The organism is Chitinophaga niastensis (genome assembly GCF_003014755.1).
Classification (GTDB): domain Bacteria; phylum Bacteroidota; class Bacteroidia; order Chitinophagales; family Chitinophagaceae; genus Chitinophaga; species Chitinophaga niastensis.
Genome location: NZ_PYAW01000009.1, coordinates 1 through 57,671, shown reverse-complemented (window position 1 = coordinate 57,671; position 57,671 = coordinate 1). Strand labels below are relative to the sequence as shown.

The window sequence follows — 57,671 nt, the reverse complement described above, 5'->3', positions numbered from 1 at the left end:
ATTAACCAGGACCCCAATAACCCGAAATCTACAGACCCCGGTTTCCTGCTGGTTTCCGCAGAGAAAAAAGCAATGGATAATATCTGGAACGAATGGAATAACGGGCGTACCGGTATGCATTACGCCCAATACTGGTCTGCCACCACTTATTCCAATGAAAGCCGCTACCAGATCCGCGAAAATCAAAACAATACCTTCTGGAATATTATGTACGCCGGTACTTTAAAAGATCTTAACGAGATCATTAAAATTAACGGAGAAAAAACATTTGACTATTCCACTAACCAGGTAGCCATTGCAGAAATACTGAAAATATGGACCTTTCATATGCTGACGGATGTATATGAAGACATTCCCTATAAATCCGCTTTAGGAGGCCTGGACAAGCCGAACAGCGAATACGACAAAGCAGCGGCCATCTATCCCGATCTGTTGAAAACCCTGGGAGATCAGGTAGCAAAACTGGATCCCGGCAAGGCATCCTTTCCATCCAAAACAGATATTATCTATAGCGGCAATGTAACTAAATGGAAACGTTTTGCCAACTCACTCCGGCTAAGGATCGCCATGAGGATGAGTGATGTTCCTGCCTTGAAAACACTGGTCGGCCAAACAATCAATGATGCCGTGACGGCAGGCGTGTTTACTTCCAATGCAGACAATGCCATATTCAGATATGTGGACGCACCACCCAATAATAATACGCTGAATGAATCCTATAAATCACGCACCGATTTTTGCATGTGTAAAACACTGGTGGATTATATGCAAACAGTACAGGATCCCAGGCTGCCCATTTACGCGGCACCTGCAAAAGACAATGGTAAATACATAGGTAAACCTTATGGATTAAATCAGCAGAACGGAGAAACAATTCCCAACAGTGCGATTTCATTGCCAGGCAGCGCCATACTGGATGCTAAGGCGCCTGGTGTTTATATGGATTACGCCGAAGTGGAATTTATTCTGGCAGAAGCAGTGGAAAGAGGCATTATCAGTGGCTCGGCAGAAGATCATTACAAAAAGGGGATCAGAGCTTCTATGGAAGACCGTGGCGTACCAGCAAATACTATTGATCCATACATGGCAGCGGTTCCTTATAATGGCGGCAACTGGAAAAATGTAATTGGCACCCAAAAATGGATTGCCATGTATATGCAGGGACTGGAAGGCTGGTTTGAAAGATTAAGACTGGATTTCAGGAAACCCAATGGTGAAGAACTGTTCGTAGCGCCTGTTGATGGCTCTCTCGACAGAGATGTTACCCTTGTTCCCACCCGCATGACTTACCCCGTGGATGAACAACAACTGAACAAAAGTAATTACGATAAAGCGGTGCAATCTATTGGCGGAAAAGATACCAAAGCCGCAAAACATTTCTGGGATCTGTATTAAATGAAGCTATGAAGCATAACCTGATTAAGCCGCCTCAAAGCAATGAGGCGGCTTAATCAGGTTTTTTCGAAATCAGCGCTGGTGGCTCTCCTTATACTATTCGTACTAATCTATTGCTTGTAATATTTACTGATCGTCATATACGGCATATCATTTCCCCCAAAAGCGTCAGCTATAAAATCATGCAATGCCCTGTCGTAACTATATAACTGAATCCTGTTGTATATTCCGTTATGTATGCCATCCCCTTTTGTTGACTGGCCTACATTAAAAAATATCTGCACACCCTCTGCGAAATATTCTAAATAGTTGGTGGCCGAATACGTGTTTGCCCATAATCCATTTGCCATAGCTGTGTTATAAGTAGCTTTTAACCGGCGGTCAAAACTGGTATCTATATAATTCATCGCCATTTGATGAAAAGTGTGCGAAAATTCATGCACCGTAATATCCTCTCCTTTATAGCTATCGCCGGGATAACCTAAAAGATTTTCTTCTGCACAGGAAGATAATGGCCGCTCAAGGGTAGCCCCCAATCCCCTGGCACGTGCATCCCAATAATCCTTTGGGGTCAAATCACTGTGTTCAGGCATCGTTGTTGTTTTTTCCTTCACTCCCATCACGCCTATACGAATTTTATTCTTTTTTAGTTCCTTAAATGCCTCAGGTCTTCTGCTGCACATTATTTTAATAATATTATATGCCTGCTGCAATGCTGCATCAGGCACTGCTGCGGAAGACAGGATGGGCAAATCGTTCAGGTCCAGAAATTTCTGATAGAACGGAGACAATTTATAATAGGCAACCACCGACACAGGGACAGCCATCACCTTAGGCGTTAAATTTTCAACGGAATCTTTAATTACATTTCCCGAAGATGTATCATGTGTTTTTGTGCAGGAAAGAGCGCCGGCAATAAGCATAAATGAAGCAATTTTCAACAAATTAATCATAACAGTATATTTGTTTTAAGAGGGATTCATACTCATAACTTTGTTACATTCGGTAACTTCACAATAACCTCGTAAGTACCATTTATCATGATCTGGAAACCGAACCGTGGATTCGCTGACCAGGCTTTGGGGGCAGCGCCATCCATTTTGATAAACCAGGCAGGAATACGGTAATAAATAAGATAATTGGCGTATCCGGGAATCAGTTTGGATGGATATGGCGCAATCGCATAGTCTGTGATTAAAGCCGTATCAGTAACAATCACCGGGTTGAACTTTGCATAGGAAGTAAATGATGGCCGGTTACCACGCACAATCACTTCGCCGTTCCTGGGATTAAACAGTTTTCCATTCTTATCCATTATTTTCAACGTCACTTTGGTACCGGTTGGTGAGATCTGTTTTAATTCCATCGTACCATTTACCTGACCGGGAAAAGTATTGGTTACGGAATCGAAACCGGGTATCACCGGCACTTCTGTCATGCGGATATACTCAGGGTCTGTTATATGCAAACGCGCCAGGTTCTTATAGATCTTGCTCCCATTGACATTGGTGGCCTTTACATCAAATTCATAGACCCCATTGGGAAGATTGATGGAAGGTGTTTTAAACAGGAATCCACCGTTTACCGGGTTGAACTCAAAGGAAGATTCATTCAGACTATCCTGTTTAGCCCTCAGCAAGGCAACGGTGGTATCAGTATCAGGGTTGAATGACATCATATCTTTAAATACCCATACCGGGTATTTTGTGGTAAAGGCAGCAGGCAGCTTGCTTCCATCTACCGGGCGTATATCCAGCATTTCAAATCTTACCGGCGGTGTGGAGCCGTCAAATAAAATACCGGGATAACGGGCAGTAATGCCTTTGGATATAAATATTTCCGGGCTCTTGTAACGTATGCCATCACTTAAAAAACCGTTTTCGACCTTGGTACAACCGGCCACCAGTAAGATAACAGCCAGTGCAGTGAATAAGATATATTTCATAGATCGTTTTTTTAATTTCCTCTGTAAATGTAAAATCCCATATTGGTGCTGGCATCCAGCACATGTACCATACCGGTGGCTGTGCGTACTTCAGATGTTTGTACATAGGAGTAATAGTCCGGCTCCTTGTTCTCTGTTCCTGCGGGTACATCTTCGTCGGGTATTCCAAATATGCGCCGTAGCAAGATCCTGTTGGTAGTAGACCGGATACCACTTACATCGATATAATATTTCTCCAGGCTGATATAATAACTCCCTTCTCCATTGCTGTTGGAAAATAACTTCTTCGTATAACCAAGCGCATTCTTATCTATGACGCCTTTAAAAATATGCCGGCGCAGATAAAATTTAATACTGTCAACAGATAAGCTATCGAAAGTGAATTGCAGATTTTCGTTATTGGTGCGGCGTTGCAGCGCAATGGTTTGCTGTGCCAGGAAATTTGTAACGCCAACATTGGTGGGAGAAAAAAAAGTGATATCTCCATTGATTTCCGTTTTCATACCCGCCTTATCTATCAGCATTACTACAGTATCCAATGCGCGGCTTTCTTTCAAAAAATCGTAGGAAGACATCTTCCTGATCCTCTCCAGATCAGTGCCTCCGGAATTTACGAGGTAATTATCTTTTTTACATCCTGCTATCATCAGTAATAACAGGAGTAACAGTTGAATCATCTTCATAATTAATATTTTTCTGTTAACATTAAATTTTACCTGCCCAGTATTTATTCTGTACCAGTAACCTGTTATTATTAAAGAGCGCGGGATCCAGTGGCATCAGGTAACCCTCCTGATTATAACGTCCCGGTGTAAGCCAGGGCACAAAAGACCGTTTCATCCGTACATTATCGAAGTAAAGTTGTCCTTCCATAAATAATTCGCAGGCCCGTTCGGTCATAATCTCGTCCAGTAGCCGGTTATAGGACAAAGGTGCTTCACTTACAAAAGCAACAGAATCCATTTGCGGCCGGTTGCGGGAATGGCGGAAATCACGCAACTGGGAATAGGCAGCCCCCAACTGTCCGTTGTACACGGCAATTTCCATTCTGGAGAGCAGCAGGTCAGCATAGCGGATCAGGGAAACATTATTATCGAGATAAGGTTCCGTCAATTGATTAGGATTATTGTAGATGATGTTATTGTATTTTATGAAGATGGGGCTGGTCCCGTCCGCATCATACATAAAAAGATTTCTTCGTATATCCGTGTCCGGTATAGTATCTCCTTTATTCGGGCCAGTCTGTATGATACGTGGAAATAAAGTATTTACATAACTGGTTCCGAGTCCGAGTGAGCTGGCATACGTTTTAGCCAATACAGGCACCCGCAGAAACTTCATTGGCATGAGGTTATTGGAGCCTTCGTTATAAGCATATCGTGTGTACAGTTCAAAAATACTTTCGCGGCTGTTGCCCACAAATACTTTCGAATAACGAATACTGTCTACCATTCCGTTTGTCATTGGTAATCCATATAGCCCACTGCCAATGATCTGCTCAATCAATGCGGAGGCTTTACTTACATCGCCCATATCAGGTGTAGCATCAAAAGAAGGCCGTTTGATCACACAGGCACGCCACATATATACCTGTGCCTGCAAAGCCATCACGGCCGCTTTGTTGGGCACTGTTCCCCTATCGGTTTCCACCTGATATTCCATATCCAGGCAGTTGGCAGCAGCGTCGAGATCGTTTAAGATCTGTTGCACCACAAGATTTTTATCTGTGCGGGCCAAAGGTTTATTGGCAATAGGCTCAGGATCTTCCTTTAATACAAGCGGGACATCTCCAAAAGTGCGCAGCAGTTGAAAATACACATAGGAGCGGATAAACAGGGCTTGTCCCGCTATCTGTTTACGTCCTTTTTCAGCGTCATCCTGGAAAGTATTATCCGGTACCAGGGGCAGCTTTTCCAGGATGAGGTTTGTTTGCAGGATCGTACTGTAAAAGCGGGACCAGTTACGAAATACATCGAGGTAATTCATCTCAAATTTACCTATTTGTATATTCCAGTCAGAATTGTAAAAATATGGCGCCGAGCCTGTAATAACAATATACTGGCTCCCTAAGGTCATGTCGCCCAGGTTGTGCAGGTAATCCTGTTCCAGCATATTGGATCGCAAGGCCGCATAAGCACCTGCCAGCGCCTTTTTCATGTCATTCTCCGACTTCCAGAATTTCTCTGCGTAAGTGGTATCCTTCGGCACCTGGTTCAGCATTTTTTTACAACCTGATAAAAATGCCGCAGCTATCATGATGATTATTAAGATCCGTTTCATAAAAAGTGTTTAGCTGGTTTTATAATCCTACATCTACGCCTAATGTATATTTATGCGGGCTCGGATAGCCGGCACCGTTATACTCACCATATGGATTTACATTTTCCGCATCGGGTAATCTTTTAGATGCCTGGAAGATGTATACATTATCCATAAGACCGTAAAAGCGCAGCCGGCTCAGGTGCAATGGTTTCAGTGCTTTGGCGCTTAATGTGTACCCCATTGATACATTTTTGATCCTGAAGTAGTCTCCCTTTTCCAGGAAGAAGGTTTGGTCCGGGCGATAATAATAGCGGTAGGTGCCGATATCCATTCTCGCATATTGTGCTTTATCACCCGGCTTACGCCAGATGTTCATAGCGGAAAGATCTGATACCGCATATTTGGCAAACTGGCTACCATCATCATAGCCATAACGGCCATAGGTATCCGATTCATAGAGGTTCAGTACATCTCTTTTAAAGGTGAATGTGCAAAGAAACCCAAGGGTAAAATTCTTCCAGTAAAAATTTTGTGTAATACCTCCTGTGAGAAAAGGATTTGGATTACCATAAGGAATTTTATCGCCGGTAATACCACCATTAAATGCATCTATGATACCATCGCCGTCTATATCTGCAAATGCAAACTCTCCCGCCCGGAAAGGGTTGTTGGAAGAAGGGTCATTCACGGCTCCTACCTGTAATTTCTTACCGGTATACTTATCAGTAGGAACATCATTATCTGTTGCATATACTCCCAATGTTTTTAACAGGTAGAAAGTATTGACCGCCTGCCCGCGTGTGAGGAGATGCGTAGTATTAAACAGATTACCGAATGTAATATCGCGGTTACCATTGGGCATGCTTACCACCAGGTTTTTATTCATGCTTACGTTCCACAATATCTCCCAGCGCAGGGCGCTTTTTTCCGGCAATACATTCCGTAACTGAAAGTTCAGGTCTATACCAGAATTGCGGATCTGTGCACCATTTGTTTTAGCCGTGGCAATACCAGTGGTGCTTTGCAGGCCCATATCTATCAAGCCTGCCTTACTATTTTTCACATACACATCTGCGCTGAAATAATATTTCCCGTTCATCAGCTCTGCTTCAATACCACCATTCCAGCTACCTGTCTTTTCCCAGCTGATATCCTTTTGTGCTACACCACCAGTGCCAAACTGCGGGGTAATGGTTACGGTGCCATTATAGGTATTGGGATTTAAACTGCTGCCGGAATAACCAGCGCCGCCAATATTATACAGGCTATACTGCAGGTAGTAGTCGCCCGGCAGATTTCCCAGCACGCCATAACTGCCACGGAATTTCAGCATCGTTAACCAACTCGCAGAACGGCTCATGAAGGGCTCATTGCTGATAATCCAGCCTGCAGAAATCGCGGGAAAATATCCCCATTTGTTTTTGGGTCCGAAGCTGGAAGCTGCGTCCCCGCGCAGTGACGCAGAAAACAGGTAGGTGCTTTTATAATCATAATTTACCCTGGAAAATAAAGACAGGATGCCAAAGGCAGAATAGGCAGAACTACCGGAAAGATAAGGTCCTTGTGGAAATCCGTTCACCACCTGTATTTGGTCACTGGCTCCGCGATCACCTCTTGCAAAAGTATTCTGGAAGGTGCTGTATTGTACTTCCTGGCCTATAATAGCATTGATCGTATGTTCTTTTCCTTTGCCCAGTACTACGTTCCAGTTCAGGTCATTGGAAGTGGTATAACTTTGTTGCAGACTGCTGTTGGAGGAGGAAGAATTACCCAGGTCCTGGTTCAGTACACTGGGAACAGCAACATCTCTTCTGCCCATTACCACTGCCACAGAGTTACGTGAGCGGAAAGATAATTGTTTGGATAAACTCAGGTGGAAAGAGATATCTCCATTTACCTGGTTATCTGTGTTAATATCCATATTGCCGGAATATCTGCCCAATACACTTTGCAGGCTGCTTTCATCCGGCGCAAACAGTGAGGAAGGCAAGCTTTGGCCCACTGCGCCGAAAAGATCGGCGCTGCCTGATCCACGCCCTCTTTCTATGCGTGCCAGTCTTATATTAGGTACTACTTCAAATGCCCCGTTTTTGGTACGGATAGAAGAAGAGTAATTCATTGTGTAACGCTTAAATCCGGTAGCCTTTACGATACCATCTTCCATATAAAATCCGGCAGATAAACGGTAGGTGTTATACTCCGTTCCCCCGTATACGTTAAGATCTACATTGCGTACCATACCATTGCGATAGAACATCCTTTGCCAGTCGGTTACCTTATTCAGGTCAGGGTTCAAACTGTCTGTCATGATAAGGCTCCTATGGGTAAGCCGGTACACATTACCATCAAATGCATCATCGTACAAGCGGTTCTTTTCGCGGCGTTCCTGTGCTCCCACCAGTACTGTACGGAGTTTAGGGATTTCTGTGAGGCCACCATAAGCAGAAATATTAAAACGCGGTGCGCCTGTGTGTGCGCGTTTTGTTTTGATGATGATCACACCATTGGCACCACGGGAACCATAAACAGCGGCGGCAGCAGCATCTTTCAATACATCCACTGATTCAATTTCATTCGGATTTAAACCGGCAATATTATTGGTGCCGGTTCCCATATCCGGCCCTGCCATGTCATCATTAAACTGTGGTACATCATCGATCACATACAGTGGTTTGTTTAATATCTTGTATTGATTATTTTGATAGGAAGTACTGATAGCCGTATTTCCCCGCACAGAAATAGTAGGTGCAGCACCGGGTTCGCCGGTGAAATTTTGCACGTTTACACCAGACATGCGGCCTTGCAGGAGCTGCTCAAAACTACCGGCAGGAATATTTTCAATATCCTTACCGCGTATGCTGGAAACTGCCGCGGTAGCCTTCCTCCTGCTTACCGTCTGGTAGCCGATCACTACTACATCTTCCAGCGCGCCACTTTTCTGCGTAAGTACAATGTCCAGATGCGTACGTCCTTTTAGTTTTTGTTCTTGTTTGAGATACCCAATAAAACTGATTTCCAGTGTAGCGTCGGGTAGTACAGCGATAGAGAACTCTCCTTTTTCATTTGTGACGACCCCCTGGCTATTCCCTTTAATTTTTACGGAGGCTCCGGGCAATCGCCCGTTTCTTTCATCTGTAATAGTGCCGCTAACCTTTACGGTTTGGGCAATAGATGGTAAGACCGCCAATAAGGCGATAAAAGCCATGACAATTTTTAGCATGGATTAAGATTTAATGCTGTGTTGAAAAATCCTGGTTGATATACTTTGAAAATGCTGACTGATATACTAATGGTACAGGCCTATTTAAGTGCAACAACTACCAATCAGATACAGTAATCTTTATGCTGTGGGCAGCAGATGGTGAGATCGCCCATAAGGCAATAAAACCATGACAGTTTTCTACATGGACTAAGGTTTAATATAGTGTTGAAAAATCCTGGTTGATATACTTTAAAAATGCTGATTCATATACTAATCATTACAGGTTTGCTCACGGGCCTCAACTACCAATTGGATATGGTAATGGCGAATAGATATCACTGTTCATCCGGCAGCTACTTAATAACTCCAATAAAACAAATTTATCACGAAAGCATAAATATTACTACCAGAAAATTAACTGATAGCATACCGATTTTAACAGAACAATTCAACACAAAAAAAATCCGGATTATTAGTGAAGGTGAAAAACAACAGAGTTAAAATTTGTAAACAAACAGGTAATTTTCGTCAACTACTAATCTAATAAAAGTGGTCTATTTGTAACAGCGAAACAAAAACATCCGCTTAAAAAATATAGATGGCCGGAATAATTCACCGCTCCGGACACTGGTTATGAGAACCTACGGGAAACACCATTACATCGCGTTGCATACTGGTTCCTAAATTATTAACTGTCAATGTACACAGGCATTCCCTGCATAATATATTGTGGCCTTCCCCAACGTGCAGTCGTAGCCTTGATGATTATTTGCATAGACATCACACTCCCGTTTATGCATTGCAAAAGTATCCGCGTTTTATTTTAAATCAATTATAAACAAACTATTCATGAAAAAAGAAGTGTCAAAAAAATTACACCTGGGGAAAATTAAAATTGCTACGCTTCACTATGGTAACGAAGCAATAGCAAAAGGCGGAAAAGTTCCACTGACGCTGCAACCCAGCATATGTCAATGCGATAGCTACCTTCCCTGTATTACACAGAACGCCGGTATTTGTTAATTTTAATACGCTGAAATTTTACTTTTTGTTGTTGATCGATAAGCGCAAATATACTGCCGCTAAAGGCGGTAGTATATTGCACATCAGCGCTATCAACATAATAATGCTAAAAACTGAAATGCCTCATGAATCATTAAAAACATAGCACATACACCGCAAAAAAAAATTAAAATCCGCCTGTGGCAATATTTATCTACTGAAATAATTCTCTCATACCAAAACGCAATTACAACAAAATCGCCTAATAGTTTTCTTCTTCATTATATCTAACCAAAACTAAAAAGTAACACGTATGAAAAAGATCGTACAGTTATTCACCATGCTTATGGTGAGTACCTCCCTGGCATATGCCCAACAGCACCAGGTCTCGGGAAAAGTTACAGGAGAAGACGGATCCCCGGTTCCTTTTGCCACTATCAAAATAAAAAACAATACAACGGGAGCACTGGCTGATAACGATGGCCGGTTTTCCATCACTGTACCGGGTAATGATGCGGTATTACAGGTGCATAGCATTGGCTACCAACCACGTGAAATTACAGCAGGCAATGTGCTCAGCATAACTATTACACTCATCTCCGACTCAAAAAATCTTGGAGAACTCGTAGTTACTGCCATGAATGTGAAAAGGAAAAAAAATGAGCTGGCTTATTCATCGCAGGTTGTTAGCGGCGATGAACTGAACAGAGCAAGAACCAGCAATATTGTGAATTCCCTTTCCGGTAAAGTTGCAGGCCTGCAGGTTAGCCAGAATAACACCATGGGCGGCTCTTCCAACATCGTGCTGCGAGGCAGCAAATCCATTTCGTTCAACAACCAGGCGTTGTTTGTTATTGATGGTGTACCGGTAGACAATTCAAATAAGAATTCAGGAACGCAGATGTTGGGACGCGGAGGATACGACTATGGTAACGCCGCAGCAGATATTAACCAGGATGATGTGGAGTCTGTAAACGTGCTTAAAGGCGCCGCTGCAACAGCGCTTTACGGTTCACGTGCAGCCAATGGCGTTATTATGATAACTACTAAAAAAGGGCGTAAAGGTTTGGGTATTACAGTAAATACAGGCGTAACATTTGGTGCTATTGATAAGAGCACCTTACCCGTTTATCAGAAACAATTCGGAGAAGGATATTATGATCCTCAGGGTGGTACTTATGGTTCTCCCGATGGATATTTTTTTTATGAAGATGTAAATGGTGATGGTGTAAAAGACCTCATATCACCCTTTACAGAAGATGCTTCTTTCGGCGCTCCCTACAATCCTAATTTAATGGTATATGACTGGCGGTCTTTCTACAAGGGCTCTCCTACTTATGGTAAACCACAGCCCTTTGTAGCCCCGAAGCATGACCCCAATAGTTTTTATGAAAACCCGTTAACCACTAACAACAGCATTTTAATAGACGGTGGCGGCGATAATGGTTATTTTAAACTGGGGTATACCAAAACATCAGAAAAGGGAATACTGCCCAACAGCAAGCTGGGTAAGGATATGGTAAACTTTGGTGCTTCGTATAAAATTTCTGATCGGCTGACAGCTTCAGGCAGCATCAATTATACTTTTACCAATGGTAAAGGAAGATACGGTACAGGATATGATCCCAATAATATCATGCGCAGCTTCCGCCAGTTCTATGCGTTGAATGTAGATATGATGGATCTGAAAGCGGCTTATTTCAGTACTGGTAAAAATGCTACCTGGAATATGAAAAGCATCACCGATCCAAGTCCCCTATACGAGAACAATCCCTATTGGACCCGCTATAAAAATTTTGAAACAGATGAACGCTACCGCTACTTCGGAAATGCAGCTTTAAACTATAAGCTGGCCAGCTGGCTGGATGTACTGGGGCGTGTTTCACTAGACTCTTACAGTGAAATGCAGGATGAAAGAATAGCCGTTGGCAGCAAGGGCGTTTCTTCCTTTAACCGGTTCAACCGCATGTTCAGTGAATACAACTACGACCTCCTGCTGAACGTAAATAAGAACATTACAAAAGACCTCAATTTTAAAGGATTGCTGGGTAGCAACATCCGCAGAACCAAAGTGAGCTCTATTTTTGCCGCCACTAACGGAGGCTTATCGGCACCAGACTTATATACCCTTGACAACTCTAAAAATCCGATACTGGCCCCTACCGAATTTTTAAGTGAGGCGCAGGTAGATGGTATTTTTGCAGGTGCTAACCTGGGATATAAAGAAATGTTGTTCCTGGATGCAACCGTGCGCCGGGATCGTTCTTCTACTTTACCGGAGCATAATAATACCTATTATTATCCTTCTATATCCGGAGGCTTTGTGTTCTCACAACTACTTAAAAATATATCGTGGCTAAGTCTTGGTAAAATAAGACTGAATTATGCTGAAGTAGGCAGCGATGCCCCACCTTTAAATGTGCTTACTACCTACGATAAACCTACTCCTTTTGGCAATGCACTCCTTTTCTCTGTTGCCGGCAGACTTAATAATCCTGACCTGCAACCGGAACGGACCAAGAGTGCAGAAGGCGGGCTTGAGCTGTCTTTCTTTCGCAATCGCCTGGGCTTCGATATTACCTGGTATAAAACCAATACCGTAAACCAGATCCTTGCAACGCCCGTATCAACTGCTTCAGGTTATACCAGTAAAGTGGTGAACGCTGGAAATGTAGAAAATAAAGGGATAGAAATTACAGTGAATGCAACGCCCGTTAAAACACCTGATTTTTCATGGACAGTAAACCTTAACTGGGCGCGTAACCGAAATAAAGTGCTTTCCTTACCAGCTGGTATAGATAATGTATTATTGGGAGGAGGCACTTTTCAGAGCGGCATTTCCCTCAACGCTTCTTTAAACCAGCCATATGGTGTTATCAGGGGAACTGACTTTGTAATTGATCCTGCAACCGGACAACGCATTGTGGGAGATAACGGTTATTATAAAATAGGTGGTAACGGGGTTATTGGCAATCCTAATCCTGACTGGATTGGTGGTGTTACCAATACATTTAAATATAAAAATCTCAGTCTGAGTTTCCTCGTGGATATGCGTCAGGGCGGGCAATTATTTTCGCTGGATATGTTTTATGGTACCGGCGCAGGCTTATATCCAAATACAACCGGGCTGAATGAACTGGGTAAATCGGTACGCGATACGGGACCTGATGGCGGAGTTATTTACCAGGGTGTTACCATAGATGCAAATGGTAAAAGTCAGCCTAATACCAAAAGAGTGCCTTATACAGGGCAGAGAGGTTTGGGTTCCAATTCAAGTCCGCATTCCGAATTTATATATGATGCCAGCTATGTAAAACTGAGAGAAGTAGCCATTAATTATACTTTGCCACAAGCACTGATTTCAAAAACAGGTTTGTTTAAAGGAATTGATATTGCTGTTATTGCCCGCAATCTGTGGATCATCCATAAAAATCTCCCTTATGCTGATCCTGAAGATAATTTAGGCGCAGGCAACCTGCAGGGTTTTATGGGCGGCAGCTATCCTACAGCCCGGACATTTGGTTTTAACCTGAAGTTTAGATTCTAAAAATTTAACACCATGAAGAAAATAACAATATTTTTTGGGTTATGTACGATAGCGCTGTTATCCTGTACTAAAACAGACCTCAATACGCCTACCAAAGGTGCAGCTATAGCACCGGGTTCCTCACTGGTTACGGCCGCGCAAAAGAGCCTTGTAGATGCTATGACCAACAGCAATGTATTCAACAATGTATTCCGCTTAATGGCCCAATACTGGGCACAAACTACCTATCCTACCGAAAGCCAGTACCGGTTGCAGGAAAGAAAAGTACCCGATACATTCTGGGATCCGATGTACCACAGCGTGCTGAAAAACCTGGAAGAAGCTAAAACACTTATTCCCAGGGAACCAAATCCGGACCAGGTACAGGTTAAAAACCAGCTGCTGATCATTGATATGTTACAGGTATATACTTATTCTATACTGGTAAGTACCTTCGGTGATATCCCCTATTCACAGGCACTGAACAATACCAACATGTTACCTGCATACGACAAACAGGATGTTATTTTTGCCGATCTGCTAAAAAAGCTGGATACAGATATAAGCGGTCTGAATCCTGCCGGATCAAGCTTTGATAATAACGATATTATTTACAAGGGATCAGTAGCTGCATGGATTAAATTTGGTAATAGTCTTAAATTAAGACTCGGGTTGCAACTGGCAGATGCCGACCCAGTAAAAGCTAAAACAACAGTAGAATCGGCTGTTGCCGACAACGGCGGCTTAATATTAACAGCCACTGATAACGCCCGGTTAAAATACCTGGTTAGCCCACCTAACAATAATCCTGTATGGGCAGATGTTGTTCAGGGAGGACGCACGGATTGGGTGCCTGCCAATACGATCGTTGACATTATGAATAATTTACAGGATCCGAGAAGAAAAGCTTTTTTCACCATGAAAGATGCCGGCTACCTTGGGGGAATATATGGTTCCGCTAATACTTATGGCACCTACTCACATATTAATCCGGCTATTACAGCTGCTGACTTTGAAGCGCTTTTATTTGATAACAGCGAAACAGAGTTTTTACTGGCTGAAGCAAAAGAAAGAGGATTTAATGTGCCCGGCACCGCAATAGCACATTATAATAATGCTGTTAAAGCCTCACTGTTTTATTGGGGATGCACTGACGCAGAATATAACACATATATCAGCAGGAATGATGTTGCCTATGATAAGGCTCCGGGCGATTATAAACGGAAAATAGGAACACAACAGTACCTGGCATTTTATAACCGCGGAGTAGAAGGCTGGCTGGCATGGCGGAGATATGATTATCCTATCTTCAATGTTCCTGTAGACCTTACCTATAACGATATTCCCAAACGTTATATCTACCCGGTTGCGGAAAAGAATTTGAATACCAATAACTACCAGGCCGCATCTGCCAGTATTGGTGGGGATAAACTAACTACCAGGCTTTTCTGGGATAAATTCTGATATTCATTTTCCTATTTGTTTTTATCATTTCCAAAGCATTATAAAATTTTAAGCAGCTGGAAATAAATCTTCCAGCTGCTTAAAATTTATCAAATGTTATCGTTGCCTGTAATTTATATTGAACAACCTGAAACGCTTAGTTGCTCTTTACTTATCTAAATATTTTTTACCTCAATAATAAAAAATCACCTATTTTAGCAACTCAATACTCACCTTACATTTCTCCCCAGAACTTAAGCCTGATAATATTATTTTAACCAGTAAATCCAATTCCTGACATTGTGCTAACTAAGGGCTGACCTTGTGGTAAGAATATTGGGTAATATTGTATCATTGAAACAGGGGTTTATTTTTACTTTTAGCAAATCTGATTACAACTTGTATCTGAGAGTTGTAATGATGAGATATAATAAATGTAAAGGGTCGCAGACAATGTCTGCGACCCTTTACATTTATTATATCTCAATTTTTTATTGTTTGTTCTTCCTTACGTTCACATAAGGTTAACCTACGTATACGATTTATATCAGCCGGAAACCCTCAGGCATCAATGTACCAGAAATTTAGACACTAAATGGTCATCCCTTAAGCAGAGGTTCGAATCCAGTTGCCCCGACTACAGTACAAGTGGGAATAGATGTGACTGAATAGGTTCATTTATTCCCACTTTTGTTTAAAATGCATTGGCTGTTTTAGGCTTTATCCGACTTCACGCCTTTATAAATACTCAGCATGTGACAGCAGAATATAGTACAAAAGTTTAATAGTAGCATAACTGTTGAGCATTTAACGTCAAGCCGCCATATTGCAAATACCCTGTTAGCGGTTCGTTGTTTCAGTTCTTATGCTTCATCTTCGTTACCAAGGTATTTCTCCTGTTTCAGGATTATTTTCCTCACTAAAAAATTTTCCTGTTGGGCCATCATTGGCAATTAGAACATATTTTACTATCCGTTTTCCGGCATCTTTAACAGTTCCGGGCCCACGATGTCCATTGAAATCTGTTTTTGTATATCCCGGGCAAACGGCATTTATTTTGAAGTTGGTATTTTTTAATTCGTATGCCAAAACAACAGTGTACATATTCAAGGCTGATTTTGAAGAAAGATATACAACGCCTTTGTAGTCGTAGTATTTATATGTTGGGTCGCTGTGCAGGGTAATTGACCCCTGACTTGAACTTACATTTACAATACGAGGTTCTGACGACTTTTTCAATAAATCAATAAATGCCTGTGTAACCCGCACCACGCCGTAAACATTTGCATCATAAGTTGCTTTAAACTGATCAATAGTTGAGTCAAGTGCCGTTTGTGGGTAACCACCATAAATACCCGCATTATTAATAAGGATGTCCAACACTTTTGTTTTTTTTCCTATTTCTTTACGGGCTTTAATTACTGATTCGTCATCTGTAATGTCAAGCTGAATAACTTCTACATTGTTTAATCCCTTCGCTTTTAATTTAGCAACGGCTTCAACACCATTTTCTAAATTACGACTACCGAGGTAAACATAAATTCCTTTTTGAGCAAGTTGCTGTGCAACTTCAAAGCCAATGCTTTTGTTAGCTCCTGTTACTAATGCAAATTTCATTTCTTGTATGAATTTTATGAGGCAAAAGTAGCGGGCTAAAAAATAGCGGAGATGGACAATTCATTCTATTTCCCCGACAAATCTTGCTTGGGTAAAAATTCACTTGCACTTTTTCCTGTGCTTTTTTTGAAGAGCTTTGAAAAATAATCAGGGTCATTAAAGCCCAATTCATAGGCCAATTCTTTGATAGAAGTATTAGAATAACGCAATTTTCTCTGGGCTTCGGCCATCAAACGGTTAATAAAATAATCTTTTGGCGATGTTCCGGAACATTCTTTTACAATCCGATATAAACTGTTTGTAGATAAAGCTAATTTTTCTGCAATTACGTTGATAGAAGGTTGCTCTGTAAGGTACGTTTCCACGACTAATTTGAACTCGATAAACTTTGAAAGGTTAGTGTTTAAGATATTGAGGGGTTCTTTGTTTTTGAAATAAGCGCTGTTTAATTCTGATAGCAACGAGTTCAAATAAGCTAATATTATTTCAGTATCGGTCTCATATTTATCTAAGTGAAGTATCTGATTTAAAATTCCAAAAACCTTTATTACTCTTTCTTTTGCAGGACTGTCAAGAACTATGGTTTGTGCGTTTAAAGGGTTGACTAAAAAGGGAAATTGTTGTGGCAACAATGCCAATGTATTTTCATCAAACAGCAGCTTGAAATATTTAAGATTGTCTGTTTTGGCGGGTGGCGTAAAAATTTGATTTGGCATTGCAAAAAGCAAGTGTCCGTCAGTAAGCGTAAAGTCTTGTAAGTCTACATTGTATGTAATTGAACCGCTTTCAATTAATACAATAAAATAAGAAGATAATTTGCGGGGTTGCAGCAATTTTTTTTGAGTATCAACAGAAAGATAAGGATTGTCATTTGAGCGAATCTTTATTCCCAGCTCATCATTCTGTAAACCCTCATATTTCCCTTTTTGTTCTTGCATATTATTTGCTCAAAAGTTTGTGGGTAATTTTTGAATTGAAAATTTGTGTAAGTATAGGCTTTTATAAAATAATATCATCTTCCTAGGGAGGAGGAGGCCAATAAATTTGTTTTTTACAACAGGATTCTTATAGGGCGCTTCATTCGATCCAGATTTTAGTCATAATTGCAACTATCTTTCGCTTCTGATAATTGCAATTGGGGAAAATCATTTAAACAAACTTCGAAGAACTATACAAGTAAGATAAAATAAATATGAGGAACTTCCAAACTAGCCTAAATGTATGAAAAATTATTACACCTTTGACTGAGTGCTAGAAATAGTAATATCATTTAATATAAGACATTAATACCGATTCGCTACTTCATTCCTTTATAAGTGACCTAAGTACAATTTGACTAGTTGTTCAATCTGTGTATTTTATACTGGACTGCGTGAATAAAGTGTCGATTAAAACTAAATCTTCAATTAAAATGTTCGAACTGGGTCCAGTCATCCCGACACTAAAAGAAGAACCCTTCATATCGTTGGATTTGAAGGGTTCTTCTTTTTAAATAATTTCGAATCAATTCAAGTAAAATTTTCTATTTAGTTCAATGTTAATATCTGAGATAAGGTTTGAATCAATTTGGGCTTTTGAAGATTTATGAATAAATTTCAAAAGTGATTCCAGCACCATAGATAAATATTATGCCTTCATCAAATTAAAAGATAGGCTTATCGGGCAGGGCAACGATATAGCCAAATAAAGAAATTATGAAGCTTCTTCTCACTTCCGCCGGCATCAGCAACACGAGCATCCACAACGCGCTGGTTGACCTCCTGGGCAAACCGATTACCGAGGCCAGCGCCCTTTTTGTCCCTACCGCAATATACGCCTTACCCAATGGTGCTGACATAGCACGAAGGGTGATTTGCGGATCATTAGGTGACCCTTTCTGCGAATTGGGTTGGAAGTCGTTGGGAGTGCTTGAACTCACCGCACTGCCCAGCATCAAACAAAAGCTTTGGGTTCCCATGCTCCAGGAGACTGACGCCTTGCTGGTCGGAGGCGGCGACTGCCAGTATCTGTGCTACTGGATGCAGCAGTCCGGACTGGCAGACCTCTTGCCGTCGTTGCTGCGCAAGACGGTCTATGTGGGCTTGAGTGCCGGGAGTATGATAATGACTCGCTTTGGAACGACCTACGGTGACCACACGCTGCCAGCCGAAAGCGCTAAGTCGCTGAGACTGGTAGATTTTGCGCTGCATCCGCATCTGGATCATGAGTGGTTCCCGGAGAATTCCCTTGCCAACCTGGAAAAGTTGGCCGCCACGATACCCGTGCCGTCATATGCGATTGACGATCACACCGCCATTAAAGTGACCGATGGCACCGTTGAAGTCGTATCCGAGGGACACTGGAAGCTGTTTACCCCTAATATCACTCACATCGACGTTTAAAAGACTTTCGATTGTTAGTTGAATTTTATTAATCAACATCATCTTTGCACATTAACAGGGTTCTCTTTGATTAGCCTGATGCGGTTAATAGGAATTTTGCGTTTAGATTTATCGTCTTGCTATTAAGGATTTGTGTTCAACAGATCATCAACAACCTATTCTGTCCAGATTTTTCCTTTGGTGCACGGTGAAGGCAAGGGGGAACTTGACTTTCAGGATGATCAACCGCCAATCTCCATAGGTGACCAAGACCTAAGCTTATTGGACGTGCATCAGGTTTAGCTTGATAGTGTAGATCAAAGAAATGTTCACTTAAGAATGATTCAAAACCTTCATCTTTTCCATGATATAGTTTTTTGAGTTCATCACGTATTTCTGGAATAAGTACTTTCTTTTTGCCTTGTGAATTTGGCAATATTTCACTCGACTCGCCATAGTAGGTACATAAAAAGGTATCAATTGGTATGGGAGAGCGATCTACATGAAAAGAATAAACATCGGTTGGAAAAAATGGGTAGGTATCATCCCGATCATAGTATTTGATCACATTAAGGATTGACGATACGCCATGAGCTTTCAATACCTTCAAGTCATTTAAAAGAATTTCACGGGCAAGTTGCCCTTGTTCACTCAACTGAAGTTCACGAAGTTCCTCTTGTTCAATTGCCGTTACATTTCCGCTTAGCGCTACCTTTTTAACAATCTCAGAAAAATCACCTATTAGTTTACGAGTCCAACAAATCGCATTAATTTCTCCACTAAATGGCGTAGAAACAAGGTCTTGAAAATTCGTGACACAGTGAATGTGTTTCTCAGCATGAGATAAATCAATCATACTAATTGATATAAATATAAAATCATTTGGCAACTAAGTACGGCTATTTTCGTTTATAACTGAAACTTTTCAATAGTCGTCAAATCCTCCATAAACTGATTCGAAATGTATCCAGTTGCCCCGACAAAAAATGAAACCCGCTCTCAGAGTTGGTTTTTAATTCGAATAAATTTGGATTAAAAGTACAGAAATCTTTTAAAAGGCTTACCAGTATTGGATTAGAACAAAGTTCGAAATGGCTGTTTACTTATCTATATTTTTCCTTTTTGCACATGAATAGTTTAAATTGTATTATTCTATATGATTGGCTATAATGTAGTATTTAGTTGAACTACACTGGAGAAAATGAAAAAGGGTGAGAAATACCGGGAATAGCGCTGCGGCCTTTCTCTTAATAAAGTGGCTTACCATCGGACTAACCTGCAACAATTTGCTGTAGGTTAGTCCGCTTTATTTATATGATCAAAGCCCCTACATATAAAACACATTGAACTTATGACCATCCGGGTCAGCAAAAACAAAACCATAATAACCTTCTCCAAATGCTTCCGGCCTGGAAACAACTTTTCCACCTGCCTCTTCCACCTCTTTGGACCAGCTGTCCACCTGGTCCTTCGTTTCAGCGGAAAGCGTAAAAATAACTTCGTTTGCCTGTTGTGAATCGGATATTTCACTTTTAAGGTTGGCTTTGAGTACATCTTTTAAAAAGAAATGTATGACAAAATTGCCCTCACCAAAAAGAAAACTTGTCAGCTCTTTATTAGGTGTGCCATTGGCTTTAAATCCCAGGGTAGTATAAAATTTAGTGGTCCGCTCCAGGTTGCTTACGGCCAAATTTGCCCATATCATTTTTGGTGTCATAATGTTTAAATTTTATAACAGGTTTAAAATCGGGTCTATCTTATTTTAAAGGTGAAAAATTAGCATGATAAAGTATTGTACTACAAAAGTACTTTGATTAGACTAATCTCTCAACCCATGAAAACGACATTTTAAGGGGGTGATTGGTTAGGAATGCATCGATTTTGATCAAATCTTCAATTAAAAAGTTCGAAATGTTTCCAGTGACTCCGAGGCAACAGAAAGGTTTAGTGGCGCAATAATAAAATTCCAATAGACAGCCTACTCGTGTAGATACCTTGACGGGCATAGATATGTCTTCTTCGACTTGAAATTCATTAATGACTTTGCATATTTTTTCTGGTCTGCCATCCCGAAGCCAGCAAAATACTTTTCAGTGGTGGCAACGCTTTGATGTCCCGGATTATCACCGGCGAGTTTTAGAGGAAAGCTGAACGAAGGCGGCAAATGCAATGACTAAACCACCAAATAAAATAATCCAAATAAAATGTCCGGAAACGTTAACTCCAAACGTCTTAGTTCGGCGTGAAGGATTCACGTGTAATTTCTCAACATTAAAAAGAAAAATAATGAATGAATTGAAAGACAGAATTGCAGTGATCTATGGGGCAGGCGGCGAAATCGGCGGCGCTGTCGCACGTGCTTTCGCACGCGAAGGAGCCAGGCTTTTTCTTACCGGGCACCGCTTGGCGCCTGTGGAAGCGGTTGCCAAGGACATCGTGTCTGCTGGCGGCGATGCCGAGGCAGCGGAGGTTGATGCCCTTGATGAGCAGGCTATAGATAAGCATCTGCAGTCTGTAGTGGCTAAGGCAGGCCGTATCGATATTTCGTTCAATGCGATGGGGAACTCGCCCACCAAGTGGCTGGGGGCATCGCTGGTCGATATGGATCTTAAACAATTCTCCATGCCGATCACGAGCTATACCACATCATACTTTCTGACTGCGCGTTTAGCGGCAAGACGCATGCTCCCGAATAAATCCGGGGTGATCATGACCGTTACTGCGCCTCCCGCAAGAATAGGCACGCCAAACGGAGGTTATGGTCCGTCACAGGCTGCCAAGGAGGCGCTTACCCGATACCTGTCGAAAGAACTCGCGCCTCAGGGCATCCGCGTGGTCGGTCTGCAGCCGCACGGCATGCCGGAGACAGAGACATTAAGGGAAATATTTGAAAGTAGGACCAGGACAGCGGGCGTAACCTGGGAACAGTTCACAGGTTATCTTGCAGGCATGAACCATCCCAAACGCTTCATGACACTCGCAGAGATGGCTAATGTAGCGGCCTTTGTGGCTTCCGATAAGGCAAGCGGGATGATGGGAACGACCATCAATCTGACCATGGGAGCCCTGGACGACTAGTATCTGCTGACAAAAACCTATATAATATAAACATCAACATAAAGAAACCTACTATGACTGAATTTGTATACTTCTATCGAGGTTACGAACTACCTGCATCTCCTGAGGAAATGCAGCAAAAAACGGCCAAATGGATGGCCTGGCTTAAGGATCTCAGTGACAAAGGCCATGTGAAATCACTCGGAGAGCCTTTGCAACCTGGTGGCAAGGTAGTCAAAGGCGCAAAAAAGCAGGTCATTGACGGCCCCTATGCCGAAGCTAAAGACGTGGTCGGAGGTTATAGTATCATTGTGGCCAGGGATATCGAACAGGCTGTGGAGTTTTCCCTGGGATGCCCTATTTTCGAGGATGGCGGTTCTGTAGAGGTACGTCCAATCGGACAGTTAGAATTAGGCGATGGATATTGAGGAACATTTTTTCCGGCATGAATTCGGAAGAATTGTTGCCACGCTTACCCGGCTTTTCGGAGTCCGTAACATCGCATTGGCAGAAGACGTCACTCAGGACGCCTTCTGCCGTGCGATGGAGACGTGGAAGTTACGCGGTCTGCCGAAAAATCCTTCCGCATGGCTGATGGCCACTGCCAAGAACCGTGCCTTGGATATCTTGCGCCGGGAGCGCACGGCTAGAGTGTCTGAGCCAGAACTAACGCGGTTTCTTGAATCTGAATGGACGCTGGTTCCGACGGTAGAAGAGGCGTTTAGTGCGTACGCTGTGAAAGATTCCCAGCTACGTATGATGTTTTCCTGCTGCCATCCCCGCCTCTCTGAAGCGGCTCAAATTGCACTTATATTGCACATATTATGTGGATTCAATGTAAAGGAGATTGCACAGGCCTTCGTGAGCAGTCATGCCGGTATTGAAAAACGCATCACCCGGGCAAAGAAAATATTGGCGGAATCCACGAAGCTTTTTGATCTCGCCGATGCAGATTTTCCCTCCAGGCTTTCCTCCGTTCTGCAAGCATTATATTTGCTTTTCAACGAAGGGTATCATGGATCCTCACCTGAGGCTGCAGTGCGCATGGACCTTTGTCAGGAAGCCATGCTGCTTATGAATTTACTCATCGAACAACCTGCTTTAATAACCCCCCAATCATATGCGCTTGCTGCGTTGATGTATCTCAACGCGGCCCGTCTGCCAACTCGTTTAGATGGTTCGGGTAATCTTGTTTCGTTCTTTGAGCAGGATCGGTCCTTATGGAATCATAACCTCATAGCAGAAGGACAAGCGCTTCTTAACCTTTCTGCCTCTGGTACAGAACTGACAAAATATCATATTGAAGCGGCTATTGCTTCAACGCATACCAGTGCCGCTAGAAGCGAAGATACCGATTGGAAACAGATAGTATCGCTTTATGATATGCTTATGGCTATCCATCCTTCTCCGGTCATTGCACTTAACCGTACGATTGCCATCGCACAGCTGGATGGCCCAGAACGGGGATTGCAGGAGATATGCGTCATCCATGACCTTCATCGCCTTTCTGCTTACCCGTTTTACCCGGCTACGCTTGGTGAACTTGAACTCCGTCGAGGAAATTACCCGGTTGCGAAAGCGCACTTCTCCACAGCGCTTTCGTTGGCACGCAATCCTATGGAACGTAATTTCTTGCAACGGCGTATAGATACATGCAAAGAAAGCTAACCAAGGAGTTAATGGATGAAGGGATCGGATCGCAACTCGATAAGATCACGATTAGGTCCATTTTAACATTGCCTGTTTTTGCTGGAAAACTTAGGACTGAAACATCCAGTTTGCCATGGTCGAAGGAAAGGACTAGATATTGAAGAAGTAGTTGAAGATACCAAATTGGCCTCTGCACACATTAAATTTTTCATACACACGTTTTCAGGTTCACATTAATTATGTACAATAAAAAACGGCTTGCAAGCCGTCTTAAATCCATTAAAAATAAGTTCGAAAATTGTACAGGGAGGGCGACAAGCCTTAAAACCAACTCGATAGCTGGTTTTAAGGCTTTTTATTTCCTATTGTTACTACTTTTTTATGGATTGATATCACAAAACCCCAATTTGGGTCGGAGAATGGGATCAATGTCCGCCCGCTAGCGCAATTTTTTTACAAATTCAGCAATTGCTTCCCCAATTTCCATAGGGCTGTCTTCTTGCAAAAAATGTTTTCCCTTTACTGATATCTCTGTTTGATTGGCCCATGTACTGCAAAATTTTCGCATACTGTCATTTTCCACTGCACCAGGGTTACCATGAATCCAAAGCTTGGAAACCGGGCTTTGTTTAAGCCAATTTCCGTATCCGGCCACTATTTCAGCCACTTCTTTTGGCTCTCCGTCCAAAGCAATTTGACGTGGAAATGATAATGTCGGGCGGCGATCCTCCCCCTCATTAAGGTAGGGCCGCCGGTACTCCTCCATTTCTGCATTGCTGAGTTCCCGGAAAATTCCACCCGGCAATACTTTTTCAACAAACACATTGTTTTTTAAAACCAACTCCTCGCCAGCAGGAGCGCGCAATGCCCGGAATAAATCACGTACTTTAGGTTCAAATTCATCCCACTTAAAAGGAATCGCCAATGCTTCCATGTAAACGATACCCTGAACGCGGGAACGGTTTTGATTTGCCCAATCAAAACCCAATACAGAGCCCCAGTCATGAAGCACAAGTATCACGTTTTTTTCCAGTTTCAACTCTTCCCAAAGTGCAAAAAGAAAACTACGTTGCTCTAAATAAGAATATCGTCCGGATCCGGAATCAACGAGCTTTTCTGAGTCACCCATGCCAATCAGATCGCAGGCAATAAGCCGCCCAAGGCCACGGCAATAAGGCATTATATTCCGCCAGAGATAGGATGAAGTAGGATTGCCATGCTGAAATACAATTGGGTCGCCTTCGCCTTCATCAATATAGGCCATCCGGCGGCCTTTTATCTCAATAAATTTCTTTTCGGCAAAGGGCTTTTCGCTGAAAATAGTCTGTACGTTTGCTTTGCGTTCCATATTTTTAATGATTTAATACAGCAAAGCAACGATCATAATATGCGCTAAAAAATAATGTACCTTAAGATTTTTTTCGAAACATATTTGCTTTCATCTGGCTAAAAAATTCTGGCGTAACACCGATATACGAAGCAATATATTTTTGCGGGATCCGGTTTTCAAGATCAGGGTAAGCTTTTGTGAATAGATCATATCTCCCTTCCGCAGGTTGCGAAAGGTTGGCACCTATTCTGTTCTGATGAAAGACAAAGGCGTTTTGAAATAATACTCTGAAAAATCGCTCGAATTTTGGCGCTCGCTCGTATAAAATGTCCAAATTGCCTTTGCTGATTTGTAATAAGGTTGTGGGCTCCAACGCTTCCAGGTTATTGACACTCTTTTGTCCTGACAAAAAGCTATACAAATCGCCGCTACACCACCAATCTTCGGGTGCGAACATCAAAACATGTTCCTTGCCGACTGAGTCAATAGTATAGGTCCGCAGGCAACCATTGAGTACAAAAAACTGATGCCTTGCCACATCGCCTTCCATCAACAAAAACTCTTTTCTTTTAACGGTTTTAGCAACCGCAAGGGATAAAAAAATGGCTATTTCTTCTCTGTTCGGATCAATATGCCGTCGTAGGTTTTTTATAATAATTTCTTGCATTTGTTATTGTTGGAATTTCTTTATTGTTGAGCAGCCTGATAAAATCCTCAAAATCTCCTCCGGCTTCTTCTTCCAATGAACAAGCACAATTCTTTTGCTTTTAGGAATTTGTTGCTTCATGCTAAAATATAACGAATATTACAGTCTTATTTGTCATTAAAATAATAAATAGTGCATATGTTATTTACATTTACATAAATACCTAAACGAATAAAGTTACCAGTTTCTTTAAATCCAATAGAAATAAGTTCGAAAATTGTACAGCCACGTCGACGAGATTGGACAAGGCAGCAGAAATGCTGCCTTATTTATTTTTATCGTTTTCTGAAATGCAGTTCAGGCGTGGAGTTGGCTCAAATATCTCGTTGACTTTTTCAGTTAGAAATGCCCCATTTTTGTAATAATAGGTTACTCTTTGCGGAAACACCAATTTTCGCAGCTCTTCTTTACCCCTACTTTGCCAAAAGTACACATCAACGGGAGTTTCAGCGAAAGTGTGATAGCTTATTCAAACACCTCTTTTGTAGATTGTGGACTATAGTCTCTCCCTGTAATGCTATACACTTTTTTTGACGTAGAAACTATAAAATCAAGAGACCTTCTTCCTGCACCTTCAATTAATAGAAAAAGACAAGTAAGTATTTGGGCATAGTCAGAACGTATTTCATGCAACACAGCCCAAATACCTATTTTGGGTGGGGCAGGCGGCAATGGTAAAGGACTTGTACCGAAATACAAATCAATTTTAGTGCTAAGAATAGCAACGATCATTTGTACAATAAAATAAAATGCTGTTATCCTTGTAAATAACCCAAAGATGAGTAACAAGCCGCCAATTATTTCGCCTACTGCAATAAAATGAGCAGTAATTTCAGGAAATGGAAAACCTAATTTTGTAAACCGGCCTACCCCCTGATTTACATAAACAAATTTTAAAATTCCTTCCCAAAGGAATACGTTTCCTGCCATCAGACGGAGGATTAAAATAGTAGATTGACCTGTAACCGGAGGCTTAAGAAACCAATTGATTGCTTTTTTCATGGTTTTCAATTTAAATAAATGACAATGCAAACATCAATACTACAACGGAGGCATAAAAAATATTTACAGCATCTATCATTTTTTCTTGATTAAACAGGGTTTAATCAAGAAATTTACCTGCATCGTGTAATAAAATTTAATCTCAATTTGCCGTTACTAAATTTGAGAAAACAAAAAATGAAAAACAGAAAATTATTATACCATTCAATTTTTTGGGCAAGCATTTATCTTTTGTGGGTACTTGTTTTTCGCAGTTACTCGTTTTCAATTACTAAAACAATGACGGTAGAGTTCTGCTACCTGATCTTTATTACAGCAGATTTTTATGCCATTAATAATCTCATTGTCCCACAGTTTTTACATAAAAAGCGATATCCTATTTTTGTGGTAGCTACAATAACGATAATTGCTCTTTCTGCATGGCTGAGGGCTTTAGTAGCAGTACAAATAAATCAGCATTTTTTTCATATAACTCCTATTGATTTTGGCACACTATATTTATTTTCATTAATTAATATTTCTATTTGGGTATTAGTGGTTACAATAGTAAAAATGTTAATTGACAGAATACAGATCCAGCAACAACTAGAATTGCTGGAAAAAGAAAGAATTAAAAGCGAATTAGATTATTTAAAAGCACAGATCAGTCCGCATGCACTTTTCAACTCTTTGAACACTATTTACGGTCATATTGATAAAAACAACAAACCCGCCCGGGATGTACTATTACAGTTTTCCGAATTATTAAAATACCAGTTATATGAATGCGGGGCAGAAAAAGTAGATTTAGAAAAAGAGATAGCGTACATAAACAATTATGTCGCTTTTCAGCGATTGCGGAAAGATGATAAATTGGTCGTAAATATTGAAACGGGTGATATTACACCAGGATTAAGAATTGCCCCACTTTTAATAATCGTGCTAATTGAAAATGCTTTCAAGTTTGTAAGTAGTTTTCCTGACAAAGAAAATAAAATTAGTATCAGAATATTTACAAAAGAAAACGTAGTGAATTGCTGTATTTTTAATACAAAAGAAAGGCAACATCATATAATTAATGTAAATTCGGGAGGAATTGGATTTGCGAATTTAAAGCGTAGATTGGAGTTATTGTATGCCACAAAATATACCCTAAGCGTTAATGTCGAACATGATTTTTATGAAACGAACTTAACAATTGACTTAGCATGAAATTAAAATGTATCATTATAGATGATGAACCAATAGCAAGGAAAATATTGCGGGAATTTATTGAAGAAATAGATTTTCTGGAGTTAGTAGCGGAAGTTGAAAATCCTTTGAAAGCAATGAAATTGCTAAGTGTCAACGATGTTGACCTGATTTTTTTAGATATCAATATGCCCAAAATAAATGGCGTTGATTTTCTGAAAAATTCAAAAATTACTGCAAGTGTTATTATGACGACCGCCTATGCTGAATATGCTGTTGAGGCCTATGGCTTAGATGTTTTAGATTATCTGGTAAAGCCAATCGCCTTTGATAGATTCTTGAAAGCTTGTAATAAAGCCAAGGAAATTGGCACATTGAAAAAAAATATACAAAATCAGCCCAATAAACTTAATGACTATTTTTTCATAAAATGTAATAACCAAATTGAGAAAGTATTTTATGATGATTTGTTGTACGCAGAGGCTATGTTAAATTATGTAATGCTGCACACGAGTTCAAATAAAATGATGGTTTATGTTACCATCAAAAACTTAGAAGAACAACTGCCTGCCGACATTTTCATTAAAGTTCACAAGTCTTATATTGTGAACAAAACGAAAATAAAAAGTATAGAGGGCAATATTTTGGACATTGGAAATGACAAAATCCCAATCAGCCAAGGCTTGCGCGAAAAAGTGATAGCAGAAATTGTGAAAGACAAAATGATAAAGCGATGACAGATAAGATTGATCATCAGAATAAATTATTCATAAAAAAAACTCCGTCAACTTTTCTTCATTTTGTCCACGTGGCTTTGCCGTCTTCTGAAATATAAGTCCTGTATTCCGTGTCTTTGAACTGAATTACAATGGCCCGTTTTCCGGTGGCAGCATCATTTATTTTCTGAAATTCCTGCCTGTACACTTTTGGCCACCCGGTGCAATATAGGTTGATGTATCCACCATCAAGGCGCCAGAAACATTTGCTTCCATTATAAGAAAGGGTCGACCCTACAAAAGTTTCATAGGTGCCATCGGCATAAAATTTATACGTGTAGATAAAGCCTGAAGGATCTTTGTCAACCCACGTACCGACCAACCCCGGATCAATCACCCCTTTCATTTCGGGGAGGTTTGGAAGTTCGACTGGCTTATTTGAAACATGTATGGTAGATAAGGGCTCGATATTCGGATTAAGCTTTTCCTCTTTTATCAAACCGACGCCTTTAGCATAAAAATAGTTAATGGAGGTAGCAACTACGCCCTCAAGAATGTCTTGGGACTTTTGGAAAAAGTTTACAACAATCACATCCTTATATGTTGTACCATTCACAGTTGTAGTTAAACCCTTTCCTACTAAAGTGTATTTTAAACGGCTGTACCCTTCGGATCCTAAAAAATTAAGTTTGGTATTGATAACGTGCCACGTAGTTCCGATGGGGACATTACTCATCAGTATGGTATCCGTGGTAATGCCCGTTGTTACTCCATATCCGTTCACTGTAATTACCTTCCTCGTTAAAATGCCATTGTCGCAATTGTAGTAAAAAGTCCCTTCATCGTAATTTATAGCCTTGTATACTACGCCCTGGAAAGTCTTTATGCCATCATATTTACACAAATTAAAATAGCAATTCCTGCAGTCGTCATCTTTTGCAGAGGTTGTAGTATTGTTTTTAAGTTCGGGGGTTTCTTCTTTAACAGGATTCTTGCGTTCCAAAACAATGCCGTTATCATTTATTGTTATAATCTTAAAATAATCTTTCGTGGATTTAGGTAATTCATCCCACAGGTCCTGGGCATTATGTGTAAAACTAAAACTGAGTTTAGCAGTACCTTGTTCGTAACCCGTTTTAACCGATGTTACATTTTTATTCCTTTGAAGACTTCCTTTAAGAAGAAGAAAATAAGGGTTATCATATTCAACGCGAATAACTGAAATACTTATTGTATTAGATTGAGCTATGAGGTATAAAGGACTAAAAAATACCAGCATAGTAAAGAGCATCCCTGTTTGAAAAATATTTGCTTTTTTTCTCATTGGATTACATTCACGATAACAAAGTTATTATTAAATCTTTAACTGGGCTATTTGTCTTTAGTTTATTACTATTCTCAATGGTGAGCTTGTTTCCAATCTTCGACACGGTAAATTAGAGGTTTCGGGCCTTTTGCGTACTGTTCTACAGCTTTGTTATGTAGAATAACTCTTTGATAATTAAGCAACAAGATTCTCCAACCGCCTTAAATCCATAATAAATAAGTTCGAAATTTGTACAGGCAAGACGACTTTTGGCATTGGTTTTCAATTAATTAGAAGCTGTTCGGGTACATTTCGGACAGCTTTTTTGTTTGCATTTATTGACGAATTTCTCATCGCCAGACATAATACGAAAATCTAATATCGCTCCTGTCGCAGATTTTTCTCTCACTGTTTCAAGTAATGAAGCACAACACATCCTGATTTAAAAATCTTTGACTCAACAAGTTTTAATTGTAATTTATCCGGCAGGCTAATGCCTTCCAACAACCGTCTCCCTTTTCCTGCAATTACCGGATGAACGACAATATGATATTCATCCACCAGACCAAGCTGTATAAGTTGCGAGGGAATATCTGCACCACCGGTTAGTATACTTTTACCTTGTTCCTGTTTCAATTTTAGTATTTCGTCTTTAAGGTTAGTACGAACAATTTCTGTGTTTTTTCCTTCAGCTTTGTCTAGCGTTTTTGAAAAAACAATAATTTCCTATGATCATCTTCTGATAAGAACCTTCAGAATATTTAAAATATCAATCATCATTTAAGAAATTTTCGATTATCTGCGCAGGAACTCTTTTATGGTATTTATATAGCGTTCCGGTTGTTCCAGATAAATGAAGTGACCCGCCTGGGGTACAATAACCAATTGATGGTTGGTGAACAGATCCATGAACTCGCGGGTATAGGCCCATTTCTGGTTATCTGCCTGACCTCTCATGATAAGTACAGGGATGGAGGAGTTTTTGAGCTTGGGTCTTGGGTCCTGAACCTGGCGAAAACTAACTAAAGTCATGAGCTGGGAGTAATAACCGTACCCGGACGTGTATTGCAGCATTTTTATTGCAGAGGTGTCAAAGACACAGGATTTGTTGCATTCATAGTTAAGATAGGCGGCAAAATCATCCGCTTCAACATCTGTGGCCAGTTTTTTTACCGAATGTGGTTGCACAATAAAACATGGCCTTCGTCCTCAAATTGCTCGCTTTCTCATACTGCTGCCGGTTCGTATAATAAGGTGCCCTCAAGTGAAGGCTATCAGGGGCTCTTAAGTCAATCGGTTCGATAGGAGCCGGAGGAATGGGGCCGGGCCCTGTAAACACCATCTTTTCCACTTTGGCTGGATTGTCTGCTGCAAATAGCACTCCTAAAATCGTACCCCAGGATTGCCCAATTAGGATTACTTTTTCTGCCCTTGTTTTCTTCACTATCTCTTCCAAATCCTGTCGGTGCCGGTCCGCTGTATAATCTCTGATATTTTGCAATCGCCCTGATAATCCACAGCCAATCTGATCATACAAGTAAATATCGTAACCTTCTTCTGCCAGGGGCATCATCATACGAATAGTCACATCGTCGATCGGCCCTCCCGGCCCACCTTCCAAATAAAAAATCGGATAAGGTTTTTTGACCCCCTTCCCAGGGATCAGTATATAAGCTATTCTTGAGCCTGTCTGCAAGTTCAAAAACTTAGTGCCAGCCCATGTGTGAACTGGCGAGGAACCATATTGCCCCGGCCAAAACACTTCACATAAAAGAATGAGTATGCCCGCAAATGCGGCACCTCTTATAAGCCGGAAAGCATTCCTCTTATATTTATAAGCACTTATCTTTCCAGCTTTAACAATGAAGAAAGTCGGAAGAAATACCAGGATAAACACTGCGTAGCATAGAAAATGCGTAAAATCAGCGAATTGCGAATGCCGCAATTGCAAGTAATACCCTATCAGAAAAGTGAACAGAGAAAATGTTCCACTTATAATTAATATTTTTTTCATCCGAAAATAAACTTAGAAACATTAAGAAATAATACGTTATAAATATAGCTAAGGGTTGTGAAATTTTCAGACATGACCCGCCCTGTAGTACATTTTTTCCGGTTCGCATTTCCGAAATACAGTCAGAAGCAATGTACATAACAGCGAGGCAATTCGATGAATGGGTAAAGGATTAAGACGCAATCACCACCTTGAATTGTCGCTTTTAGCCCCTTTTATATCAAGATGGTGACTTAGTTTTAGGAAACAAATTGTTGAACTATGCGTAAGTTAATAATGAAGATGTCGATCTCTGTCGACGGTTTTGTCGGTGGCCCCAATGCGGAGTCCGACTGGATTTTCAAGAGCTCGGATGAAGCTTCAAGAGCATGGTCCGTCGAACGAATCCGGGAGGCAGGCCTGATTATCATGGGCAGGAAGACCTTTGAGGTGATTGCCTCCTACTGGCCGACTGCAACAGGTCCTTTTGCCGCGCCGATGAACGAGATCCCTAAGGCAGTCTTTACCCAAAATGGATTTAAAGGCAGCATTTTGCCTGATGCAGAGCTGTTGCCCGCTGCGGCGTCCTGGGCGGACGCGCGGGTTTTCGACGGTGATCTTGCCGATGGGATAAAGAAACTCAAATCTGAGCCAGGGAAACCGATCTGTGCGATTGGAGGTGCCGGATTTATGCGGAGCCTGGTAGCGACGGGACTGATAGATGAATACCATTTGGTTACTCATCCCTTGTTTTTGGGCGAGGGTCAGGCGATCTTCAATGGTGTTACACAGCCACTAGATCTCAAGTTGGTGGATGCAAAAGTATTCCCGGGAGGAATTATTGCACACACCTACCGCATCTAAGGACTTATGTTTGAATAAATAAACCGCCATACCCCGTTTTATTTACACTTTGCTGCTACTGCTGTCCACCGCAGCAGGCGCCTATTCGGTGAAGATTTTGCGGGGTGAGCGATTTTGACCTTAGATTTGTAAGATTAACTTTTGACTTGTAACTCCTATTTGTCAGGTCAAGTAGTGACTAATACAACTCAGGCTTGCGTTTAACACACCTGGTCCATATTTGCACCTACGCTTCAACGTGCTGTAAGGAAATAAATGTTTCCAGTCGCCCCGACATATATATCTCCTATATCTCCATCTCTGCAAAATTCTTTATGAAGAATACGTTTCGCTTATGATTATATACATGCTCTTGAATGTATAAATTATAGTTCGGCGCCGGAATCTGAAACCTCCGCGGATGCTGGTCGGCGGATCGTCGCACACAGGGGCCCAATAGTGCCGGAGGACACCGATTTTGTGCCCATGGTCAAAATTCTTGTGAATGCCTCCCGATTTTTTTTATCTTTTTCCCATGAAACCTACTCATCTCCTTTATCTCCTTGCTCTGATCAAACTGATCTTACCCTTCTTCCTTCAGGACCCTCTCTGGGGCCCTCATCGGGACGAATTTCTTTACCTTGCGGAGGCGCGGCATATGGCCTGGGGCTACATGGAGGCGCCGCCTCTGCTCTCGGTCTTCGCCTGGCTGACGAACCTGCTGGGTGGCGCGATGTGGGCGATCAAGATATGGCCTTCTCTGGCGGGCGCCCTGACGTACATCCTCGTGGGCCGTCTGGTGCTCCACCTGGGCGGCCGTTGGTTCGCCCTGGTCCTGGCCTGGATGCCCTTCGTGACAGGTGCCTGGCTCAGGATGCACTTCCTCTTCCAGCCGAACTTCCTGGATATATTCTGCTGGACGGCGATGGCTTATGGGCTGATCAGATTTCAGCAGACGGGAAAGCCCATGCATCTCTATATCGCAGGCGTCAGCTTCGGTCTTGGTATGCTCAGTAAATACACCATGGCCTTCTATGCCACCGGTCTGATGGCCGGCCTCCTCCTCGTCTGGGACCGAAAGGTCCTCACTAACCGCCATTTCTATTGTGCTATCGGCCTGGGCTTCCTGCTTTTCCTACCGAACCTCCTCTGGCAGGCTCGCCACGGCTTTCCGGTCGTCTACCACATGAAGGCTCTTGAGGATGGTCAGCTACAGTACCTGAGTCCCTGGACTTTCCTGAAGGATCAGCTCCTGTACAATGTGGCCACCCTCTTTACCTGGGTGACCGGCCTCGTCTGGGTGGCGCGCACGAAACAATACCGTTTCATAGCCTGGGCATTCTTCGTCACAATCGCACTCCTGATGATGGCCCACGGGAAAAGTTATTACTCGCAAGGGGCTTACCCGATTCTGTTCGCATTCGGTGCTCCCCGGCTGGAAGCCTGGGCGAACAAATGGTGGAAAATAGGTATGCTTGCCTTCAGTCTCTTCATAGGCATCCGCGTGGTTCCCCTCCTCCTTCCCTTCAAGGCCCCGGCTCCCCTGGCCGAATACTACGCCCATCACCCCCTGGCCCGTAAAGTGGGGGCTCTCCGCTGGGAGGACCTCCAGGACCATTCCTTGCCTCAGGACTTCGCGGATATGTTGTCCTGGGAGGAGATGACCCAAAAGGTGGCCAGGGCCTACGCATCCCTTGATAGCACGGAGAAGGCGCACACGCTGCTGTTCTGCGACAATTACGGTGAAGCGGGGGCCGTGAACTATTATGGCCCGAAATACCATCTGCCGCAGGCGTACAGCGACAATGCCAGTTTCCTCTACTGGATGCCCCGCGATTTCGACCGGTTCGAGGTACTACTGCTCGTCACGGACGACAAGCAGGAAATGCAGCACTCCTTCATCAAAGAGTTCAAAGCGGTCCGGCTGGTAGACAGCATCTCGAACCCCCACGCGCGCGAGGACGGCTCGCTGATCATCCTACTGAAGGGACCCAGCGATGCGTTCCGGAAAGCATTCAGGGATAAAATCGACCGGAGCCAACTGAAGACCACCGCACAGGGAGCCGTCCAGACCCTGAAACCCAACGCCCTGGAGGAAGGTGGCGCCATGCACTAAATCCTGCTTGTCAAATCAAATTCGATCAAAGCCTGTAAATAATCACTATTTACAGGCTCTTTTCATTTCCTGCCTAAAAGGCCATAAACTCAATAATGGATACCTGTTGCAGTTTGGACAAGAAATAGCAATTGGGTAAGGGCACAGGCGTTGCGTGCATCCGGAAGTTGTCTACAGCCCCTTAGTTCCCGTTTACTTTTTTAAAATACTGCTCCTGCAGGTCTTTAAGTTCCGCGTCGTATGCTTCCCTATCCATAAAAGCGGAAGGGTTATATCCGCTGCCGGGTTTGTGCTTACTTTCAAGTTCAAACTGGCTGGCATGTGATGCAAGCCAAATATCGAACGATAAGTTTTTCATCGCATTTAACGTATAAGCGTAATCTTTGGCGATATTGGGATAGGCGGGTATATCAGAAAAGCGCTTGTCTGTAACTATAGTCGGCATGTTAGCTATCAGCACCCTATAGGAGCGTTTTGCATCTTTTACATCAAACAAAAAACTACATGATCCTTTGGTATGTCCGGGATGGTGCAACATTACCAGTTGCATGCCACCCAGCTTTATCGTATCACCGTTGTGTAATATTTGGTCAACCTTTACCGGTGCAAAAAGGCTGACGCTACCATCTTTTGAGTAATCCGATCGCCCGCCATCAGCTACTGCACCGGAGTCCCCTTCATCCACCATCATTTTGGCACCTGTCGATTTTTTTATTGCGGCCATTGCCCCCATGTGGTCGTAATGTGCTTGTGTGTTTAAAAGTATCCTAATATCGGCAAGTTTGAAGCCCAAAGCTTCAATATTTGCCTTAATCATAGGTGCAGAGGCGGCCAACCCGGTGTTGATGAGTATATTGCCCTGGTGTGTTACAATAAGATAGGAAGCCAATTCGTAAGTGCCGACATAATAAAGGTTACCGACAATTTGAAAGGACGGATAGGGTTTACTCCATTCGGGATCGGTATTTGCAGGTTCAACTACTTTTTGGGCAGATGCCAAAAAGGCGACAGATAATAAGCTGATTAACAGCAAGTTCTTTTTTGTAAACATATACTGATGATGACGTTCAAAGGTGTGTTTTGTTATTGGGAAGGTACCCCTAAAAATTAGACATTTTTAGGGGCACTAATACAAGCCTTCATCCAATTCCATTCGAGTGCTCATTTGTGTAGATAATTCAGACAAATCTCCGAAAACATTGCTCATATCATAAGTATCCATACCTATTTTGGCGCTAACGCTGCCAATGTGGATTTAAGTAAAATCTATGTTTGAGTGATTGAACTTTTTTTGGTAATATCGTAAACTACTACCTTACTAATATAAGGTCTATCCCCATAAGAAGCAAGGAAATTTATGGCGCAAAGTGTGAAAGTGAGTTTTGCTGTTTTATTTACATTCAGTAGCATCCTGGCGTTTTCCCAACCCCCAAAGGATACAGCTAAAGAAGAACAAAGGACTATTTATCTTTTTAGTGGTCTTGGGGCAGATTCAAGTATATTCATGAACCTGAAACTTCCGGGTTACCATAAAGTTTACATCTCCTGGATTCCCGCGTTGCCAAATGAATCATTAACGCAGTATGCGGGAAGAATAAAGAGCCAGATCACGGTCAAAAATCCATATATAATCGGGCTTTCTTTTGGAGGAATAGTGGCTGTGGAGGTATCCAGGCAAATAAAGGTAGAAAAAATGGTTTTGATATCTTCGGTCAGAACAAAAGATGATTTGAACAAAATGCAATTTTTTTTTATGAGATTGGGGTTATATCGAATCATCCCCGGTTCATTGATAAAACATACCAATTTTCTCATCTATAGTTATTTTGGCGCCCGATCCACAAACGATAAGAAAGCATTAACTCATTTAATGCAGGATACAGATGTTTCTTTTTTTCGTTGGGCATTGAAAAGCATTGCTCTTTGGGATAATAAAGAAGTACCTGAGAGAACTATTCAGATACATGGGACAGCCGACAGGGTTATAGCCAGCAGGCTTGTGCATCCTGATTATCGCATTAAAGGCGGAGGACATCTCATGGTTTTTAATAAAGCAGATACCATTAGCAAAATCATCACGAATTACTTCCGTGATTGATTCGCTTATACGGACTGGAATATCTCCGGGAAAGTCAAAGCTCCCTCTCTCAATTTCTTACCACCATATTTTATTTGCATGTGAATTGAATGTTGAGCAAATAATTATTTACAATATGCAAACCTTCAGTTCTGTAGCTTTCCATATTGTCGAGGGCAATGATTTTGGGATTCAAATCCTGTGAAGGCCAACGATTGCCTCGTTTTGCCTACGAAAATCCTCATTTAGGCTACAAGTAACAATTGGCATCTGCTCACCTTTGCTGTGTTATTCATTTAAAACATAAAATCATGACACATCAAAATGATAATTCAAGTGTAAATAAAGTTTGGTTTATTACAGGTGCTTCCCGGGGTTTTGGGCGCATTTGGGCCGATGCCGCGCTTAAGCGTGGCGATAAGGTTGCAGCTACGGCACGTACATTAGCAAGTATTGCAGATCTCAAAGAAAAGTATGGCGCAAACGTGCTGACGTTGGAGCTTGACGTAACCAGGCCAGACCAGGTAAAGGAGGTTGTGGCGCAAGCGCACGCTCATTTCGGAAGGCTCGATGTCGTACTCAATAATGCCGGCTATTCACTTATCGGCACGATCGAGGAAGCCGAGGCTGAAGATGTCCGCGCGCTCTTTGAGACGAACATCTTCGGTACATTGGCGGTCATCCGGGCTGCCTTACCTTTGTTACGAAAACAAGGAGCGGGTCACATCCTTGGTACATCAAGTGGCCTTGGCCATGTGACGATGCCGGTGATCGGCTATTACTGTTCGTCAAAATGGGCGTTCGAGGCAATCCACGAAAGCCTGGCCGCGGAAGTTAAACCTTTCGGGATAAAAGTAACGATCATAGAACCTGGTGCATATGCTACCGAGTTCGGGAGCCAGGAGTCTTTGAAATTTGCAGTCGGCCTTGATATTTACACGGATTTTAAAACGCAATTTGTCGCGGGGCTGAAAAACACCGAAAGAGGCGATCCTGAGGCAACACCGCACGCCCTCTTCCAGATCGTTGATACCGGGAATCCTCCGCTGAGATTCAATCTCGGTAGTCATAATCTGCCCTTAGTGCGGGCTGCCTATGCAGAGCGGCTGGCAACATGGGAAGCATGGGAATCCGTATCCAATGCTGCACAGGGCAACTCAAAATAAAGAATCATTGATAACTGGTAAAAACATTATCAGTTATCATTGTCTTAATTTTACATTATGAAAAAGGAAGAAAATGTCCCGCTTAAATTTGATTCTTTATCGGACGCACATCGGACCTTAGGCTTACCTAAGCCCCTGCATCCGTTGATAAGTCTGATCAATAGTGCCAATACTCCCGCCGAAGTAACCCAGCCATCGGGTGCTCATGTGCTGAACTTTTATAAAATATCGTACCGGCCAAAACTCAGCGGGAAATTGAAATATGGCCAAGGTTATTATGATTTTGACGAAGGCGGTTTATTGTTCGCTGCTCCTAACCAGGTAGTTGGCAGCAGTAACGATCATGAGGTTAGGGAATGCTCCCTGTATACTTTGCTGATCCACCCGGATTTTTTGTGGAATTATCCTTTAGCCAAAAAGATCAAAAAGTATGGCTTCTTTTCTTATTCTGCCAATGAAGCCTTGCACCTGTCAGAAAATGAGAAAGCAACGATCATTTCTATTTTCAAAATCATGGAAGAGGAGTTAAACAGCAGGATAGATGATTTTAGCCAGGATGTCATGATTTCCCAGATCGAGTTATTATTGAATTACGCTAATCGTTTTTACAAGCGTCAATTCATTACCCGCAAAGTTGTAAGCAGCGACCTGTTACAAAAGCTGGAAGAAATTTTAGATGAATATTTCAACCATGCAAAATCATTAAGCCAGGGGATTCCGACTGTTCAATACCTTTCAGAAAAGATGAATATAACACCAAGTTATTTAAGTGATATGTTGCGTTCCCTGACCGGGCAAAATACACAGCAGCACATACATCATAAACTCATAGAAAAAGCGAAAGAAAAATTATCTACCACCAGCTTATCAGTAAGCGAGGTTGCCTACGAATTGGGATTTGAACATCCGCAATCATTTAGTAAGTTATTCAAAACAAAAACTAATCTTTCTCCCCTGGAATTCAGGCGGTCATTCAATTAATTTTATCCAAAAAGGAATAACCCTTTGCCTACAAGCAAAGAGCTACCAATTTTCTCAAATCATGCAAGTTCGAGATTTGTACAGGCAGGGCCGACGGATAGATAAGCATTGAAGTTGCGTAGCAATAGGGAATTTCAAGGTTCTTTCTTTTTACTTTCTTTCCTCCCCCCTGTCATATACACAATTGAAAAATCAGGAAGAAAGCAATAAACTACTGCAGTAATGCATTTCACTGGCCAGATCAGTTGCTATAGATAATTATTACAATGTTTTTTGAAAAGCGGTTCGGAATGTATAAATTACATAAAGCGTTTTCCTATACCATTATAGCCCTAATTAACCTTATAAGTAATCACCTCATGCCATGTTGAAGTACATTATCCCTTGCTTGTTTCTTTTCATTTCAGGATCCTTATATGCACAGAAAGAACATCTTCCTTCACGGGAGGCACGCCGCTATTTTAATGAGGCCTTTACTTATATTGAGGATACTTATTATTTCACCTATAAAATAAAATGGAATAAGCTAAGAAAAGAGGTATTACCCTTGTTGGCTGATGCAAAAACCAAACAGGATACGTATCCAGCCATTAAGTATGTTTTGGATCATCTCTATGATAAGCATAGCGGCTTTTGGCCCCCGCCGGGTGCTCCCTCCGGAAAGAGACCAGACAGCATATACCATTTTAATGCATCTATGCCCCCGGGTTTCCCGGTCTGTTACATAACGCCGGAAGGGATCGGCTATCTTTTCATTCCTTCAAATTTCTACTTGCCTTATGATGAAAAAAAGCTGCAACAATGGACTGATTCACTTCTTTATCCTATTTTCCGTTTTGATGAAAAAGGGATTAACGGATGGATAATAGACCTGCGATTTAACAGCGGAGGATATATGAATCCTATGCTCAATGGTGTTGCACCTTTAATCGGCAAGGGTTATTTATATACTTTAACTGATAAGTTTGGTAGGGACAAAAATTACAATATTACCAGAGGAGAAATCAATCTTAAAAAGCCTGGTTTGCCCATTGCAGTGCTGACCAGCCCCTTCACGGCCAGTGCAGCAGAATTTACAGCATTGGCTTTGCACAGTTATGATCACGTCCGTTTTTTTGGTGATAGTACAAGAGGAATGTCCACGGGTATGAAGCTTACATATTTATCAGACAGTGCCATGTTGAATGTTACCAATCAGGTATGCTCTGACCGTCACGGAATCAAGTACCTGGGTAAACTTCCACCTGATGTATTAATAAGAGGAAGGCAGCTTTACAGAGGAGATAGCACTACGAAAGTTGCTACCAGGTGGATATTGCAGAAGGATTAATTCAATATAAAATCTGGAGATCACAAATGGCTTGCGAATTTTAATTGAAATTTTATATCCGCTATAAAAATACGATCATGTTCATTTTAGTACAAAAAAATGTACCGTTTTTTGAAATAAACAGATACTATAGATTTAATGCTTTTCGGTCGAGGTATTTTTTATAGGATTATCCTTGTTTATTGGATCATCTTGATTGGAAGTCTTAAATCTCATTAACACTGGATTAACTGCCCGATGCCCACTCCCCAAAAGATAATGTCCAGTAACGGGATCAGGTATTTCGCCATTAAATCTTAGTAGTTGCAGTTTAAACCCTTTCCATTGATCTTTCTTCTCATCAGATGGGTTTTCCTGGTTAAGTTCTTGTTCAGGCATATTTTATGTTTTTTAGTGAGGGAATAATTTTTTTATGAGTACTTATAAATACACGTTTGGTGCTTTACATTGGTTCCATCCAAGATATCGAACATTTTTTGAGACATGTATGAGAAGCAAGGCTAAGAGTTTTGTTCCAGCTTTGCTATGCTAAAATTTTTTTGAGCAGACTGGTAATCCCTTCTTAGAGATAAAAAGGATATAAAGTAAAATCTGCTATAAAGAAATAAAAGTTGTGTCCTCTGGTACATAAGTAAGATAAGTGTATTTTTGAGCTATACCGCATCGATGAATGTTTCGTACCGACTTTGCGGGACCCAAACAATTCTATCCTTTGAGTTAAAAGATTTCCCTTTCTACATATCCCTGCATGTGAAGACTTGCTCAAACAACCTGGTTGGATTTAATCGATGAATAAGTTTACATATAAAATGGCGCCAGAGGAATATACCAATAGTGAGAACACAACCAAATAAAACTAAGTATAAACAAGAGCTGCTTACGGATGTTGTTAACGAATCTGCTTAAATGGTGACGGTAGCCATCGCTTTTTAGTGTTTTATTCTTTTTGTAAAAAAATGCATCAATTTTTTTTTTAAATCAAAAACTTATGCGATCTTTATTGCAAATTCAGACACGCTACAATAAACAACAGGACTTTGCGTTTACCACGAGCGTTGTACTGTATTACCGAATATCTTAACCTACTCTTGTGAACCTCTCTTAGTGGTTGTTTAGAAAAAACGACCTTTCTAATTTTATATTTTAGCCACCTCATGTGAATTCCTTTTAATAGTGTGTTGTATTACCTATTAACCGGTGACACGTTGATGCCATAGCTCTGCTGCAATAGCGGCTATAGGCGCATTGTACCCCCGAGGATAAGCAACCGCTCCTTATCTTAACCTCTCCTTATGACATTCTCTTCCTAGCATGGTTGCATGATCAATAAATCGGTGATCTAATGAGTTATAGCTACATCAAATTGTGGCTAGGGGGCTCATTATTCCTTCAAAAAACAACTGTCCAAGCTTTCATTTTATCAATTATCAAAACAAAAGCTATGAAGCGTAGAATCTTTACGGTGATGTTGTTCTTACTGAGCTCCGCTACAGCATTCGCCCAGTTAAAAGTAGGCTCCAACCCCAGCCAGATCAACAAGTCTTCTATACTGGAACTGGAAAGTACCCGCCAGGGTCTCTTGCTGCCGAGGATACCAGGCGCTAATCTTACCGCCGCACCGTTAAACGCCGCGCCGGATGGTATGATCATTTATGTTACAGATTCTTCCAGCCTCTTTATCAGAAAGAATGGCTTGTGGCAAAAAATGTCGGTAGATAGTGTTGCCGGCAACAATAACTGGAATACAGTAGGTAATGCTGGTCTTGATTCCGCTAAAAATTTCCTTGGAACTACTGACCAGCAGGCGCTGATATTCAAAACAGGTAATGCTGAAAGAATGCGTTTTATGGTGAACGGAAATATTAAAATGGCCGCAGGTACTATCCCTGCCGGTACCAACCAGTTAGAAGTACTTGTGATAGATCCCATCACCGGCGTGCTGTTACAACGTACCATGGCAGCATCTGCATTCAATAATGCCATTGTATCATTAAACGGGCTAAGAGACACTGTACAAACATTTGCAGCAGACAGTCTTGCTGGTAAAGATTTTACCATCACTTCCGCCGCCGGTGTGCATACATTTAATATCCCTACCCAGAGCGGCAACGGCGTCACTTCGCGGGGATTGCTTTCCTATGGCGACTGGCTGCGGTTTGATTCATCTGCCCGGTTCCAGATACTACATACATTATTTTCCACCACACCTGATGTAAACGGAATAAGCGTCAACAATGGTACGCTCACCCTGCATGCAGCGGATGCAACCAATCCCGGTGGTGTTTCTGTCGCCGACCAGACATTTGGTGGCAATAAAACTTTCCAGAACAATGTGCATGTAGTTCAGAATGCAACCATTGATGGCAACGTAGTATTGACTAATGTTGCCAATGCAGTGGCGGCAGACAGCAACAATGTGATAATCAAGCGAACAGACGGCACATTGGTAAAAAGATTCCTCAATGAGAGTGCATTCAAAACCCTGGCTGTCGGTAAAAGCCCTGGTACCGTAAATGACATCAATATCGACAGCACATCTGCCACACAAACCATCATCAACATCCCTGACGCATCCACTACTGTAAGAGGCGTAATAAACCTGCTCAGTGGTCAGACTTTTGCCGGTTACAAAGGCTTCCGTGATTCACTGGCAGTGGGTGTTGCCGAAGGAACCAAAAGCAATTCTACCTTCCAGGTTAATGGTTCAATGGCTACCAATCTTACAAAGGTAACAAGCAGCTATACCGTAACTGTAGCCGACAATACCGTATTGGCAGATGCCACCGGTGGCGCGCTTACCATTACCTTGCCCAGCCCTACCAATATTCCCGGCCGTATTTACACTGTCAAAAAAATCGGTAACGGAGGAATTGATAAAGAAGTCACTATCAGCGCTGCTGGTGGTACTATAGATGGTTCTACCAATTACATCATCTACAACGACTGGACATTTGTAACACTGCAAACAGATGGTACGGACTGGTTTGTGATTAAGAAGTAGCGGTTATCACACAGCTTCTTTCTTCATCATTTAACTAGCTGCTATGAAACGCATATTTCATCTATTCCTACCAGTACCATTAATGTTGTTATTACCCTTGCTATCAGTTGCACAACAGCTGAAGCTGGGTAACAACCCGTCTACCATCAATAAGGCAGCAGTACTGGAACTGGAAAGTAAAATACAGGGATTACTACTGACCAGGATAACGGATACCACAGTTGCTCCACTAACAACTGCACAGGATGGCACTATCCTCTTTTATAAAGGGGATAACAGCCTCAGAGTGCGTAGTGGCGGGGCCTGGAGGAAAACACTGTTTTCAGTAGATACCACTGATATTGTAAATTTTAGCGTGAAAGTGAGGAGCCTGTTCTCCGGAACAGCGCCTATCACTTACAGCAACGGAGTGATCGGGATTAGCCAGGCATCCGGCACTACAAATGGATATCTGAGTAGCACCGACTGGACTACATTCAACAATAAATTAGCAACAGTAGATACTACCAATATTGCCAATTTTAGCGTGAAAGTGAGAAGCCTGTTCTCCGGAACAGCGCCTATCACTTACAACAATGGTGTGATCGGAATCAGCCAGGCATCCGGCACTACAAACGGGTATTTAAGCAGCACCGACTGGACTACATTCAACAATAAATTAGCAACAGTAGATACTACCAATATTGCCAATTTTAGTGTGAAAATGAGAAGCCTGTTCTCCGGAACAGCGCCTATTACTTACAACAATGGTGTGATCGGAATCAGCCAGGCATCCGGCACTACAAACGGGTATTTAAGCAGCACCGACTGGACTACATTCAACAATAAATTAGCGACAGTAGATACTACCAATATTGCCAATTTTAGTGTGAAAGTGAGAAGCCTGTTCTCCGGAACAGCGCCTATCACTTACAGCAATGGTGTGATCGGAATCAGCCAGGCATCCGGCGCCACAAACGGATACCTGAGCAGTGCTGACTGGACTACATTCAACAATAAATTAGCAACAGTAGATACTACCAATATTGCCAATTTTAGTGTGAAGGTGAGAAGCCTGTTCTCCGGAACAGCGCCTATCACTTACAGCAATGGTGTGATTGGAATCAGTAAGGCATCCGGCGCCACAAACGGATACCTGAGCAGTGCTGACTGGACTACATTCAACAATAAATTATCTACAGTAGATACTACTAATATTGCCAGTTTTAGCGTGAAAGTGAGGAGCCTGTTCTCCGGAACAGCTCCTATCACTTACAGCAACGGTGTGATCGGGATCAGCCAGGCGTCTGGCATCACAAACGGATATCTGAGCAGCACCGACTGGACTACATTCAACAATAAATTATCTACAGTAGATACTACTAATATTGCCAGTTTTAGCGTGAAAGTGAGGAGCCTGTTCTCCGGAACAGCTCCTATCACTTACAGCAACGGTGTGATCGGGATCAGCCAGGCGTCTGGCATCACAAACGGATATCTGAGCAGCACCGACTGGACTACATTCAACAATAAATTATCTACAGTAGATACTACCAACATTGCAAATTTTAGCGTGAAAGTAAGGAGCCTGTTCTCCGGAACAGCTCCTATTACTTACAGCAACGGTGTGATCGGGATCAGTAAGTCATCAGGCATCGCAAACGGATATCTGAGCAGCGCAGACTGGACAACATTCAACAATAAATTATCTACAGTAGATACTACCAACATTGCAAATTTCTACGTAAAAGTACGTTCGTTACTGAATGCAGGTAGCGGTATCGCTTACAATAGTGTTACCGGAACCATTTCATTTTCAGGTTCTGTTGGGGGCTGGTTGCTGGGTGGTAACGGAGTTATAGCCGTACAAAGTATGGGCACTACCACCAATTTTGACCTGCCATTCATTACTAATAACACCGAAAGAATGCGTATCAGCAATACCGGAAATGTTGGCATTGCCAACGCTTCCCCGCAGGCTAAGCTGGACGTAGGCGGCAATTTCAAATTGGGCGCCAGCGGTACCGTTGTGAGTAGTATGATCAAATCGAATTTTTCACTTTCTGATAACAGTAATATCAACAGCCAGTCGGACCTGGTGAAGACAGCTACCGTTACCGGGGCCAATGTGAATGCCTCTGTGATCGTGAATCCCCGGACGGCACTACCACAAGGACTGGCTATAGCCTATACTTTTGTGAGCGCCACCAATACCATTACTATAGACTTTCTCAATGGTGGCGCTGATGACCAAAGACTGGGCAGTGTAACTTTTGATGTAACTATTATTAATCCCTGATGAGAATTTTTATACTTCATATTACTGCATGGCTTTTAATAGGAAGCCGGATTTGCCTCGCGCAAACGGGAGTATATGTCCCGCCGGGGGGTAATATCAGCGTACATAAGCATGATACGGTTGCTATTTTCAGTGATGTAAAAAATGACGGCCGGTTTGGCTCTCTGAAAGGAGGAGTAGTAAATTTTTACGGCAGCAAATGGGAAAACAGTAATGATGCTGCTTTACCTGATGAAAACGATTACAACAACAGTCACCTTAAAAATATGGGTGGCAATTTCCGCTTTCTGCAGGTAAAGGGAATTAATGTGGGGGCACAGCATATATACGGAGGCTACAGCGTCAGTGCCGGTGCTGGCGCCAGCTTCCCAAACCTGAGCATAGGTAATAAGAACGGTATACACCTGGATGACTTAAGCGATCTGAAAGTGCGCCACACATTGAATTTTGAAACAGGGCACCTGTTGCTGAACGGATGGAACGTGGTAGTGGGCGATGGCTACGCAGGTAATATCACCGGTTACTCCGACAAAGGATTTGTGGTAACAGGTACGCAGCCCGGCGGCGGTTTCCTGTACCGTGAGCAAATCAGTGCTGCAGACAGCATGGTGGTACTTCCGATAGGCACTACCACCGACAGTTATTCACCTATGGCGTTAAAGAATAACGGCAATACGCCGAAAGATATGCATGCCAGGGTATTTGACAGCGTTTACCAGTATGCCCTTTCAGGCAGCACCAATGCAACAGACTATGTGCTGAAAACATGGCATATAGGGGGCGCATTGAAAGATGTAACGGTATTGGTGCAACATAAGGGAGAAGATGAAGGCGCTGTTTTTTCTGCCGACAGGGACAGCAGCTATATAACCCGCTATGTTAGTGGCATAGGATGGGACACCCTGCCACCTGCCGGAATGGTTACCCCGGGTACGCTTACCAGTGGGGCACCGTTGCGTAATTCGTATATAAACAACCGTACCTTCAACGACGTGTCAGAAGCTAACACCTACCTGTCGGTAGCTACCTATAAAAAGCCAGGATCGGATGTAGCGCTCTTTTTTGAAGCGTATCGGGAAACGATCCGATGGGTAGGTACACATTGGCGCACCACCAAAGAGCTGAACCTTGACCACTATGAGCTGCAGCGGCGCCGTGAAGTAGAAGACAGCTTTTACACAGTGGCCCACATTGCTCCTCATAGCCTGAACGGCACCAGTATTGGCGCGTTGGACTATAACTACCGGGACGATGACCTATACGACAACTGGACCTACTATCGTCTTAAAATATTTGGACGCGATGGGAAGATCTTTTACAGTGCCATACGGCAGGTCCCCTGGCTTATCAAGGTTACCGTATCGCCCAACCCGAACGACGGCAATTTCAGAATCACGTTATTCGGTATACATCATAAACTGCATATGGTTATGCACGACGTAGCAGGCAGGGAACGGGATAACCGCATCATCAGCGGGGATACCAGCATATCAAAGACAGACCTACCGGCCGGTATCTACATACTTACTTTCTATGATACAGAACAATCTAACCAGGTGGTACAATCCGTAAAAGTGGTAATCGTTCATCAATAAACTGGCAGGCATTGAACAATTTTCTGATTAAATGATTAGTACCAAAATGAGATTGAAAAAAACGCCTGTATGGGGTATCATTTTTGAGATAATAACCAATTCGTCAATTCTATTGTATCTACAATGCTCCAGGAATGCGGATGTCTTTTATTGCCTGGCCTCCTATAACCTTTGTTAGTTGTCGTAATTAAAATGGCTTTACTGTTTCCTAATTTTTGTAGCTCGTTAATCATCGCTGCTTGGTCTGTAACATTCAAATAGGAATAATCATACCCCCTTTGGCCTAACCACCATTGAATATCTGGTTCTGTTATAAACATAATAGGAGTCCTAATTAAAGTCTTAACTGCCCTTTGCGTTGTGTCAGAAAATGAGTAAGGGGAGATATTATAGAAATTTTCTAATGCAGTTTCGGGAGTTCCTTTCATTTCCTTTTCAATTCTACCGATCATATAAGTTACTTCATCATTGACTTGCATGGGTACAGAGAGTCTTACAACCCTTTTAGCAGCGTTGTAAGAACGCTCCCAATCAAGCGGAGGATCAACCGCAAACACCGCTTTGGGTTTTATGGGATAATTTTTTTTAACAGCCAATTCAGCATATTTCACGGCACAACTACCACCGATGGAAAATCCACCAATGTAAAAATCTTTTCCATGCAAGCCATACTTAATACTAATATTTTCGATTTGATTATATAATGATTGTTGTGATGCGCTATCAACTCCAAAATATAAAGGCCCGGTTTTCAATATTGGTAAAATGACTAATACGCCCTGCCTGGCTGCGTACCTGGGAAGCTCTGTCTGTAGTAAAACATCCTGAGGTGAAGCGCCAAAACCATCTAATAAAAACATAAAGGCTTTTATTTGTCTATTTTCAGGTATAACCGCTATATACATATTCGCCGTACTATCCTTTGAGTCTAAGTATACTATTTCCAACTTTTGTCCAAATGAAATTGTCGAAACAAGAACTGTCAGTATAAGAATAGCTGTTGTTTTCATACTACGCTGTTGTTTTTTAAGTTTGCATACAACACTAATCTATATATTATGCACAACAATTCAAATAGTATTATTTTTTTCCCAGTTTAAGTAACCAACCGGCAATGCGTCCGATTTTTTTTACCCTGCAGTTGTGAAAAGATGTAAACTGCCACTCACCCGCTGCATTTTTAACCCATACAGTCGTGTTAATGGACTGGCGGCTTTGTGGAGCCTGTTTCTGCCAGCGAAAGCAGATAGCTCCGGTGGCAATAACAATGGCTGTTGTTTCATTTAAAAAACGCACCTGTTCAATTTGCCCTTCCAGTTTTGCACCTCTGAACATAAAATTGTTCATCAGTTCTTCATGTACCCGTATGTATTCCTCCCTGCCTTTCAGATGCATCCCATTAAAGGTGATATAGTCGCAATCTTCAGCCAGGTAACGGCTTGCGGTTCTGAAATCCAATGTTTCAAAGGACTTACAAATTTCAAGATTGGCTTGTTGTATAGCCTCGATGCTTGCCTGGTTATCCATGGTTTATTTTTTAACCTGGAACAAAGTTAGCTGACTACATCTTCGTCTGATAGCACATTTAGGTGAGCCTCCGGGTGGTACCGGTAAAAGAGGGATTATTGCCGGTAAATCATCTTCCGGATATTTGCAGCAGCATTTATTATTGTAGCGGGATAAATGCCAAAAAGCCCACAGATATTGTATCTGCGGGCTTTTCACTTTTACCCATATCATCTTATATCCCTATTTCACCTTCACTTTTGCCGCTTCTACAATCACCTTTGCAACGGCCTGTGGCTGCGACATAAAGATCACATGGCTTCCCTTTACATCTGTAGCTTTTGTATTGGAGCGCTTGTACATGGCGCGTTGGATTTCCGGCGCAATACTCTTGTCTTCCGTTGCGATACAGGCAAATGCGGGCTTATCCCTCCATGCCGCATGGGTGATCAGCGTGGTGAATCCCTTCGCATAGAAAGCACCCTGTGAGTCATACATGAATTCGGCCAGGTCTTTTGGAATGTCAGCACAGAATCCTGCATGATATTTTGCCTTGTCGTAATACACAATACCTCTTTCATCCGGAGGCAAGACACCGTTTTCAGGTGCTGGTTTTGCTGTTTGGAGCCATTGCAAAGCTGATTCCCCGTTGTCCGGCTGGAAGGCCGCTACATAAACAAGTGCTGCCACTTTGGGATGGTTACCTGCCTCCGTAATGACTGCTCCTCCCCAGGAGTGTCCCACCAGTATAGTTGGCCCGTCCTGATTGTCTAATACAACTTTGGTAGCAGCTACGTCATCTTCCAATGAGGTCAGCGGATTTTGCACCACGGAAACGTGAAACCCTTTTTTGGTAAGGGTTTCATAAAGCGCCTTCCAGCCGGAGCCGTCTGCAAATGCGCCATGTACCAATACAACGTTTTTGATTTGCTGCGCCTGGGCACTAACGGCTCCCAGAAGGACTGCGCAGAATGCCAAAGCAAATGCAAGGCAGTTTCTTTTCGCGTTTTTGAATGAACTTTTCATAGTGTTGATGTTTTAATGAACTAACAAGACAAAACTACTCCAGGCCCCCGGCCCGGAGAATGGTGATACTTCCTCAATTGATGTCTTTATTGCTTGTTCTGTCAGCACATCCCTCCGGTTTTCCAAATCCGAATTTTAAATGGCATTTATAGTCTGAAAAAGTTTCACCCGTTACCCGTTTGAATAACTTGCTAAATGCGGATACATCTTCGTACCCCAACTCATACGCTATTTCTTTTAAACACGCACCTGATGCCTGAGCCATTCGTTTGGCCTCCAGCACGATTCTTTGATTGATATGATATGAAGTTGGATAACCCGACTCCATTTTTATGACACTGGATAAGTGTTTGGCGGTGACACACAATTTCCCTGCATAATAGTCCACTGTCTTAGCGATCATAAATGCATCTTCCAATAAAGCAAAAAAACCTTTGATTAATATTCCCTTTCTATTCATCGAAACGAGTACCAGCTCATTTTTCAGTTGAGATTTCAGGTAGAGTAATAAAAGCGAGATGTATCTGTGCACGATCTCCATACGATATTTTTCTTTTGATCCTGCTTCCTTTAATATTCGCGTAACTACCCAGTTCATTTCTTCGGCCGATTCTGCATCCAGGCGAAGACATGGCTGTGTGGTCGCAAACAATCCTTCATATACCACCGTAACACTTTCAAAAACCCTGGTGAGATTTTGCGGGTTAATGCCTAACAAATAACCGACGGTGCCTTCCCCGATATCGAATTGTTGAAAACAATCTGAAAATCCTGTATAGACGGTCTTGTCCTGCAGGTCTATTACTTCTCCCCTGTGCAGGCACTTGCCACTCCCTTTTACTATAAAAAGTATCGACAGTCTTTTCCTGATTGGGCATGAATAAGAGGAACCCGTTTGGGGGGCGGAGATTTGTTCCAATAATTTTATCGTGACTATCTCATCAAGGTTTGCCTGATCTACTGTATGGCGTTCGCGTAGCGTAAACTGTTTGGGACGATAAGGCGGGTATTTCATGGTGGCTATCATTTAGTTTGGTTATGATAGCCATTTTGCTATTAATATGCCGGATTGAATGGACGACAACACACCGATGATAAGCTATTATAAATTGTTGGTCATCAAACATCTCCTGGTTATTTCGTCCACGTTGGTCAGGTGGAGGTAACAATAAAAACTACGAAATTTCGGATATTGTGGCGACTAAACTCCGACGTTTCGGAGTTTTACTGGAAGTCTTCTTTGCGAATCCCTAATCGAATCAGTTTGGATTCCAGGGTGGTGGGTTTAATATCGAGCTTTTCTGCAGCACCCTCAGTACCCCTGATCTTCCCTTTTGATTCACGAAGGGCAGCCTCGATCAGTTCCCTTTCATACTGTTCCTGCCGCTGTTTTATTTCATCTATAGTACTGAATTTCCGGGATGGAGAAAAGGCGTCAACAGGTGTTCTCTTGCTGGTCAGCGGTTGTACCAGGGTCATTGCCTTATTTGGTCCCGAAATGATGAGCGCTCTTTCAATCACATTTTCTAACTCCCGTACATTACCGGGCCAGTCATATTGCTCCAATGCCTCCATCATTTCGGCAGCTACTCCGTAATAGTCCCTGCCCATTACCCTGGCGATTTGCCTGCCGAGATGGTCAACCAGCAAAGGAATATCTTCCTTTCGGTCCCTTAACGCCGGCAACTGGATAGGAAAAACATTTAAGCGAAAATATAAGTCAAGACGGAACCGGTGTTCTGCCACTGCATTCACCAGGTCGCGGTTAGTTGCAGCAATGATCCTGACGTCGGCTTCAATCATTTTATGGCTACCCACCCTTTGCACCTTTTTTTCCTGGAGTACACGTAATAACTTGGCCTGCACATCCATGTCCATTTCTCCGATTTCATCAAGAAATATGGTGCCACCAGACGCCGCTTCGAATTTTCCCATCCTGCTGGTCAATGCCCCGGTAAATGCACCTTTTTCATACCCGAACAATTCCGATTCGATCAACGTGTAAGGGAGGGCTGCACAATTGATCTTAATAAAAGGTTGCCGATTGCGTGGTGACAGCTGGTGAATTGCTTCAGCAAAAAGTTCTTTACCTGTTCCGCTCTCCCCGGTAATCAATACAGAAGTATTCAGCGGCGCCACCTGCGCCACCATGTCAAGGCAATGTGAGATGGATTTGCTCTTTCCAATAAATTTTTTGACAATCGGACCAGTCATATTGCCGGAGTCTGTTCCTACACGGGTAGAAAATATTTTCTTTTCCTGACTCCCCTCCATCATTAATTTTCCCATTAATTCCTGTATCTCTTCCACAACAGACACATGCCGGTCATCGAATCTATTTGCTTCTTTGTTAAAAATATACACCCTGCAATGCGGCGATGCCGGCAAGTCAATATATCCCCGGATAACAGATTGAAAATTATAACAACGATGCAATAAATCAGCGAGCGGGTCTTCTTCCAAAAAATGGATATACGCGTCTTCATTAAACTGTTGCATGGGCTGTGCCGCTGGAGTATTCGATAACAGCAAATCAACTTCACTTATGCTTTTTGAAGCAATGTTGCCCAGGCCTGTTTTGTTTATTTCCTGATACTCATTGAATCCGCTCCGGTATAAGGCGCGAAATTGATGGCCTTCGTGATGGGTTGAGCATGCAAAACATAAAAAATCGAAAGGGACAACCACTTGTAGCGATTCGGCAAATCGGGATAATATCGTAGCCCGATCGTTCTGTTCATTTACCAGCAAGGCCAGCTCACGACGAAGACGATCTTTCCGGAATAAAAAGGATTCAAGACTATGCTCATGCCGGTAACAGGCAATATCAAGGGTTACCAGCAAATCTTTTGGTCTAATCGGTTTAACCAGGAAGCCATAGGGTTCTGTTGCCTTTGCCATTTGCAGGGTCGTTTGATCCGAATTAGCAGATAAGTAAACAAAGGCAATATGCCTTTTCTTAAGCTGCCTGGCCAGGTCTATCCCACTCAAAGTTCCTTGTAGCTGTATATCGAGTAATACTAAATCAGGAATACCTTTCGCTATTTCCTCCATTGCCGCATTTACGGAAACGGCAATGCCCATCGTTTCATAACCAGCCGCTTCGAGCATGATCTCCAGATCGTTGGCTACCACAAATTCGTCCTCAACAATAAGAATTTTTTTTTTCATTTTTCATCAGTTGCTGTCTATACGACGGTGTCATTGAGCACACTTTTTCCAATTTGTGCAGGCGAAAATCTGATCAAAATTTCAACCCCTCTTCCACTGCTGATATCGTAGGTTCCTCCTATCTGAGTGGTGAGTCCTTTTAATAAGCTCATGCCCAGTGATTTTTTGGGGGTTGCCATATTGTTCCCCGATAACCCTATTCCATCATCTGCGATAATAAGCTCCATTAAAGGAGAAACAGGTTTTAAAGAAACCAGGATATGGCCAGCCTGGCCGTCCGGAAAAGCATATTTCAATGAATTGGTAATGGCTTCGTTTAATATCAAACCGAGGGGTACTGCTTTGGAAACGTCTAACACCAGTGGCTGCAGATCGAGAACGAACCGTACATTCGCACCCTCAAAACTGTCTTTTAAATAGTTCACCAGATCCGTAATATAGGTTTGCATATCGATTGTGGACTCGTCTTTTTCGTATAGCCTTTGATGAATAAGCGACATCGCGTGCATCCGTCGCTGACTCTCTCTGATAGCAGCAACAGCATCCTGGTTTGATAGATAGGCAGACTGGCTGTTCAACAGGCTAATCACCATCTGAAGATTGTTCTTAACGCGATGATGAACTTCTTTCACCAGCCATTCTTTTTCCATCAATAGTTTGTCCTTATCACTGATCAGTGCCTGTAACGAAATATTTTTTTGTCTGATCTCTTCCTGTTGTAATGCCAACTTTTCGGATGCGCGTTTTTTTGTTCTATACCTGCTATACACCAGTAGTGACATTAACCCTAACACCAAAGCACCCGAAATAATAACATTGCGTACCATACTGGCCCGCTTTAAATCCGACTCCTGTATCCTGTTGCTTTGTTTCAGCAACGTAATATCTTTCTGTCTGATCACCAGTTCCTGTTGCTGCTTTTCACTGGCAGCATTTTGCAATTGCGTTTGTTTGGTCAATAGCTCAACCTGTTGCTTTTCGGTTATAAAATCTTTTTGTTTCAATTGCAGTGCCTGACGGTTTAACGCAAGCTCCTGATCACTTTTATCAGAAAGCGCCTTTTGAAGTGCTGCCTGTTGAACCAGTATTTGTATGTTTTTTTCCTTCAGTATGATTTCTTTGTCTTTTTTCTCCGTTTCAAACTCAACATGTAATTGATTTAATTGTTTGGCAGTATTTTCATTAAAGACAGCATCCTTTCCTTTTGTGTATAATTGAAAATAACGCAAAGCCGGGGCCAGGTCCCCGCAAGCTGAATCGATTCTAAATTTATAAAAATATGCCTGCGTGCTTTGATCCGGCAACTTAAACTTTTCGGCGATAAGCCGATGTTGTTCTACAAAACGACTTGCTCTTTCATATTGCCCGCTCGCAATAAGAAAGCGATTGAGCTCAGTGTAAATAGCGATTTGATCATACTCATCCGGCTTCATGCTATCGGAATATTTTATTAGTTGTTCCGCATATCGCCCGGCACTGCTTAAATCATTTAACTCCGTGTAGCAACGTACAAACCGGGTTAGCATCTGAATTTTTGCATTGACTGGCAGTCCTTGTCCATATGTTTTCTCAAGAATTTTCAGATTTTCTAATGCTTCTTTGGGCTTGTTTTGACGGATCAAAATATTGGCTAAGTTAGAGCGGAACTGTACAGTGAGCATTGGATCCTGGGCATGGCTTCCTGTGCCAATCGCTTTGTGCAGGTACTGGCCGGATTCTTCCAGTTTTCCCATTTTCATATAAATAATTGCGGTATAATTATATATTTCGGCCATGTGCGAGCTGGTATCACCATATTGTTCCCCTATTTTAATGGCCAGTAATTCATTCTTCAATGCCTCCACCGATTCCCGCCTTTGTATCTGGACTGCGCCAAGTAGACCGTACTGCCACTGTATCCGGTCGATTCCAAGTTCTTTTGACAAGCGAATGCTTTCTTTCAGCATATCCTCAGCAGCTGGTAACTGGGCCTGCATCATTTTGACTTCACTATAGTCGGGAAGGACTGCTGCAATACCCTGCTTATCACCATTTGCCTTTAATAGAGCCAGCGCTTTTTCGTAACAGGCCGCCCGTAGAGAGAGGTCCAGGTCTACTGCGCCCCGAAGGCTATACGTCCTGATGAGATCATCGGTAGAATGAATTTGTTCGAAAATGGCTTCTGCTTTTTTAAGAAAAGGCACTGCTTCTTCAAACTTGTCTAAGCGCTTCAGGCATCCTGCCATCAGCAAAGCGCTTTCCCCCTCTCCTTTCAGATAGCCAATCCGCTGCGATAATGAGTCTGCCTTTTGTGCGTATTCCATAGCTTTAGGGAAATCTCCGCCAGGTTCCAATTGTGCCTTCCCCTGGCGAAGAAGCTGCATCACAACAGCGGTATCCTTTCCTGCATCGTTTGAAACAGGTACTTGTTGCTGCAGATGAGTAGTCCGCGCGAATACTATCAGGGTTGATTGGGTAAGCAGTAGTAAAAGCAAAAAAATTCTTTTATTCATGCAACAGCCATTAATACTTATATTTTTACCAGATACACCAGAACAGGACAATGGGTTTATCAATATAGGCAGAAACGCTTTAAGTTGCAAATTTAAACACCACCTTCCTGAATTTGTTAATGCTTAAAGCGTTGCGGCTTCCTCTATCACGCCCGCTACCAACAAGGGCTGCGACATATAGATCACATGGCTTCCTTTTACTTCTGTAGTTTGATTGAATTTGCCATTTTGATTGAGTTGATAGGTTAATAAAATCAATATGACAAAATTCGATCAGCGAAGCGGTATGTCAGATGGCTAATCTTCGGGAAAACATGTGTCTTTTTCCTTTTTTGAGGTTAACGTAATAAGCAACTTTTCACTACCCTTATACAAAATCTCCATTTTTGAACATTTTTTCTCCATTTTTGAACACTTTAAATCGTGGCTATTCTTCAACTTTGGGTTGTTAACATTGTACTGTAGATGTATGAGCAGGTACCGGCCATGTCATCCCCAGTGATTTCATCACTTTTAAAAACCCAAAAAAATGGCACATTCAACAGACAACGTGATTTTGCAGGGAGCACATGGCACCTTTGCGAAGCAACTTGTATTTCGTCAACGTTTCGGGCAGTCTATTCTCTGTAAACGGCCTAAGAAATCGAACCTCTCTCCTACAGATGCGCAGCTGTCAGTAAGAGCGCGATTCCTGGCTGCTTCAGTTTATGCAAAGTCGGTGAGGGCTAACCCTGAATTACTGGTCCTTCTTGTGAAAGGATTGCAATAAAACACTTCCAAACCTTCCGTTCATAGTAACCGTATCCACAAAAGGCATTAACGTGCCCTGATCATAATGGTCAAACCATTCTATCAAGTGAAATGTATACGTCCAAAACAGCTTGTAACAACGGAATTGATTCCGTTAAAACAAATGCTCCTAATGATAGTCGTTACGAAAAACTAACAGCTAAAAACGGCCAGTATTATTTCAATTTAAAGGCTACGAATGGCCAGGTGATTGGCACAAGTGAAATGTATGAAGCTACATCGGGTAGAGATAATGGAATCGAATCTGTCAAAAAAAATGCCCCAGTGGCAAGTATTATAGAAGAATAAAGAAAATCGGCAAGACTGGTATATCAGTCTTCCCGATTTTAACATTTTTTAATTAGCATTTTATTTTCTCCGACAATAATAAAAAGCTAAATTTTATTTTCAAACTCCTTTATTGCATCTCCTAATGTTTTGCCAACATTAACCTTCACCCAAGCCATAAATTCCCGATTCATTTTAAAATTAGCGCCAAAATGAGATTGGAAAAAGCGCCTAACGTTTTGGGTGTTTTTATAACTTGCTGTAATTATGGTGTTATCCTTTAATGGTTCAGAATGCCAATCGAATTTATTCATACATGAAGCTAAGAAAATTTTGTCAACGTTGTATAAGCATCTGGTAAGGCACATATTGTTCCTACGCACTTTACAGGAAGCATACAGTAATACTATTTGCCACGTATAGCAGCATATTCAATAAATACCGCCAGGTAAAGTTTTAACCCCTTCTCTTACATTTCCTTTTTGTAATTTTATGATACATGTTTATACTGACACCTCAGTAATAGGAGGCTGTTCCCTGAAGGAGAAAGCGATGAGCTAGTTGGCATTAAGGCATCACCAGGGAAAATCTACAAAGCTTTAACACAGGCCGGGAATCTAAACTATGCACAATTAATCACTAAACTAAATCAAAATGGAAAAGAACGATTTTACCAGCAGTATCTCTGCAAAAATTAGCGCGGGCGAAGCGGTCAAAAGGATCAGCAATGTGCCTGAGTGGTGGGGAATAACCTTTAGCGGAAGTGCCGAAAAACAAAATGATAAGTTTATAGTAAAGATGGGAGGTGATTCATTCTTTAACTTTACCGTAGCAGAATTAATTCCCGGTAAGAGAATTGTTTGGTTAATTACGGATTGTAACATGCCCTGGTATTCGGATAAAAAGGAATGGGCTAATACAAAATTAATTTTTGATCTCGCTGAGAATAATGGCGTAACGGAGCTGAAATTTACGCATGAAGGCCTTACGCCGGACGTTGAGTGCTACAAGGACTGTGCACCAGGCTGGACCCATTGGATCAAAACAAGTTTATTTTCCTATTTTACTACAGGGAAAGGCGTTTTTCGACCTCCTAGCCGGTGAAACAAGGCCGAATGAGTGGGCACTACGGGTGCTGAATATAAACTCTTACCGGTTATGACAACGCTAATAGATTGCGTACCGTTCCTTTAATTTTGAATCATCGATCATGATTACCCCTGATTGAAGAATGATACTGCAATTGATTTTAATAAGTATAAACCCGTGACCGTTGCGTATAAATACTGTTTTTTTGAATTGTTTATACTTTGTATTGCATCGCTTTTAT

At 42.1% G+C, this 57,671-nt stretch carries 46 protein-coding genes and 1 pseudogene (1 of these 47 running past the window's edge); 22 read left to right on the top strand and 25 right to left on the bottom strand.

Going from position 1 to position 57,671, the window contains the following annotated elements; all coding sequences use genetic code 11:
- On the top strand, positions 1–1,395 hold the 3' portion of the coding sequence (locus CLV51_RS26570) for a SusD/RagB family nutrient-binding outer membrane lipoprotein (protein WP_106531149.1). It extends 84 nt beyond the left edge of the window; the window shows 1,395 of its 1,479 coding nt (coding positions 85–1,479); the start codon falls outside the window, past its left edge; its stop codon occupies positions 1,393–1,395.
- Positions 1,396–1,505: 110 nt separating this feature from the next.
- Here the strand turns inward: CLV51_RS26570 and CLV51_RS26565 are convergent, their stop codons facing one another.
- Genes CLV51_RS26565 through CLV51_RS26545 form a run of 5 tightly spaced genes read right to left on the bottom strand, consistent with a single transcriptional unit; the run spans position 1,506 to position 8,822 of the window.
- Complete coding sequence (locus CLV51_RS26565; RefSeq protein WP_106531148.1) at positions 1,506–2,348, bottom strand: hypothetical protein; 843 nt, start codon at positions 2,346–2,348, stop codon at positions 1,506–1,508.
- Positions 2,349–2,380: 32 nt separating this feature from the next.
- Positions 2,381–3,340, bottom strand: a complete 960-nt coding sequence (locus tag CLV51_RS26560; RefSeq protein ID WP_106531147.1) for a DUF5007 domain-containing protein — start codon at positions 3,338–3,340, stop codon at positions 2,381–2,383.
- Between the two features lie 11 nt (positions 3,341–3,351).
- Positions 3,352–4,023: a hypothetical protein gene (locus tag CLV51_RS26555; protein ID WP_106531146.1), complete on the bottom strand. Its 672-nt coding sequence runs from the start codon at positions 4,021–4,023 to the stop codon at positions 3,352–3,354.
- Positions 4,024–4,045: 22 nt separating this feature from the next.
- Positions 4,046–5,620 carry a RagB/SusD family nutrient uptake outer membrane protein gene (locus CLV51_RS26550; protein ID WP_106531145.1) on the bottom strand — a complete coding sequence of 525 codons (1,575 nt, stop codon included), beginning with the start codon at positions 5,618–5,620 and terminating at the stop codon, positions 4,046–4,048.
- A 19-nt stretch (positions 5,621–5,639) separates the two neighbouring features.
- A complete protein-coding gene (locus CLV51_RS26545) occupies positions 5,640–8,822 on the bottom strand; it encodes a SusC/RagA family TonB-linked outer membrane protein (RefSeq protein ID WP_106531144.1) in 3,183 nt (1,060 codons plus the stop codon).
- Positions 8,823–9,653: 831 nt separating this feature from the next.
- Between CLV51_RS26545 and CLV51_RS29260 the strand changes: the two genes are divergently transcribed.
- From CLV51_RS29260 to CLV51_RS26530, 3 genes are all read left to right on the top strand, one after another.
- Positions 9,654–9,827, top strand: a complete 174-nt coding sequence (locus CLV51_RS29260) for a hypothetical protein (protein WP_158267162.1) — start codon at positions 9,654–9,656, stop codon at positions 9,825–9,827.
- Between the two features lie 292 nt (positions 9,828–10,119).
- On the top strand, positions 10,120–13,353 hold the full coding sequence (locus CLV51_RS26535) for a SusC/RagA family TonB-linked outer membrane protein (protein ID WP_106531142.1): 3,234 nt from the start codon (positions 10,120–10,122) through the stop codon (positions 13,351–13,353).
- Between the two features lie 12 nt (positions 13,354–13,365).
- The gene (locus tag CLV51_RS26530; RefSeq protein ID WP_106531141.1) at positions 13,366–14,796 is read left to right on the top strand and encodes a SusD/RagB family nutrient-binding outer membrane lipoprotein; all 1,431 of its coding nucleotides are present in this window, start codon (positions 13,366–13,368) and stop codon (positions 14,794–14,796) included.
- Positions 14,797–15,654: 858 nt separating this feature from the next.
- On the opposite strand, the gene CLV51_RS26525 is transcribed toward CLV51_RS26530, so the two are convergent.
- Together CLV51_RS26525 and CLV51_RS26520 are read right to left on the bottom strand one after the other, a co-directional pair.
- Positions 15,655–16,392 carry an SDR family oxidoreductase gene (locus CLV51_RS26525; protein ID WP_106531140.1) on the bottom strand — a complete coding sequence of 246 codons (738 nt, stop codon included), beginning with the start codon at positions 16,390–16,392 and terminating at the stop codon, positions 15,655–15,657.
- A gap of 65 nt (positions 16,393–16,457) precedes the next feature.
- On the bottom strand, positions 16,458–17,330 hold the full coding sequence (locus CLV51_RS26520) for an AraC family transcriptional regulator (protein WP_106531139.1): 873 nt from the start codon (positions 17,328–17,330) through the stop codon (positions 16,458–16,460).
- Between the two features lie 756 nt (positions 17,331–18,086).
- Between CLV51_RS26520 and CLV51_RS26515 the strand changes: the two genes are divergently transcribed.
- Entirely contained in the window at positions 18,087–18,773 is a 687-nt protein-coding gene (locus CLV51_RS26515; RefSeq protein ID WP_106531138.1) for a Type 1 glutamine amidotransferase-like domain-containing protein, read from the top strand.
- A 136-nt stretch (positions 18,774–18,909) separates the two neighbouring features.
- Here the strand turns inward: CLV51_RS26515 and CLV51_RS26510 are convergent, their stop codons facing one another.
- Positions 18,910–19,608 carry a hypothetical protein gene (locus tag CLV51_RS26510; RefSeq protein ID WP_106531137.1) on the bottom strand — a complete coding sequence of 233 codons (699 nt, stop codon included), beginning with the start codon at positions 19,606–19,608 and terminating at the stop codon, positions 18,910–18,912.
- A gap of 471 nt (positions 19,609–20,079) precedes the next feature.
- Positions 20,080–20,469 carry a VOC family protein gene (locus CLV51_RS26505; protein ID WP_106531136.1) on the bottom strand — a complete coding sequence of 130 codons (390 nt, stop codon included), beginning with the start codon at positions 20,467–20,469 and terminating at the stop codon, positions 20,080–20,082.
- A 452-nt stretch (positions 20,470–20,921) separates the two neighbouring features.
- Between CLV51_RS26505 and CLV51_RS26500 the strand changes: the two genes are divergently transcribed.
- From CLV51_RS26500 to CLV51_RS26490, 3 genes are read left to right on the top strand one after another with little or no spacing between them, the layout of a single operon-like run.
- Positions 20,922–21,830 (top strand): SDR family NAD(P)-dependent oxidoreductase, encoded by a 909-nt coding sequence (locus CLV51_RS26500; protein ID WP_245898968.1) that lies wholly within the window; start codon positions 20,922–20,924, stop codon positions 21,828–21,830.
- Between the two features lie 53 nt (positions 21,831–21,883).
- Positions 21,884–22,237 carry a YciI family protein gene (locus tag CLV51_RS26495; RefSeq protein WP_106531134.1) on the top strand — a complete coding sequence of 118 codons (354 nt, stop codon included), beginning with the start codon at positions 21,884–21,886 and terminating at the stop codon, positions 22,235–22,237.
- Positions 22,227–23,477 carry an RNA polymerase sigma factor gene (locus CLV51_RS26490; protein WP_106531133.1) on the top strand — a complete coding sequence of 417 codons (1,251 nt, stop codon included), beginning with the start codon at positions 22,227–22,229 and terminating at the stop codon, positions 23,475–23,477. Before CLV51_RS26495 ends, CLV51_RS26490 begins: the two co-directional genes overlap by 11 nt.
- Positions 23,478–23,898: 421 nt before the next feature.
- Here CLV51_RS26490 and CLV51_RS26485 read toward each other — a convergent pair whose 3' ends face one another.
- The 3 genes from CLV51_RS26485 to CLV51_RS26475 form a co-directional block, all read right to left on the bottom strand.
- The gene (locus CLV51_RS26485; RefSeq protein ID WP_106531132.1) at positions 23,899–24,807 is read right to left on the bottom strand and encodes a haloalkane dehalogenase; all 909 of its coding nucleotides are present in this window, start codon (positions 24,805–24,807) and stop codon (positions 23,899–23,901) included.
- 61 nt (positions 24,808–24,868) lie between these two features.
- Positions 24,869–25,456, bottom strand: coding sequence for a Crp/Fnr family transcriptional regulator (locus CLV51_RS26480; protein WP_106531131.1), 588 nt, complete (start codon positions 25,454–25,456; stop codon positions 24,869–24,871).
- Between the two features lie 504 nt (positions 25,457–25,960).
- Positions 25,961–26,497 (bottom strand): DoxX family protein, encoded by a 537-nt coding sequence (locus CLV51_RS26475; RefSeq protein WP_106531130.1) that lies wholly within the window; start codon positions 26,495–26,497, stop codon positions 25,961–25,963.
- A 177-nt stretch (positions 26,498–26,674) separates the two neighbouring features.
- Here CLV51_RS26475 and CLV51_RS26470 point away from each other — a divergent pair, with 177 nt between their 5' ends.
- The gene (locus tag CLV51_RS26470) at positions 26,675–27,688 is read left to right on the top strand and encodes a sensor histidine kinase (protein ID WP_106531129.1); all 1,014 of its coding nucleotides are present in this window, start codon (positions 26,675–26,677) and stop codon (positions 27,686–27,688) included.
- Positions 27,685–28,404 carry a LytR/AlgR family response regulator transcription factor gene (locus CLV51_RS26465; protein WP_106531128.1) on the top strand — a complete coding sequence of 240 codons (720 nt, stop codon included), beginning with the start codon at positions 27,685–27,687 and terminating at the stop codon, positions 28,402–28,404. The genes CLV51_RS26470 and CLV51_RS26465 overlap by 4 nt, the downstream gene beginning before the upstream one ends.
- Positions 28,405–28,462: 58 nt before the next feature.
- On the opposite strand, the gene CLV51_RS26460 is transcribed toward CLV51_RS26465, so the two are convergent.
- The 4 genes from CLV51_RS26460 to CLV51_RS26450 form a co-directional block, all read right to left on the bottom strand.
- Positions 28,463–29,707 (bottom strand): hypothetical protein, encoded by a 1,245-nt coding sequence (locus CLV51_RS26460; RefSeq protein WP_106531127.1) that lies wholly within the window; start codon positions 29,705–29,707, stop codon positions 28,463–28,465.
- Between the two features lie 387 nt (positions 29,708–30,094).
- A complete protein-coding gene (locus CLV51_RS26455) occupies positions 30,095–30,409 on the bottom strand; it encodes a dihydrofolate reductase family protein (RefSeq protein ID WP_281261541.1) in 315 nt (104 codons plus the stop codon).
- 75 nt (positions 30,410–30,484) lie between these two features.
- Positions 30,485–30,721, bottom strand: a complete 237-nt coding sequence (locus CLV51_RS28965) for an alpha/beta fold hydrolase (RefSeq protein WP_146151391.1) — start codon at positions 30,719–30,721, stop codon at positions 30,485–30,487.
- 115 nt (positions 30,722–30,836) lie between these two features.
- A complete protein-coding gene (locus CLV51_RS26450) occupies positions 30,837–31,703 on the bottom strand; it encodes an alpha/beta fold hydrolase (protein WP_106531125.1) in 867 nt (288 codons plus the stop codon).
- 261 nt (positions 31,704–31,964) lie between these two features.
- On the opposite strand from CLV51_RS26450, the gene CLV51_RS26445 reads away from it, so the two are divergent.
- Together CLV51_RS26445 and CLV51_RS26440 are read left to right on the top strand one after the other, a co-directional pair.
- Positions 31,965–32,546, top strand: a complete 582-nt coding sequence (locus tag CLV51_RS26445; RefSeq protein ID WP_106531124.1) for a dihydrofolate reductase family protein — start codon at positions 31,965–31,967, stop codon at positions 32,544–32,546.
- A 514-nt stretch (positions 32,547–33,060) separates the two neighbouring features.
- Positions 33,061–34,641 carry a glycosyltransferase family 39 protein gene (locus tag CLV51_RS26440; protein ID WP_158267161.1) on the top strand — a complete coding sequence of 527 codons (1,581 nt, stop codon included), beginning with the start codon at positions 33,061–33,063 and terminating at the stop codon, positions 34,639–34,641.
- A gap of 181 nt (positions 34,642–34,822) precedes the next feature.
- Here the strand turns inward: CLV51_RS26440 and bla are convergent, their stop codons facing one another.
- The gene (gene bla / locus CLV51_RS26435; RefSeq protein ID WP_106531122.1) at positions 34,823–35,692 is read right to left on the bottom strand and encodes a subclass B3 metallo-beta-lactamase; all 870 of its coding nucleotides are present in this window, start codon (positions 35,690–35,692) and stop codon (positions 34,823–34,825) included.
- A 318-nt stretch (positions 35,693–36,010) separates the two neighbouring features.
- Between bla and CLV51_RS26430 the strand changes: the two genes are divergently transcribed.
- The 4 genes from CLV51_RS26430 (at position 36,011) to CLV51_RS26415 (ending at position 40,195) form a co-directional block, all read left to right on the top strand.
- Positions 36,011–36,739 (top strand): alpha/beta hydrolase, encoded by a 729-nt coding sequence (locus CLV51_RS26430; protein WP_146151390.1) that lies wholly within the window; start codon positions 36,011–36,013, stop codon positions 36,737–36,739.
- 290 nt (positions 36,740–37,029) lie between these two features.
- On the top strand, positions 37,030–37,884 hold the full coding sequence (locus tag CLV51_RS26425; protein ID WP_106531120.1) for an SDR family NAD(P)-dependent oxidoreductase: 855 nt from the start codon (positions 37,030–37,032) through the stop codon (positions 37,882–37,884).
- 57 nt (positions 37,885–37,941) lie between these two features.
- Complete coding sequence (locus tag CLV51_RS26420; RefSeq protein WP_106531119.1) at positions 37,942–38,865, top strand: helix-turn-helix domain-containing protein; 924 nt, start codon at positions 37,942–37,944, stop codon at positions 38,863–38,865.
- Positions 38,866–39,229: 364 nt separating this feature from the next.
- Positions 39,230–40,195 carry a S41 family peptidase gene (locus CLV51_RS26415; protein ID WP_106531118.1) on the top strand — a complete coding sequence of 322 codons (966 nt, stop codon included), beginning with the start codon at positions 39,230–39,232 and terminating at the stop codon, positions 40,193–40,195.
- A gap of 135 nt (positions 40,196–40,330) precedes the next feature.
- On the opposite strand, the gene CLV51_RS29495 is transcribed toward CLV51_RS26415, so the two are convergent.
- Complete coding sequence (locus CLV51_RS29495) at positions 40,331–40,573, bottom strand: RHS repeat-associated core domain-containing protein (protein WP_211302130.1); 243 nt, start codon at positions 40,571–40,573, stop codon at positions 40,331–40,333.
- Between the two features lie 1,063 nt (positions 40,574–41,636).
- Here CLV51_RS29495 and CLV51_RS26405 point away from each other — a divergent pair.
- From CLV51_RS26405 to CLV51_RS26395, 3 genes are read left to right on the top strand one after another with little or no spacing between them, the layout of a single operon-like run.
- On the top strand, positions 41,637–43,196 hold the full coding sequence (locus tag CLV51_RS26405; protein WP_106531117.1) for a hypothetical protein: 1,560 nt from the start codon (positions 41,637–41,639) through the stop codon (positions 43,194–43,196).
- 43 nt (positions 43,197–43,239) lie between these two features.
- Entirely contained in the window at positions 43,240–45,474 is a 2,235-nt protein-coding gene (locus CLV51_RS26400) for a beta strand repeat-containing protein (protein ID WP_146151389.1), read from the top strand.
- Complete coding sequence (locus tag CLV51_RS26395; protein WP_106531115.1) at positions 45,474–47,069, top strand: T9SS type A sorting domain-containing protein; 1,596 nt, start codon at positions 45,474–45,476, stop codon at positions 47,067–47,069. Before CLV51_RS26400 ends, CLV51_RS26395 begins: the two co-directional genes overlap by 1 nt.
- 77 nt (positions 47,070–47,146) lie before the next feature.
- Here CLV51_RS26395 and CLV51_RS26390 read toward each other — a convergent pair whose 3' ends face one another.
- From CLV51_RS26390 to CLV51_RS26365, 6 genes are all read right to left on the bottom strand, one after another.
- Positions 47,147–48,079, bottom strand: coding sequence for an alpha/beta hydrolase (locus CLV51_RS26390; protein WP_106531114.1), 933 nt, complete (start codon positions 48,077–48,079; stop codon positions 47,147–47,149).
- A 70-nt stretch (positions 48,080–48,149) separates the two neighbouring features.
- Positions 48,150–48,596, bottom strand: coding sequence for a YybH family protein (locus CLV51_RS26385; RefSeq protein WP_106531113.1), 447 nt, complete (start codon positions 48,594–48,596; stop codon positions 48,150–48,152).
- A gap of 222 nt (positions 48,597–48,818) precedes the next feature.
- Positions 48,819–49,601: an alpha/beta fold hydrolase gene (locus CLV51_RS26380; protein WP_106531112.1), complete on the bottom strand. Its 783-nt coding sequence runs from the start codon at positions 49,599–49,601 to the stop codon at positions 48,819–48,821.
- A gap of 73 nt (positions 49,602–49,674) precedes the next feature.
- Entirely contained in the window at positions 49,675–50,616 is a 942-nt protein-coding gene (locus tag CLV51_RS26375) for a helix-turn-helix domain-containing protein (RefSeq protein ID WP_158267160.1), read from the bottom strand.
- Between the two features lie 209 nt (positions 50,617–50,825).
- Positions 50,826–52,772 carry a sigma 54-interacting response regulator gene (locus CLV51_RS26370; protein ID WP_106531110.1) on the bottom strand — a complete coding sequence of 649 codons (1,947 nt, stop codon included), beginning with the start codon at positions 52,770–52,772 and terminating at the stop codon, positions 50,826–50,828.
- 17 nt (positions 52,773–52,789) lie between these two features.
- Positions 52,790–55,264, bottom strand: coding sequence for a tetratricopeptide repeat-containing sensor histidine kinase (locus CLV51_RS26365; RefSeq protein ID WP_106531109.1), 2,475 nt, complete (start codon positions 55,262–55,264; stop codon positions 52,790–52,792).
- Between the two features lie 529 nt (positions 55,265–55,793).
- On the opposite strand from CLV51_RS26365, the gene CLV51_RS26355 reads away from it, so the two are divergent.
- Together CLV51_RS26355 and CLV51_RS26350 are read left to right on the top strand one after the other, a co-directional pair.
- Positions 55,794–56,033, top strand: a complete 240-nt coding sequence (locus CLV51_RS26355) for a hypothetical protein (RefSeq protein ID WP_106531108.1) — start codon at positions 55,794–55,796, stop codon at positions 56,031–56,033.
- 74 nt (positions 56,034–56,107) lie between these two features.
- A pseudogene (locus tag CLV51_RS26350) lies at positions 56,108–56,362 on the top strand (YegP family protein); the annotation flags it as partial.
- Positions 56,363–56,448: 86 nt separating this feature from the next.
- Here CLV51_RS26350 and CLV51_RS26345 read toward each other — a convergent pair.
- The gene (locus CLV51_RS26345) at positions 56,449–56,655 is read right to left on the bottom strand and encodes a DUF6434 domain-containing protein (RefSeq protein ID WP_106531106.1); all 207 of its coding nucleotides are present in this window, start codon (positions 56,653–56,655) and stop codon (positions 56,449–56,451) included.
- A 340-nt stretch (positions 56,656–56,995) separates the two neighbouring features.
- Here CLV51_RS26345 and CLV51_RS26340 point away from each other — a divergent pair, with 340 nt between their 5' ends.
- On the top strand, positions 56,996–57,445 hold the full coding sequence (locus CLV51_RS26340) for an SRPBCC family protein (RefSeq protein ID WP_106531105.1): 450 nt from the start codon (positions 56,996–56,998) through the stop codon (positions 57,443–57,445).
- The last annotated feature ends 226 nt before the right edge of the window (positions 57,446–57,671 follow it).

Excerpts from the sequence above, each read along its gene's own strand:
- CLV51_RS26565 (WP_106531148.1), bottom strand. The coding sequence starts at position 2,348 with ATGATTAATTTGTTGAAAATTGCTTCATTTATGCTTATTGCCGGCGCT.
- CLV51_RS26560 (WP_106531147.1), bottom strand. The coding sequence starts at position 3,340 with ATGAAATATATCTTATTCACTGCACTGGCTGTTATCTTACTGGTGGCC.
- CLV51_RS26555 (WP_106531146.1), bottom strand. The coding sequence starts at position 4,023 with ATGAAGATGATTCAACTGTTACTCCTGTTATTACTGATGATAGCAGGA.
- CLV51_RS26550 (WP_106531145.1), bottom strand. The coding sequence starts at position 5,620 with ATGAAACGGATCTTAATAATCATCATGATAGCTGCGGCATTTTTATCA.
- CLV51_RS26545 (WP_106531144.1), bottom strand. The coding sequence starts at position 8,822 with ATGCTAAAAATTGTCATGGCTTTTATCGCCTTATTGGCGGTCTTACCA.
- CLV51_RS29260 (WP_158267162.1), top strand. The coding sequence starts at position 9,654 with ATGAAAAAAGAAGTGTCAAAAAAATTACACCTGGGGAAAATTAAAATT.
- CLV51_RS26535 (WP_106531142.1), top strand. The coding sequence starts at position 10,120 with ATGAAAAAGATCGTACAGTTATTCACCATGCTTATGGTGAGTACCTCC.
- CLV51_RS26530 (WP_106531141.1), top strand. The coding sequence starts at position 13,366 with ATGAAGAAAATAACAATATTTTTTGGGTTATGTACGATAGCGCTGTTA.
- CLV51_RS26525 (WP_106531140.1), bottom strand. The coding sequence starts at position 16,392 with ATGAAATTTGCATTAGTAACAGGAGCTAACAAAAGCATTGGCTTTGAA.
- CLV51_RS26520 (WP_106531139.1), bottom strand. The coding sequence starts at position 17,330 with ATGCAAGAACAAAAAGGGAAATATGAGGGTTTACAGAATGATGAGCTG.
- CLV51_RS26515 (WP_106531138.1), top strand. The coding sequence starts at position 18,087 with ATGAAGCTTCTTCTCACTTCCGCCGGCATCAGCAACACGAGCATCCAC.
- CLV51_RS26510 (WP_106531137.1), bottom strand. The coding sequence starts at position 19,608 with ATGATTGATTTATCTCATGCTGAGAAACACATTCACTGTGTCACGAAT.
- CLV51_RS26505 (WP_106531136.1), bottom strand. The coding sequence starts at position 20,469 with ATGACACCAAAAATGATATGGGCAAATTTGGCCGTAAGCAACCTGGAG.
- CLV51_RS26500 (WP_245898968.1), top strand. The coding sequence starts at position 20,922 with ATGACTAAACCACCAAATAAAATAATCCAAATAAAATGTCCGGAAACG.
- CLV51_RS26495 (WP_106531134.1), top strand. The coding sequence starts at position 21,884 with ATGACTGAATTTGTATACTTCTATCGAGGTTACGAACTACCTGCATCT.
- CLV51_RS26490 (WP_106531133.1), top strand. The coding sequence starts at position 22,227 with ATGGATATTGAGGAACATTTTTTCCGGCATGAATTCGGAAGAATTGTT.
- CLV51_RS26485 (WP_106531132.1), bottom strand. The coding sequence starts at position 24,807 with ATGGAACGCAAAGCAAACGTACAGACTATTTTCAGCGAAAAGCCCTTT.
- CLV51_RS26480 (WP_106531131.1), bottom strand. The coding sequence starts at position 25,456 with ATGCAAGAAATTATTATAAAAAACCTACGACGGCATATTGATCCGAAC.
- CLV51_RS26475 (WP_106531130.1), bottom strand. The coding sequence starts at position 26,497 with ATGAAAAAAGCAATCAATTGGTTTCTTAAGCCTCCGGTTACAGGTCAA.
- CLV51_RS26470 (WP_106531129.1), top strand. The coding sequence starts at position 26,675 with ATGAAAAACAGAAAATTATTATACCATTCAATTTTTTGGGCAAGCATT.
- CLV51_RS26465 (WP_106531128.1), top strand. The coding sequence starts at position 27,685 with ATGAAATTAAAATGTATCATTATAGATGATGAACCAATAGCAAGGAAA.
- CLV51_RS26460 (WP_106531127.1), bottom strand. The coding sequence starts at position 29,707 with ATGAGAAAAAAAGCAAATATTTTTCAAACAGGGATGCTCTTTACTATG.
- CLV51_RS28965 (WP_146151391.1), bottom strand. The coding sequence starts at position 30,721 with ATGACTTTAGTTAGTTTTCGCCAGGTTCAGGACCCAAGACCCAAGCTC.
- CLV51_RS26450 (WP_106531125.1), bottom strand. The coding sequence starts at position 31,703 with ATGAAAAAAATATTAATTATAAGTGGAACATTTTCTCTGTTCACTTTT.
- CLV51_RS26445 (WP_106531124.1), top strand. The coding sequence starts at position 31,965 with ATGCGTAAGTTAATAATGAAGATGTCGATCTCTGTCGACGGTTTTGTC.
- CLV51_RS26440 (WP_158267161.1), top strand. The coding sequence starts at position 33,061 with ATGAAACCTACTCATCTCCTTTATCTCCTTGCTCTGATCAAACTGATC.
- bla (WP_106531122.1), bottom strand. The coding sequence starts at position 35,692 with ATGTTTACAAAAAAGAACTTGCTGTTAATCAGCTTATTATCTGTCGCC.
- CLV51_RS26425 (WP_106531120.1), top strand. The coding sequence starts at position 37,030 with ATGACACATCAAAATGATAATTCAAGTGTAAATAAAGTTTGGTTTATT.
- CLV51_RS26420 (WP_106531119.1), top strand. The coding sequence starts at position 37,942 with ATGAAAAAGGAAGAAAATGTCCCGCTTAAATTTGATTCTTTATCGGAC.
- CLV51_RS26415 (WP_106531118.1), top strand. The coding sequence starts at position 39,230 with ATGTTGAAGTACATTATCCCTTGCTTGTTTCTTTTCATTTCAGGATCC.
- CLV51_RS29495 (WP_211302130.1), bottom strand. The coding sequence starts at position 40,573 with ATGCCTGAACAAGAACTTAACCAGGAAAACCCATCTGATGAGAAGAAA.
- CLV51_RS26405 (WP_106531117.1), top strand. The coding sequence starts at position 41,637 with ATGAAGCGTAGAATCTTTACGGTGATGTTGTTCTTACTGAGCTCCGCT.
- CLV51_RS26400 (WP_146151389.1), top strand. The coding sequence starts at position 43,240 with ATGAAACGCATATTTCATCTATTCCTACCAGTACCATTAATGTTGTTA.
- CLV51_RS26395 (WP_106531115.1), top strand. The coding sequence starts at position 45,474 with ATGAGAATTTTTATACTTCATATTACTGCATGGCTTTTAATAGGAAGC.
- CLV51_RS26390 (WP_106531114.1), bottom strand. The coding sequence starts at position 48,079 with ATGAAAACAACAGCTATTCTTATACTGACAGTTCTTGTTTCGACAATT.
- CLV51_RS26385 (WP_106531113.1), bottom strand. The coding sequence starts at position 48,596 with ATGGATAACCAGGCAAGCATCGAGGCTATACAACAAGCCAATCTTGAA.
- CLV51_RS26380 (WP_106531112.1), bottom strand. The coding sequence starts at position 49,601 with ATGAAAAGTTCATTCAAAAACGCGAAAAGAAACTGCCTTGCATTTGCT.
- CLV51_RS26375 (WP_158267160.1), bottom strand. The coding sequence starts at position 50,616 with ATGAAATACCCGCCTTATCGTCCCAAACAGTTTACGCTACGCGAACGC.
- CLV51_RS26370 (WP_106531110.1), bottom strand. The coding sequence starts at position 52,772 with ATGAAAAAAAAAATTCTTATTGTTGAGGACGAATTTGTGGTAGCCAAC.
- CLV51_RS26365 (WP_106531109.1), bottom strand. The coding sequence starts at position 55,264 with ATGAATAAAAGAATTTTTTTGCTTTTACTACTGCTTACCCAATCAACC.
- CLV51_RS26355 (WP_106531108.1), top strand. The coding sequence starts at position 55,794 with ATGGCACATTCAACAGACAACGTGATTTTGCAGGGAGCACATGGCACC.
- CLV51_RS26345 (WP_106531106.1), bottom strand. The coding sequence starts at position 56,655 with ATGAATAAATTCGATTGGCATTCTGAACCATTAAAGGATAACACCATA.
- CLV51_RS26340 (WP_106531105.1), top strand. The coding sequence starts at position 56,996 with ATGGAAAAGAACGATTTTACCAGCAGTATCTCTGCAAAAATTAGCGCG.